This is a genomic window from Paenibacillus mesophilus, assembly GCF_005938385.1.
Classification (GTDB): Bacteria; Bacillota; Bacilli; order Paenibacillales; family NBRC-103111; genus Paenibacillus_AB; species Paenibacillus_AB mesophilus.
In genome coordinates, this window is sequence record NZ_VCRA01000003.1 from 403,135 (window position 1) to 460,805 (window position 57,671).

Sequence of the window (57,671 nt, forward strand, 5' to 3'; positions counted from 1 at the left end):
GTGTTCGGCCGGAACATTGCCGCCCCGTTGCTGAACGACGTGCGTAAGCTCATGGCCGAGCAGCTCTTGGCCTTGGCGGCTTCCCGGATTGTATTGGCCTTGGCGGAAAAAAATATCACTGCCGGTCGTAAAGGCCGATGCCCCGATCGATTGGGCCATTTGATCCGCCTTCGCATCGGTATGGACGTTTACGTCCGAGAATCCGGTGTCGAACGCCGACTCCATCTTCGCTTGCACGTGAGTATCCATAGGCGAGCCGTTCCCGCGGCTTTGTTCGATTTGCTGCTCTAGCGAGGCGTCCGCATCGAAGCCTTCCTCGGATCGTTTCATCTGCAGCTCCTCCGACTCATCCTCCATCTCGATCTCGTCGCGCTGGATTCCTTCCGGTGCACGCTTCATCTGCAGCTCCTCCGACTCATCCTCCATCTCGATCTCGTCGCGCTGGATTCCTTCCGGTGCCCGCTTCATCTGCAGCTCTTCCGATTCATCCTCCATCTCGATCTCATCGCGCTGGATTCCTTCCGGCGCACGCTTCATCTGCAGCTCTTCCGACTCATCCTCCATCTCGATCTCATCGCGCTGGATTCCTTCCGGTGCCCGCTTCATCTGCAGCTCTTCCGACTCATCCTCCATCTCGATCTCATCGCGCTGGACCGATTGTCCGCCATCCGGAGAGGAAGAGATTTTGTCCGCAACCATTTTGCCGACTTGATCGGCCTCCTGCTCATAGGCGTCGCCGGCCGGTCCGACCGTCAGCTTCGCTTGCACCCCTGCAGGCAGCATGGCGCCTTGGGCCGCCGACAGCATGCTTCCGATCGCCTTATTCCCGAGCGAACGCTGAAGCTGCATGACCGGATGGGCTTCCGCGGTATTAGACTGCTTCGAGTTTGTCTTCGCCTTGCTTGTCAATTCGCCGTCCGGACGTCTATGGATGCTTGTATGGCGGGTAGTCAATGGAAACGACCTCCTTTATGGATAAGGAACTTTAACGGAATAACGTTTCTGTTCTTTGCCTATTATCCTGAATATACCATATTTAGGTCCCTCGCCGAGGGAATATTTTGCGGATTTTTTATTTTTTTTCGACGGTCATGACCGCAATGTCGTCCGACTGCATCGCCCCCTGCGCGAACCGGTCCACATCCTCGACGATTTGACGGATCATATCCGGCCCCGATGCAGAGCGCGCGCTTTCCAGCACGTTTTGCAGCATCCCCGAGCCGTATTGGCGTTTGGCTCCGTCCTCCGCTTCGGTAATTCCGTCCGTGTATAGTACGATTCGGTCTCCCGACTTCAGCAATGTGCCGTGATTGGAATAAAACGTATCGTCCATAACGCCTAGCGGCAAGCTTTTTTTGCCGAGCAGCGGTTCGACACCGCCTTCGCGCCTCAACACATAGGGAGTACAGTGCCCTCCGTCGCTGAATTCGAGCTTCCCGGTAGCCGCATCGAGCACGCCGCAAAAAATGGTCGCGAACATCGTGGAATCGTCCTTGTACAGCTCGCGGTTTACTTCCGTCAGCAGCTCTCCGGGCGTCATGCCTCGGGACATGCGGCCTTTGATCAGCGTCATGATCATGGCCATATAGAGTGCTGCCGGAATGCCTTTGTCGGAAACGTCGCCAAGCGCGAAAAACAATTCGTTCTCTCCGACCAGGAAATAGTCGTAAAAATCTCCGCCCACTTCCCGGGCAGGCCGCAGCATAGCGTTCACCTCGGCCGGAAAACGAGCCGCAGTCTGCACCCCGTTCTCATTGTGTTCAACCACTCCGGCATCGGCCGAATCCGGATCATTCGGCTCATGCCACATCGCGGAAGCCGCCCTGCGCGGGGAAAGCTCCTTCGGCAAAAATCCCATCTGAATCCGCTGGGCGATTCTAAGCTCGCTCTCCATGCGTTCTTTGACCGCCACCGTATTTTTCAAAGCTTCGAACGATTTCTCAAGTGCATCGACAAGCATGGCGTTTTCCAAGGATACCGCGGTCGGCGCCGCGATCGACTCGAGCAATCGGACGTCGCGGTCCGTAAAAGGTTTGCCGTTCCGCTTATTCAGCACCTGAAGGACGCCGATGATCGATCCTTTGCTGAAGATCGGCACGCATAACAGGTTGCGCGTCGCATAATCGACCCGGTTGGCTACCTTGGACGACCATCTGGGATCTTGCGCCGCATCGTCGATTTTTAACGGCTGTCCGTTCTCGGCCACCCATCCGGCGATCCCTTCCCCCATCTTCAAGCGGATCTCGCGCACTTCCTCTCCTTTCACGCCGGTCGCCAACTCGAAATACAAGTCGCCCGTCTCCGGATCGACGAGAATGACCGAGGAAGCTTCCGCATTCATGACGCGGGCGCTCGTATCCATAATCCGCTGTAACAGATCCTGCTTCCGGATCGTCGAATTGATCTCGAGACTCACCTCGAACAACTGCATCGTGCGCCGAAGCTCCCTGTCGAGTGCCCGACGCCTCCATTCGCTCCAGCCCCACCCGGCTATCGCCAAGGCGGCCAGCAGCGCAAAAGGGAGTGCGATCATCGTGAACTCCCCCTCCCCGTCTCCGATCGATTCGGATCGATATCAGCGAGCGGCCTGAACCGCTTCAGACTCGGTGGCGCATATTGTAAATATGGTGCTGAATCCCGACATGTCGAACACTTCCTTAACATGCTCGTTCATATGAGCCAGAGCCAGCCTGCCTTGGACCGATTTCACTTTTTTGGCCGCGAGCAGCAGGCTGCGCAGCCCGGCGCTGCTTACATACTCGAGCGACGATAAATTGAATACGAACCGGGTCGACCCTTGTTCCAGCAGTCTCAGAAAATCCGACTCCAAATTTCCGGACGTGTTCCCGTCCAGCCTTCCGCCGATCGAAAGGACGGTGATGCCGTCCTGCACTTTATGTTCGATATTCATCCTGTTTGTTCCTCCTCCGGCTCCTGGTGCCGGTTAATCGTTAACCGCAGTATGTTCCTTTTTCCCTGCCGCTCGTAGACGGCTTTGTTCGTCAACGTTTTGACGAAATGGATGCCGAGCCCCCCGATTTTCCGTTCATCGATGCCGGCGTTCAAATCCGGCTCCTGCTTATTCAGCGGATTAAAGGCGGCTCCGTCGTCTGTAATGGAAATTTCCAAGCATTCGGGAGTATGGGATAAAATGATTTCGATGCGGGAGGCGACTTCCGCGTTCTCGTCATATCCGTATGAAATGATATTCGTTACAAGTTCATCGCAAATCAGATTCAGCCTGTATAGCAGGCGTTCGTCGAAGCAGAACGTTCTGGCCGATTCTTCCAAGAACAGCCGCATCGTCTCCAGCTCCCGAAGCTCGTTGCGCAGCTTCAAGCTTTTGATCGTCATCGTACTCCTCCTCCGCCGAAATAAGCTTCATAAGATTCAAGCCATTTTCAGCAGCATATTTTCCAACAGACGGACGCGGGCGCTCGTCGCATGGAGAAGCCCGATGCCGATTTCGGGATAGAGCCGGATCAGACGGGACAGCTGCTCACCATGCAGCGCAAGCACATGAGCTTCGTCGAATATGACTTCGGCGGAAACCGAAGAGGGAGCGCCGTCAAGAGCGGACGTTTCGCCGAACGACTGCTTCGGTCCGAGCACTCCGATCGTACCGCCTCCGCCGTCCGCCGTCTCGTTGCTCAGCTCGACATTGCCTTCGATCATAATGTACAAGCTCGGTGACGGTTCTCCGCGGCGCAGCAGCCATGTGCCCTCGGGATGCAGCTCCTCTTGGGAAATGCCGGCGAGATGCCCCAGCTCGTCGACGGACAAATTGGAGAACAGCGTTACTTGCTTTAAGAAAATGACTTTGTCGAGCATCGACAACATTTTCCGCTCTTCCTTCATGCTCGTTTCCTCCTGCAGCGCATATTGGGCAATGCGGCCCAGCCATTCGTCCGGCCATGTCCGCGCATCTTCGACGATCGCTTTCGGATGGCCGGAGCCTCCGGCCGATTCCGTCTGTTTATACAGCTCCAGCAGCGCGGCGGACAGCTTGCGGTCGCCGATCCCTTCCGCGAGCACCTCCATGCCGTTTTCCCGCACTTCTTCGCTGTCGTCCCGCACCGTTTCCTGGAGCGAGACGACTACCCGCTCGTCGGAAAGCTGAGCGAGAACCGACCATACTCCGTCGATGAGCGACTGATGGATCTCCACGTTGCGCTGCGCGGCCAATTCGGCCAAGTCGTGCTTGCCGAGCCGCTTCAGCGCTTCGGGCAGCGCACCTTCCCGGCTGGAAGCGGAGATGCGTTGAATGCACAAATCGACCAATTGCGTACGGATCGCCGTATCGTCCATAATCCGGGCCAATGCGGACACCGTCAAATTCCAGATGAACGGATTTCCGTTTGTCGCATTTTCCTTCAGGACCGGAACGCACTTCTCGCCGATATCGACGAGCGCGTCGAGAATCGCTTTGCGAAGCTCTTTATCGGCGGAAGGAACCATTGCCAGAAGAACCGGCGCCGCTTCGGCAAAGCCGATCTTGCCCAATCCGTGCGCGGCGGCGACCTTGACGGCCGGCTTCGGGTCTTCGAGCAATGTCATGAGCCACGGCGCATAGGACACTAATTTCAAATCCGCAACGGTGTGACAGCCGTATATCGCCCATTCTCCGCCTTTGTCGAGCATCGAAACCAACGCTTCCTCGCAAGCCGGGTAGCTTTCTTCGCTTTCGAGCGCGTAGAGCGCCTTAATCCCCTCGTACACGACTTGCGGCCGGGAATCGAGCAGCTTGACTCGAAGGAAGAAATGCACCTGGCTTTTCATATGCTTCGCCTTGGCCAGCAGCTTGACGCATTCCGCCCTCACCTCTTCATGCTCGTCCTCGAGGAACTTCGCTACTTGCACGAGCTCCTGCACGGTGGCGGCCTGCAAGTTCATCGCGCGCAATGACGCGACCCGGATGCGGGCGCTGCCGTCGCCGATCAAACCGACAAGATGCGGGAAGTACGAAGAGTCCTTTACTTTGCCGATCAGCTCGAGCGCAAGCTCCCGGACATAATCGTTCGGATGCTTCAAATAGACGAGGACGGCGGACAGCGCTTTGGAGCTGCGCATCGCTCCGAGAAACGATACGGCATTTTCCGACAAGTCCGAGAACAACGATTGTACGCTTCCCACCAGCTCTTTGATATACAGATGACGTCCGTACCAGGCGACCGCGATGAGCACGGCGCTTAAGGCGACACCGATCCAGGCGAGAGGCGAGAGTCCGAGCCATTTCATGGAATGGGTCAGCGACAAGAACGAACCGAGCAGTATCCCTCCTGAAGCGGCAAGACCTTGGGCGAAATAACGGAAGCCGTCCCGTTCCGATATCGGCATCATTTTGAAAAACAACTGATAGCACGGCTCCGCAATGTAATACAGCAAAATATAAAGTACGGCGTACGAGCCCGATATGACTCCCAATCCAAGCGGACCGTTCATGAACAGCGAAACGAAGCCGAAGCCGCTCAGAAACAGGAACGATATGGCAAGCAGCACGTTGCTCGCGCCGAGCTTGTTCATCAGCTTGCCCGATACGGTTTGCAATACGAGGCAGAACGTGAACTGAAGCGCCGTTATAAGGCCGTAATAGGCGGTCAATTCCCCTTCCGACGTAAACCGCGCTTCCGCCGCGTTAAAGTACTGGTATTCCATCATGAAATACAGCGTCGGCATCAGCGTCATTAACCCGATAGCGGTAAGCATGAACGGGCTGCGCAACGTTTTTTTCAAGTAGTAGCCGCCCGGCCGCTCTTGCTCTTTAGCCGACGGCATCTCCTGCCTGCGTGCCGCATCCTTGATCATAAGCGGCGTCAAATAACGGGACAGCGATTTGCGGAAAAACCGGTAGCCGATGAGCAAAATAACCGGCGCAAGCGCGTATACCGCTTCCGTACCGAACCATTTTCCTACGAAATAGGCGATGATGCCGGCCGTAATTCCCCCGGTCGTCGTCGATCCGATGAAAATCGGCATCAGCCGCTTCGCCTGCTGCGTCGGACACAAGTCGAACGCCGTGCTCCACAGCAGCAGCGTCAGCTGGCGTACGACGAAGTTGGATGAAATGAACAAGAGCGGGTAGTAATACCGGAATGAGACCCCGCCGATCAGAAAACCGAGCAGCACCACGGCGTTCAACAGTAAAATGGACAGCATGATCAAGTACAATATCCGCATGAAGCGGTCTTTTGCCGTCCGTCCCGCCAGCTTGGAAAGCAGCCATCCTTCCAGCGGGATGAAGGCCGCTTCGGCAATGTACACGTACGGCAAAAATTGGACGCCGAACCGTTGGTTGAAAAAGGTCATGAAAGCGGTGTAGTTAAGCGATTCCGCAATTCCTCCGCAGTAGAAGATCGGCAACATGGTCCACAGCTTGCGGGTGTCTTCACCGCGCAGTCCAAACCACCGAGATAACGCAGCCTGCATGCAATCAAGTCCTATCCGTTTGGTCTATGGCTGAACTCGCGTCCTGCACGAGTGCGAGCCCGGGCTTTGTTTCCTGCTCCAGCTTCTTGTAGAAAGCGAGCCGGTCTTCGCCGTCATAATAATAGTGCGGATAACGGCCGATCAATTCGAAGCCGCGGTCCCGGAACATTCGCTGAATCGGTATATACTCCGGTAAATCGCATGTATACGTCAATATGTACCTTCCGCCTATCGTGCGGATGTAATTTTCCAGCGCATCGTACAAATATTTTGCCAGCCCGAGCCTCCGGTATTGCCGGTGGACGACTAAATAATCCCACAAATAGCCTTCGGTCCGATGCTCGTTCTCCTTGCAGCTTGTCACCGCGATAATCTCTCCGTCTTCGTTCTCGACGTACCAGTACATGTGGTGCTTCTGCTCCAAGCTCTGGAACGGACCGTTCCGGAAATGCTCCAGCTCGCCCGGCGTATGCCGCTGATCGTCGAATGACCATTCGGATAAGAAGAACGCGCTGATCCTCCCGGCTTCTTCGACACTTTTCATTAGATGGACCCGGATTTCACTTCTTGACTCCGCTTGCAGCTCGGCACTCATCCGCTATCTCCTCCCCAATACTCCCCCAAAAGTGAAGTAAACCTCTGAAGCTTATTCCTATTACTTTTGGGGGAGCCCCCGGAACCGATCCCCCAATACTGAACCCCCGAAACCTCCGAAGCTTATTCCTATTACTTTCGGGGGAGCCCCCAGAACGGCCCCCCCAAAACCTAAAACAGTCAAGAAACCGACAGCGTGCCGTTCCAATCTTCGGTCGTCCCGTTCTGGAAATATTCGTCGCATAGATAGAAATACAGCTGTGCCGCCTTATCTTGACGGTTCTGCTTGATCACCATCAGGAACGCTTCGCGGGCGTCATAGAAACGGCCGACCTGATAATACGTAACGGCTTCCTCGAAGCGCGCTTTCGTCCTGTCCTTCAGAGCCCGGATTGTATCGGGATCGCCCTGGTACACATCATACAAGTGAAGCGGTTCTTTCATGCCGCCTACTTGAATCAAGCCCAGATTGCGGTATTGAAATCTAGAGGCGTCACCGAGCGATTTCACGACGCTGTTCGTAATGAGGATAGATGCGCCGAGCGGCTCCGTCAATCGTTCCAAAATGTTGGATATGTTCACATTGTCGGATATGACGTTGCTCTCGAGCCGCTGCTCCTCGCCGATAATGCCTAGTCTAAGCGGGCCTTTATGCAGCCCGATGCCGATATCGACGGGACGGTAGCCGGAATTGTCGCGGTGCGAATTGTACAGCTCCATCTCCTTTCTCATCTCAATGGATGCGGTCAATGCATCGTCCGCGGATCCGGGGAACAACGCCATGAATCCGGCCCCCGAATATTTGTTGATCATGCCGTTATGATTGCGAACGTAAGGGCCGAACCTTTTCAGGAAAGAGTTGACGAAATTGAAATTTTCCTCCGGAGTCAGCCGCTTCGACATCAAGTAAAAGCCTCGTATGTTGCATATCATCGTACTCATGTTCTGCTCGACCTGGTCGCCCAGCTCGACGTCCAGTATCGTGTCCTTGTTCAGAAACCGCAAAAATTGCTGCGGCACGAACCGGTAATACGCTTGGCTGAACGCTTCGACCTTCATGATATATTCCCGTATCCGCGAAGCCATCGTATTGACGCTTTCGCCAAGATCGGCGATCTCGTCGCGGGAACGGATTTTGACGACGGTCTCCCAATTTCCTTTTGCAATATCCCCGACGCTTTTGCGCAGCTTGCGGAGCGAGGACAGCTGGATAAACGTCATCAGCAGAAGCACGATAAGCAGGCCGCCGGATATGATCGTAATATTGTAAACGATCGACTGCATCACTCCGCGTCTATGCGCCAGCAGCGACTCCATATTTTTACTGGTCTCGAAAATGCCGACGATTTTGCCGGACGAGTTCATGATCGGCGCGATCGCGTAGTTCCAGCTCCCCGTATCGTCCGTCCACCCGCCGTTCACGACTTTCCCGTCCCGGATCACTTGCTTGTTCTCCTCCGTAAGCGGAAACGGATTGAACATATGCATTTCGTCATCGTCTTCCAATATGCGGTAAATCAGGCCGTTTTCCACCTTGTATACGGCTTTATAAAACCCGCGGTTCTCGGAGTTGGCGCTGTTGTCGAATACGGCGTTAATTTTTTTGCGGAACTCGTTGAACGTTTCCCCGCGGTATTCGGCCGGGGAGGCGATCGCCTCCAGCTTGTCGCCGTCAACCAAATTTTGGCCGTTCGCCGCCAGCAGCGACAGCTCGCGGAACGTCTCCTGCTCCATCTTGGCGACAAAATTGTTGTAAACGACCATCGACAACAAAATCATCGCCGTCGCAACGGCAGGAACAAACACGATAATTTGTTTGAACACGAGCGACGTTCGGCGGTTCAGCACATTGATATACAGCAGCCTGCAGGCCCATATCAGAAGCAGCACGCAGACGGCGGCCGCCACCCATACGATCCATCTGTAGGCAACATATCCATCGGAATACGTCGCATTCTCCAGGGTCGGGGCGAATTTGCCGTCACTCAGGCGCCGGTTCAGCTGCGTGTCGTCGACGATAATCACATCGCCGTCCGGACTTAGGCTTATATCGGTTTTCTCATACGGAATCGTGATGCCGTTCGCCTTGGCATTGGCGCCATTAACCAATTCTTCGACTATGTAAGGCTGTTTCGGATCGACCCGGCTGACGGCCTTCGAATTGTAATCGATAAACACAAGGCGGCTGGCGGAATCGAGTCTCAAGCTCTCCGGGAAATTGCGGCGTGTCCGGTCCAGTCCCGGCAAAGGATATGTCATGGCGGATTTGCCGTCTATTGCGACATTATAAATTTCGCCGCTGCGCGTGGAGTAATAGATGCTGCCGGGGGCGGTACCGTCGATCTCCGCGAGAAATTTGTTTACCGGAAGCTCGAAGCTGAATATGGGCTTCGGCTCCGCATCATTCGTCCCGAGCCGGTACTGGGTAACTTTAGTCATCTCGTCATTGAAGAAATAAAGCTCCCCAAGCTTCAGCTGCGGACTTTTCAAGCTTCCGATCCGGTACCATCTGTTCTTGGAGTCGTTGTAGTCCTGGTTGAAAATAATACGGTCGAACGTCCCGTCCGGACCGTAACGGACAATCTGTTCCGACTTGACCGTCAGCCCATAAGGATCAAGAAGCGTACGGACCGTATACAGCCGGTCCTGGTCATCGACAACCATGTCGTTGAACCGGAACTGCTCCCCGTTTTTTCCGGTCTCGCTGTGGATCGAGTACAGAAGCGTCCCTTTCCCGTTTAGCTTGAGAATCGTCTTCTTAGCATTGTCGATCAAGTACAGGTTGTCGTTTTTGTCGGCGATCGCTTTCGATAGACTGACAAACGGAAGTTCGCGATTCAGCGGATTTTGCGCAAGCAGGCGCCTTTCTTGGAACACATACGTTCCGGCTATGGCGGCGAGCAGCAGTACAATTAGCAGGGCCGCAACGGACTTCTTCATAGGATGGAATCCTCTCGTATGTATACTGGATCAACCGTACCCCCGAGACCGCCTTATGAGCCATTCCCGAGGGAGTTGATCTTAAGTCCAATCAATAAAGCTCGATCGTTTTCGTTTTCTCGTTCCAAACGACTTCCAGGCCGATCGATTCCGCCAAAAACCGGAGCGGGACGAAGGTTCGTTCCGCAATCAGCTCCGGCGTCTTCTCCAGCATGACCGGCTCGCCGTTCAAATACGCGACCGTATTGCCGATCGTGCATTCGATCGTCCCATATTCCGTGCTTACCGTCGCGGTCATCGTATCTTCATCCCAATCGACCGCGGCGCCAAACGACTCCGATACGGCACGAAGCGGAATGAACGCGTTGCCGTCGCGTATGATGGGCGGAACGTCCAGCTTGAGCGGAATCGTCGGTGAAATTAAATTTTCGGCCGGCAGCGTCTCGACTTGCTCACCCGTTTCGGCTTTGATTTGCTCGGCAAGCTGCTCCAGCGCCTTCAATTCCTCTTCCGAATACGTTTCCTTCTGCTTCTCCACGATTTGTTCCAGCAGCTTCGCCTCGCGGCTCTCCAGCTGCCCGACGATTTCCGCTTGCGCAGCAGCCGCTGTAGTTCCGGGAGCGGGAGCCGGTTCCGCCGTAATCGCATCGAGCAACGCCGTGATCGATTGCATTTCGGCGAAGAGCAGCTCCTTCTCCATCTGGAGCGCGGCTGCTTCTACGGCGGCAAGCGTGCGGGAGAGCGCTTCGGCTTTTTCTTTGTTACCGGCTTCCTCGGCCTTTTTCAGGTCGGCGCTCATGGTTGCTTCGGCCTGGGCTAGAACGGCCAGCCCTTCCGATATACCGTTCTCGACATCGGCAGCCTTCGCTTTTGTTTCCAGCAGCGCTTCCATCGATTTGAGCGCCGCTTGAGCGTCACCTGTGGCAACAGCAGTTTGAACGGCCTCCTGCTGCTTCTCCGCCAAAGCTTCAAGCTCGTCAACACTCAACGAGTTCAAATTGCCGCCCTCTGCCGTTCCTTCACCTGTACCGGTTCCGGTTCCGGTTCCGGTTCCAGTTCCAGTTCCTGTTCCAGTTCCTGTTCCAGTACCGGCTCCCGTTCCAGTTCCAGTTCCAGTTCCAGTTCCAGTTCCTGTTCCTGTCCCTGTCCCTGTTCCTGTCCCTGTCCCTGTTCCAGCCCCAGTTCCAGTTCCAGTTCCCGTTCCCGTTCCCGTTCCTGTCCCTGTTCCTTCTCCAGTTCCAGTTCCAGTTCCAGTTCCAGTTCCTGCTCCCGTTCCAGTTCCTGCCCCAATTCCGGTTCCTGTTCCCGTACCGCTGCCTTCCGTCTGCTCTTCCGCGAGTTCCGCCAAGATGGCTTCCGGATTATTGACCAACGCCATTTTTTGCAGCGCCGTCTTTACATCGCCCTTCTTCAACGCTTCCAGAACGGCCAGCTGCGCTTTCGCATCCTCGACCTGCGTCGTCAAATCCGCGATTTGATCCGTCTTCCCGCTGTCGAGCGCCTTCTGCTTGTCTTCCTCCAGCTGCTTCACATCCGCGGCGAGAACGGTAATTTCCTTGTCCAGATCCGCCGGCGAAAGCAGCGATTTCAGCTGTCCTTCCCCGGGAACCTCCATCGTCACCTTGAGGGACGCCACATCCGCCGGCGAGAGCGCCGTGCTTCCTTTCGGATCGTCCAGAGCCTCCGCATCGGTAATGCGATCCAAATCGAACCATGCCGCGCCGTCCGGGCTGAAAACCATTCCCTGCCCCGAAGCTTTCATCGTCGCCGAAGCCGCATTGAATAGTTCCGGTGTCAGCGCGTCCAGCGTCACTTTCATCGTTCCGATGATGATTGCCGCCGCAGGAACGTCTTCCGGGACCGAATCCAAAGCGGATGGGGCGGGCTGCGCCGAAGCGAATGCGAACGTACCCATAGTCGCGCTTCCTTCGAGAGGAGCTTCCCCGATCTTCTCTTTTCCCCGGAAAAGCACGACCTTCAACTGATCCGGCTTGGCGAAATAAAGGGTCAGTGCCCGGATCGGCTTGCCGATCTTCGTTTTCTTCCCTACCCGCTTGCCCTTGGAATCGAACAGTGCATATTCTGTCGCCTTCAGCTTTTTGTCCGGCGTTACGCTGAAATGGCTGAGCAATTCGCCGACAGCCGGCTTAAGCGCCCATTTGCCGGAAGCGGGCTTTTCTGGCGCGGGCTTAACCGGACCGAGACCGTCGTCGATCTCCTTGTACGGAAGCACTCCGCGCGTATACGTCCTCTCCAACGCTCCGCCGGTGTCTACGTTCAGCTTGCCGATCGCATTCATATACGCAATCTGCGAGGACAATACAAGCGCCCCCGTCTGCTCGTACGCTTCTTTGGCCGCGGCCAGCTCCTCGGGAGGCGACAGCCCAAGCTTCCGCTTGCTCTCGATTTTGCCGATCGCGTCGAATGCGGCATCGCGGGTGCGAAGCGCCTGGGCGTACCCTTCTTCCGCGCCTTTCGCATCCAGATACGACTGTCTGACGGCCGCCATGACCGCATTCCGGCTTTCCTTCTCCTTTAGCGCAGCCTTGGACTGCTCCATCGTGGCGATCGGCAGCCCGTTGCGCAAATCGTCCAAATAGCGGAGTCCGCCGAACTCCCCCTGGAACAGCTTCTTCGGAATCGGAAAAATAATCCAATAATAGCCTTCCCAGTCTTTGCGGACCTTCTCCAGCAGCGCCTCGTAGTTCGCCGTGAACAGATCCAGATCGATGGATCCGCTGTCGTACATACGGTCGAACACTTTCATCCGACCCGCCCCGAATTTGGAGCTGTACAGATTCCGGGTCACGTTCAGCCGCTCATCAGCCAGCCTGCGGGCCTGCATATCTTGGATTAAGGATATGTTTGTTTTCAATGCGCTTGCTATGTATCCCGGAAGTGCGCTTTGCGACAAATCCGCGTATACCGGTTCGAAGGACATGGCGAACGGCTTCTCCATGCCCGCCCCCAGCTTTTCCCCGAAGGCGACCCGCGTGCCCTTGGAAGTCAATTGCGCCTGCTTGTAAGCGGAGGCGGCTTGCTCCAACGCCTGCTCGGCGGCTTCCCTGTCCGGCTGCTTCGCGAGCCCGTATTTCAGCTTCTGCTTAACCGCATCAAGCTCCTTCTGGGCTTCGTCGCGCTTGGCCTTGGCCGCCTCCTCCGCTTGCATCGTTTGGTACACCTGCAAGTACGTTTTCTCCGCGTCGTATTTGACTTCCACCGATTTTTGGCGAAATTTCTCGAGAGCTACCGTCAGCTGCATTTGCGCTTCCGGAACTTTCATGCGGATTTGCAGCTGCTGGCTCAAATTTTTCGGCTTCGCAAACAATCCGGACGATTTTTCATCGTCGCTTTTTTTCGCATAATGGGCTTGCTCGAGCTCGACCTGCTTCTGTCTGATGTTCGTGCGGGCGTCCCGAAGATCCGGATTGCGGGCCAGCGACATGTCCACCGCTTCCCGCATCATCAATGACTTCAGATCGGCGCCCATCGCGGTCGAGAACGCGGCCATCGGCGACGCTACCGCCAACAGCACGGCAAGTCCAAGCTTCATTCGGCTTGCAGAAACATTCAAGAAAGGCTCCTCCTCTTGCGACCGCAACTCCAAAACCTAAATGATTCGTCACCTTGATCGTTTTTTGGCGCCGTCCTATTTGCTTCTTCTACCTTCAGACATATTGCTGGTTCCTATTTTTTCTAGTACTATGAAACTAATTATACCATTTCTTGAATTAAAAATGATAAAGAAGATTGGAAGAATGTCGAATGGGAAATGTCGTATGCGGCGGAGCGATGCTGCAGTGCAGCTTCGGCGCCGCCCCAAGCTCGCTTATGGTGCTGCCGGCCAATCGCGTCATGACCTCGATGCCGATAGCCAACATTATGGACAACAAGCCGATGGTCAACATACTGCCTTTCGGAATGTGCCAATCGATGGCCAATCCAACGGTTGCCTCCGCTACCGCCGCTGCTTTCGGAGTGTTAACCCCGATGCCCTGCGTACCCGTCACGGCTGCCCCTTGGGCCCCCGGTTCCCCCACGGTGCTGGTCGCCAACATGCCCGCTCTGAACAATACGTCGAAGTGTATGTGCAACTGGGGCGGCGTCATTCAAGTCGTGCAGCCCGGCCAAATGACAATCCAAGTACCGTAAAGCCCGACTCGGGGCAAGCATCAATAGTCGTAATTATACATACGTATGAACCGTTGGCCTCATTACGCCATACATTCGGTTTCCATTTTCAATATTTTTTGGCGAGGACGTGACAAGCGTGTCGTTCAACCCGGTTAAGACATTGGAGTCGGTATTCAAGCCGATCTTCAATCCGATGATTTTTAAAGTGCTGAAGCCTTTGCGGGAAGCAACGAAGCTGCCCGGCATATTGATCAAGAAATTCCAGGCGCTCGTGAACAGCTTCGTTAACACCAAAGAAACCTCGCTGAAAAATTACGTGTCGATCGGCGCCTACTACGTATCGAAGAGGCTCCTTCTCATCGTAACGCTTGTCATTATTCTCCTCGTCTACTTCGTGTTTATCAAGCCTCCCGCCTTCGTCAACAAATGGTTCAAGCGGGTGCCGGTCGTGGTGGAGAATACGACCAAGGCGGCCGCCTATACGGGCGATGCCAAAATCGTCAGCACCGACAAGAAGCAGTCTCGATATGTCGGAGGTCTGAAGGATGGCTTGTATATGGGTCAGGGCAAGCTGTACAGCGAAACCGGCACGCTCCTATATGAGGGCGAGTTCGATAAAGGCGTGAAGAACGGTGCCGGATCGTTGTACGACGACAGCGGCAAGCTCGTCTACAAAGGCCAATTTACGGCGGACCAATATAACGGCGAAGGCACATTGTTCCAGAAAGACCGGAAAATCCGCTACGCCGGTCAATTCCAGAACGGCAAGTTCGGCGGACCCGGCAAGCTGTATAACGACAACGGCGCGCTTCTTTACGAAGGAGCGTTTCTGGAAGGCATGTACCACGGGCAGGGCAAGCTGTTCAGCCAGAACGGTCAAATCGTATACGAAGGCGAATTCGCCGCCAACGAATATAACGGTGCCGGCAAAAAGTACGACGAGCAAGGTAAGCTGCTGTACGAAGGAGCGTTCAAGGCCGGCCGCTACGCGGGCGAAGGCACGGAGTATTACCCGAACGGCTTCGTGAAATACAAGGGCCCGTTCGTTGCCGGCAGCTACTCGGGAATCGGCGAGCTGAGCGACGACAAAGGCATACTGCGCTTCAAAGGCTCGTTTCAGAACGGCGTCATGGCCGGTCCCGGCGAAGCATACGACGAAGCGGGCAAGCTCGTTTACAAAGGCGACTTTGCAGCCGGTCTCTATGATGGCATTGGCTCTTTGTACGACAAGGACGGCGGCATCGTCCTGAAATCGTTTTTCGAGAAAGGCCGGATAAGCCTGCAAAAGTTTATCGGCCTCCCGAGCAAGAAGCTTGAAGACCTGCTCGGCAAGCCGGCCGAAGTCGCCCTGCTGGACCAACCCCAACCGCTCGCGGTGGAACAGTCGGATTCGGCCAGCACGTCGAATGCAGCCAATACCGGAGCTCCCGCGACAACGGCCGGAACGAACGGCGTGTCAGCCGATTCCGGAGCCGCAGTCGGCATGAAATTCCAGATGAACTACTCGGACCTCCAATATTCGTTCCTCGTGGAGCCGTCCAAGACGAATCCGAAAGAAGCGGTCGTTACCGAGCTGAATATATGGGGCAGCAAGCCGCTCTCCGTCCTTCAGCCGATGATCGAGACTTTCAAAGATTCAGAGAAGACGAATGCCGAAGGGTTTACCGTATTGGAGCTGCAGGCTCCTTTTCCCGGAGGACTGACTATCAACCGGTATTACCGGGACGACAACCTGTACTCGCTTACGTTCTTCGCCGGAGAGAAAGTCGCGCACGAGCTGGAAATTATTGCGATCGAGCGAATTAAGCCTTAAGCAACCCCATCTTACGAGCTTCCGTCAGCGGCGGAAGCTTTTTTGTATTTAACGGACGTGCGTAGGTGCAAACAACTTTTATTCCGTTGCAGGGGTCGAAAAGATCCCGAAACCGCCCGCCCCCCGTCCAACCGCAACCGTAACAAGCCGGTTCGCCCCCCCGCGGGTACAAAACCGGCTTCTCGTATGTGATGCGGATTAATCCGCTTTATTCTCCGTTCCTGCGGCGGCTTCCGAAATCGAGACGATCTCGGGGGACGTTTCGATGTCGCCCTCCTGCGCTTGACCGTTGCGGTAAGCCCACCAGCGAACTCTTACCGTTCGCGCCTCGGCTATTTGCCGCACTTTGATGCCGACGCGGAACGATCCCTTCTGCGGATACGAGACAACGCCCAGCTGATAGTCCGGAAGCGCCGACTCGAACTCGCTTCCCGTGAAGACGTCCGCCGCTCCGAAGTAGGAGCGCTGTCCGCTGCTCAGCATGTCGGAGAAAGCGTCGTGCGTCCGTTCCTCCACGCTCGTCACGATCAGGACACTTCCCGTTCCGAGCCCATGCTCGATCTCTTGCGAAACGAAGCTTTTCACGGCTTTGCCGAACGAAAGAGCCGATTTGGAGAACGGGGAAACCGGGATATCGACCCACCCGGTTTGGATGTCCGCCGCGCCGGCTATCGGAGTTCTCCGCTCAACCGGAATTTCGTAGGCAGCCTTCTCCGCTTCGGGAGCCGCTTTCGGCTCCGCGCTCGCGGACGCCTGATCGCCCGCTTCCGGAACGTCCCGGCGCCGTTTCGCCTCGGCCTTCGCAAGCCTGTACGAAGCGGAGGCATTGTATACATACTCTCCGAAAGGCACCTGCTCGACACGCTCGATCACGTACGTAGGCCCCATTTGCAGCAGCCCGATTTTCGCCAAATACAAGCAAGGATCGGATGGGGAGTCGAGCGATGTTTCAAGCGGCTGCTTCAAGAAGTCATCCATCAATTGCTCCTGCAAAGGTCCCGTAATGATTTGCACCGTCGCGGTATCTTTGGAAATGGAGTCGAGCTGTTTATCGCCTGCCTTCAGAACCGCCGACCCTGGCTTGACGCCGACAAGCGCTTTGCCCGAACCGACTCCGTCCGCGCGAAGCGCCACCTGAAACTCATATTCGGTTTCCTGCGCATCCTGCGGCTCGACAAACCGGACGGTACGACCTTCTAGTGCCTCCGCACGATTCGTTGCGAGCTCGTATTGCAGCTCGATTTTCCCGATTTGCAGCGATTTCTCGATACGGATCGTGGCGAGAAACGTTTGCCCCGGATTGACGTATTTCGGCGTTACCTGAAGCACGCGGACGTTGGCATCCTGGTACAAGACGATGGTTTGCTCCGTCAAATCGCCCATCGGAAACGAGGACGGATCCGGTGCTTCCTCGCGGATAAAGAGCCGGTAGCTTTCCAATACCCGGTTGTACTCGCTTACTTCGTCCGACCGGACGGAGGAATTGGCGATCGAATGAACCGGTTCTTTGCCTTTCTCATCATAGGCGATGCATAAATAGACGTTCTTGGCGTATTCGTTATTCGTAAACCCGTCCATCATCGACAGCTTCAGCGTAACCGGTGCGGGGACGACGATTTCGCGGCCGAGCGCATCGATCGCCGCGCCCATTTCGACCGAAACCGATTTGTCGTCGACCGCGATGACCTGAAGACCGGTAATGACGCCCGATCCGAACAGCAGCCGGTTCATCATGCGCCGCTTGTCGTTGAAATATTTTTGCTCCGATTCGAAGTCCCTTACCGTGAGCAGCTTGCCGTAGAAGTACCGGTTCCGTTCGAACGGGTAGTACCGCGATTTTTTCATGAGGGTTTCCTTCCCTTCGGTTTAGAAGCTTGTCTTGGGCGCGATCAAAAAAATGGATGATTATTCCAATTCCGAATCGAGCTCCAGGCGGGTATGAATGTCCATCCGTTTGTCGCGATCCGGATCGATCAGCACCGTATGGTGAGGCATCGATGACTGCTGGTCCAGCGTAAGCAAGGTCGGCTCCGAAAGCACCGTATTGATGCCGAGGTACGTATGCATATCCGTATGCATCCACGGCTGAAGCACGATCAGTCGGCCCTCCGTATAAGCCGGTTTCTGATCCGCGATAATCGCCTCGACCGTTAGGCGCTGCTTGTCGGTCCGCACGCACTCGGGAGGCATCATGACGCAGAAGCAATACGGGTTGTCGCCGTACAGCCGGTTGAACATTTGACGCAGCTCGGACGTTTCCTGCATATGCTTCAGCTGGTGGTGCTCGACGATGTACGGCTCCACGCCGGTATAAATTTGTAGCATGCGTGCCAATCCCAGCCTGGTCCCGCGCAGCTTATACAGCTCGGGAGCCTGCTTCATCAGCGTTCGCAGCTTCTCCTCATCCCAGCCGTCCGCGATGTCGAGGGCGAGCCAGCCGCTCAACCATTTCAAATACGGGCCGGACACCGCATCCGGATCGAAGTTCGCGCTGACTTTATCGATCTTCTCCTCCATCTCCTCGAAGAAGGAGCCGAAAATGGCGAGAAACCGCTCCAAAAATCCGCTTCCGTCCGGGTCTTCCTGATAGATCGGAGGCAGATGGAAGACCGGCGATTGCCTCGGAAAAACGACGCGCAGCCGATGAATGACCGGAGCGCTTCGGTCGCTGCCGGCCAGCTCGATGCGGAACCGCAAATAGCGGCCTTTGGCGTTCATGAGCAGCGCATCCCTCGGATTGACGATCGCCTCGGACCATAGATGACGGCTGGCCCTCCACTTACGCGTCATCGGAATGTCCGGATTCGCGAAATAGTCGGAGTAATCGACGATATTGCCCTCCAGCACTCCGAACTTCTCATCCGTGGCGAAGTAGGAAATGCGGATTTGCGTCTCCTCGGGAATATCCGCCAACAGCTCGACCTTGTGCCATTCCGTCTCATCCTCCACGCTATCCAGCTCGCCCGAAACGTACCAAGCTTCGGGCAGTCCGGTTTCCGGCATCGTCATCGTCCGCGACTGCAGCTCCAGCAGCGTAATCGTTCCTTTCTCCAAATCGAGAACATACATCCGGTCGCCTGCGCCATGAAGCAGCTTGTCGGCTCTCGAACGGTAGCCGGAAACAAGAGCAAGCAGCTCGCCCTGCCCGGAAAATTTCAATATGAATTTCTCAACCTCTACCGATTCACCATGACCGCTGTCGCCGATATACAAGTCTCGCCGGGAATCGATTGTCAGACCGGCAAATGTCCCCTCCCGGTCGATCTCGATTTCGCCCCCGACCGTACCGTCTATCCGGAACGCGACCGCCTTCTTGCGGACCGCATCCAGCAGCACGGGCTCTCCGTTGCCCGCAGTCGAGACATAAAACCGATTTGTCAATGCGTCAATTCCGGAAGCCTGTTCCAGCCTGAACGGCTCATGCTCGAATAGCTGTACGACTTCGCCGGAAAGATTCCATTGCAGGACGGCGATTCTCCCGCCTTCCGGAACTTCCGCGCCTCCGTCCGCCCCCGGCCGAACGTCCAACGGAACCGCCGTATACAGATGCCGATTGTCGTCCGCCGCGACGGCAAGCGGAAACAATTCCAGCCCTTTCCATTCCTGCGCCGCCCAGACGAGCTGTCCGTTCGATGGAGAAACGGAAACGATTCTGCGTTCTCCCGCCGTATCGGCGATGTAGAGCGAGTCGCCTTCGGCTGCAATCTTGGACCGGTGTGAAAACAACCGATGGCCGGGGGAGTATAGAGGCTCCGTATGCCGGTTCTCGTAGTCGTGCACCCAAAGGGAAGCTCTCGCATCCAATACGTACAGCTTGCTCCCGGGACCGACGGCGAAGTCGGTTACGGCATCCGCGCCGTCGATTTCGCCGGCTTGCACGGTCCGGTATATCGAATATTTCTCCGTCCGTTCGATCGAGACGCCTTCTTGGCGGATACTCATGTTAGCCGCCGTTCCGGCATTCCAGTCCGACGGCTTATTGAATGAGAAAAACCGTGCCGCTCGCCGCATGAAGTCCCTCCTGTCCGCAAGTAATGGTGCCCGCCGCTACAGATCGGTTACCCCGATCAGCTCGATCTCGTGCTCGCCGGAATAGACGAGCCCGTATGGCGGCAAATGAATATCCCCGCTTCCGTCTTTCCGAACCGAAGGCCCTTCCGCATCAATCCATAAATCCTGAACGTATACGACGCCCTTCAACCGGCTGATCGCCCCGTAAATATCGCCCTTATGCACCGATCTGCCGAACCGCCAGCCTTCGCCGTCTCCGTGCCCCATCGGGCGAAGTAGACGCTTCAGCACGTTGGCGATGACGGCGGAATCCTCTTTATGGGACGGCTCCACCACAACGACCGCATGGACGGTCACTTTAATATAGGCGGCGGAAATGACGTGAAGTTCGGTAGTCAGCAGCCGATACGGCTCCAGATGGCGGCGCACGTTTTCCAGAAAACCGGTTCCGGCTTTCGGCCGGTCGCTTTCGCTGTACGGCACCACGACGACGGTCATTTGCGCCTGCGCCTTCTCCCGCGGATAATCCCTCATTCCCGGCTTGTATAACGGGATCGCCTTTACTCTGGCGACGCGCAATCCCGGGGTATCGCCAGCGATAGCTTCGTAATCTTCGGCGGTTACCGCCCGGGTCGGAGCGCTCAGCTCCCGCTGTACGCGCAGCTTCGCTTCCTCCAGCGTCTCTGCCTCGGAGCCCCCGGACGCCGCCGCCGGATTCGTGACGATTATCCCATTCCATTCCGGAACGAAGTCGGCGAAAGCGTTGATCCTATCCTTCTTGACATTGCCCCGGGCACCGCCGCCGGTCGCATGCGCGATGAAACGGATATTGGGGACGTCCGACTTCGGAGGAATCGCGCCTTGCTCGTTATTGCCGAACCGGATTATTCCCTCGGACTGGTCGTAGACGTAGTGCCGGTCCGTCGATTTCGAGTTGTCGAAATCGTCCACTTGCTCCCAATCTTCCCAAACCCACATTCCGGAATCGTGGACGGCCGCCTGAAGCCTCATGCCGGTCCTGCGGAACGTTCCCGATCTGGAAATATCGAACTCCTGCTCCGGCAGTCCGTTGCTTGCCCCGATCCATAACCGGTCTTCCTTCACCGGATCGCCGGCGATGAGCCGGATCGTTTGTCCTTGTGCAGGAATGACCCCATGCTCCCCGTCTCCGAATCTCAGCCGTATCGATTTCGCGGACGGGTCCCGTTCCAGCTCGTAGCAAGCGTCGGCAGAGCCGCATTCCTTAAGACGGGCCGTCCTTTTCCAATCGCGCCATCTTCCTTTACCGTCTGCGACCTGAACGATAACATTTCCCGTATAGGCCAAATGCCCTGTCGTTTCGCATTCGAATGAAGCTTCGCCCGAAGGCTCGAAATGGACGATTTCGCTAATCGTTTGCCGCTGTTCCGCCTGAACCGCATTAATGCATAGGTTCTCCAGCTTCGGCGATAGCTCGTAGCCCTCCTGATCGAGCGTACAGCAAAGCCAGTACCGCTTCTTGTCGTCCGCGGGATACATGGAGAGGGGCTTCATCCGTTCGCTTAGTCGGAACGTAATCCTGCCGGTTTGCGATAAATGGGCGGTCGTGTCCATCAGAGTTTCAAGCGGCTTCCAGCCGTCTCCGTCGTCACCCGCCGCGTATTTCCACGATACGACGGACGAAGCGATCAGCTGCGGCCCTTCCTCCGCCCGGTTCCCTCCGCGCCCGATCGGTACGGGATAACGGTCCGACAAGCGGACGGACAAAACGATATCGCTATGCACGGGAAGCTCGCGATCGAACCCGACGAACAGACGGCTGCCGGTTCCCGCTTCCGGACCGAAAGCATAAAACGCGATGCCCGATTTCAAGTTCGAAGTGAAATCTCCGACCGCCGTCTCGGTACGGACGATCACTTTCTCCAGTACGGCCGGAACGAGCTGCAGCGTCTCCTCCGTCTCGAACGTCTGGTCATAGGCTTGAAGCGGGGTTCCCCGCGGAATCGTGATCGGACCCGATGCGCCCGCGAAGGCGACTTCGCAAACGGCGGAACTTTCGTCCCGGGGCTTCACGCCGAGCAGCTTCAGAAACTTGCGTTCATTCTTGGCCGTAATCCGGTTCAAATAATATTGCTGCATCTCCGTCATCCATGCCATCAGCTCCAGCATGGTCATTCCGGGATCGTGGGCGTTCTCGTCCGTCCACTGCGGAAACAGCTTCGGTATCGTCTTCCGGGCTTCCTGCAGCATTTGCTCGTATAACCGATCGTCCAAATTCGGCAGCGGCAGCACTTCAATTCACCTCTTTCCCGGCTACGTGGCGTGTACGGATACTTTATGCTTGCCGCTAACGATTACTCCGTGAGGAATGTTGAGCGGCCGGCTGCCGTCGATTTCGATGCGGCGGTCGTCTTCCATCAAGTATACGGACATGTACAGCTTCTCGACGAATGAAATCGCGCGTATCGTTTTCAACAGCGCGTAGAAGACGGACGGATGAATCGTCTGGCCGATCTCCCACCCTTTGCCGTCGAAATTGCCTGTCAATGGATCGAGGAAACGTTCCAGCTTCTGGATCGCCGCAAGCTCCGTCGGCAGCACGTCGTCGAAATGCTCCACCGCCACGATCGCCGCGATCGAGATTTCGAGAAACGCGGGCGGCACGACCCGAATCGTTTCCGGCCAGGCTACTTGACCAGGTGCGCGTTGAAGCAAATATGACTCCACTTTCTTCCTGATCTCGCCGAATGCGGGAAGTCCGGCCCGGCCTTCCTTCGGCAGAACGACGAGCGTCATCGACGCGGGGGCCGATTCCATCAACGCATTCCGATTCGCCATGCATTTCACTTTGGCTATGTTCGGGTAAGCTTCCCGGGCCAGCCATTCGAAGTCTTCCGAAGTGACGGCGCGTCCTCGATGCTTCAGCTGCTGCGGACCTCGGCGGATGGCCGATTCCATCGTTTCCGGGTCGCACCCGCCGGCGGCCGGTTCCACGTTCGTCACTCCGCCGACGAAGGCGATCGAATTTTGCAAACCCGTTATCGTTCCCGCATCCGTATTTCCTTGGTTTCCTAAAGTGACTTTGTAGGAAACCCTTATTTTTTCCAGGCCGTCCGTCGGCGGCTCCATCCCGTGTACGCCGTTGCCGAACAAGATTTTGCCTAGCGTCCGGTCGATCGTATAGTGGCGCGACTTCGCGGAAGAGTCGGCAAAATGCGGCGCCTCCGACCAGTTGACCCATACGCGCTGAAGCTGTCCGTCGCTATCCCGGACCGCTTCGAACAACGGGCCGCCCTGTTCCTCGAACGAAGCCAGATCCTCCTCCGAAACCCTTCCCGTTTCGTCTACCCACACTTCCTCCGATACGACGTTTCTTCTCGACAGCGTATAGACGCCTTCGTCCAGCTCCCGGCTCTCCGGATATTCCGTGGGCACCGATTCCTGCTGGATCGCCTGCACCGTATTGAGAAACAGTCCGTTCAGCTTCGGAAGCGCTTCGTGTCCGTCCAAATCGTCGTACCGGTCATCCCGGTTGACTGCACGAATCCAATATCCGTTCGAGCCGAATACCGTTCCGGCGGTAAAATCTCCGGGGCCGACGAATTGGATCGCGCCGCTCTCGGTCAAACCTTTCGTTCCGTCGATCACTTTAAGAGGAGCCCACTCCGACCGGCTGTCCGATAACGGCGAAACCCGCAAATATTGCCATTCGAGCCACGGGGATACTTCCCCTCTCGTCCGCTGCGGAACGATGGAGGCATAAATCGAGATCGGCCCCCGCACGGGGGGCGCATCGAACCCGATATGCAGCGTCGGATGATCCACATCGAGCGGAACGAACGGCTCGAAGCCGCCAAGACCCGAATAGCTGTGGCGCGTATAATCCTCGTAAACCGTATTGTTGAGCGTCAAGCAACGTTCCAGTCCGTACACCCGTTCGTCGAATCCGTACGTTACTTTCACCTGCTCCATCCATGGCGACAAATAGATCGGCAGCGGCGCGTATGCGTTCTCGATTTGCAGGATGCGTCCGCGAATCCAGAAATTGTCGTGCCCGTTCACGTAGACGGAGCACAGATCGTACGGACAACGGAATGCAATTTTTCTCCGCGCGCCTTCTTCCGACGGATGATAAAACAGCTTCTCCGCCTCTTTGCCCGCATTCAGTCGCACCCAGGCGTTGCCGTTCCAATACTCCCACGCAACATGGGTAATGGAAACGATCGGCACCTTCGATTTCTCGAATTGCGACTTCTTCATGATCATCTTCCAGTCGATCTGCTTCTCCGGCTCCGGGACGAACCGGTTCTCGATCGCTTTCAGCGTAAAGTCGACATGAATCCAGCCGTCCCTTTTGCTGAGCGCCTCGCGGCTCGCGATGTAGAATGTCCCGTACTGCACGAACTGATCGCCGAACGGATAAAATCCGGAAGGATCGGCCTGGATATCGTTATAAAACATCAAATCCGGTTCCAAGCCGCCGCGGTCCAGACAGTCGTCGTAATCGGTCTTGATCTCGATCCGGTCCAACGCGAGACCGCCGTCGGCAAGCGACTTCCGGCCGGCGTCATGGGGCTTCAGCCTGCACTGGATCCAACGGTTGGAAACCCCGTTAATCGTCCGTTCGGCAATTTCTCCCGGCTCCGACTTCGTAAGCACGATCCGGTTGTTGCGCGCTTCGACCCGGTCGAACGGGCGCCAATCGCCGTCAGGCGTCGAGTATGCCCACTCCGTCAAGGACGGATCGGTCAATTGGTTGCACATGCCGGTTTCGTCGAAACGCCGGGAGGAATTGCCGATCTCGACTTCGATCTTAGCCGTTTCGAATACGGTCAGCATAGATTCGTGAGCCAAATACAGCGCGTGCACCTGCAAATTAGGCTCGCCCTTCAGACGAAACAGCGGCGTCGGCTCGGACTTGCCGATCGTCGGATCGGTCATCAACTTCTGCGGAATTCGCACGATCGTATCGTGTTTACGGCTGGACAAATAGGCCGAATGCCATCGAGACGGAGTAAGCAGGACGGTCCGTACCGTCTCGTAAGGAATATCTCCGTCGGGCCCCGCGGCATGAATCCTCGTACCGGCCATAATGAGGACCGGCTCCCTCGTCCCCTCGTTCAACGAGAAGGTGACATAGCTGGCCGCCGGACGGGCAGGCAGCAGCGAAACGTCGAACATGTTCAAAAACGCGACGAGGTTTTTGGAAGGTACCCGGTTCAACCGTTTGACATTCTCGTGATACATGTCCGCGAACAGCAAAAACAACGCCGTGCCGGGATCGGGATCGTCCGGGGTAAATCTCCATTCCGGCGTATAGTAAGGCGCGAGCTCTTTCATTCGGGCGATCAGATCCGCCCTCGTACGGGCATCTAGCTGCGGAGGGTTCACCCTTCCACCCCCTCTCCGTCCTTATCGTTCGACATGGCGGCCGGCTCCTTCGATTCCATTAGTTCGTTCCTTCGTACAAGTAGAACGGATACACCTGGTTGAACAAGTTGTTCGTCGTTCGAACCAAATATTGAATCCGGATCTGCACTTTGCCCGGATCCGTCCGGTCGGGCGTCGCATTCACTTCCACTTCCTCCACCCGCGGCTCCCAAACGCGAATCGCTTCGACGATGCTGCCTTCCAGCATGCGCAGCGTCGTGTCGTCCGTCGTTCCGAACACGTAATCCCGCAATCCGCAGCCAAAGTCCGGCCGCATGACCCGCTCCCCAAGGGATGTGCCGAGTATGATCCGGATTGCCTCCGCAATATCTTCCTCGTACTCGGACAGGCGGATCCTGCCGGTAGCCGGGTCGACCTGAACCGGGAATTTCCAGCCCCGTCCCAAAAATTCGCTGGTCAACGCATTCTCCCCCGCTTTAGGAACTTTAACAGAATAACGTTTCTGCATTCCGTTAAAGTTCCTAATTGATTTTGACGATCGAGCCTTTAATATTGATCATGCCGTCCGACTTCAGGTCAAGAGAGGCGCCTGCCTTGATCGCCATCGTCGCGGACGCTTCGATGTTCACCTGCGTCGATTTGATTTTGATTTCTTTGGCGCTTTCGATCGCGACGCTTCCTTTCGCATCGAGCGTAATTTTGGTGGAGCTGCTCGTGATCGAAATCTCGTTGGCCGAGCCGCCTTTGATCAGAATCTTATTGTTGCCGCTCTGGTCGGCGATCGTAAGCGAGTCGTCTTTATCGCCCAATACGACGGTTTGCCCTTTCTTCGTCTTGACCGTTATCGTTTCTTCGCCCGACTTGTCGGTAAACATGATCTGATTGCCGGAGCGGGAAATGATTTTCCGCTCATCGTTTTTATCGGCCGGAGGCGGAGGCGTATTTTTTTTGTTCCACAGCATGCCGATTACGATCGGATAGCGGATTTGTCCCAAATGGAACGCGACCAGCACCTCGTCTCCGACTTCGGGGATGAACAAGCTGCCCATTTCCTTGCCCGCCATCATTGTGGCGATACGTACCCAATCGGTCTCCGCCTTCTCGTCGTGGAGCGGCAAATGCAGCTTGACCCGCCCCAGTTTGTCCGGATCGTTATTGTTCGTCACGACACCGATCATGACCCCGTCGATACGCGGATTGAGCGTGTTCGGCATAAAGTCTACGGGAAATTCCATCATATGGCGTTCCCCCCCAACACAAATTGCGTCACATAGCCGTCTCCGTCCAGGATGTGGCTCGCGGCCGTCACATAATACGGTTGATTGTACGCTTCGCCGGCACCCGCTATTTTCAAGTAGCGGCCCGCCCGTATTTCCGGAATGCCGTTGCACTCCCCCGTTCCCGATACGAGCTTCATGGACCGGTGATTGAGATATGCGTCCGCATAATTTTTGGCTTCGCTCGCGGAGCTCGCGTTCATGTACAGCGTTTCCGTATAATCGCCGATTTTGGCCAATACGTCCTTGCCCGTCTTGGAATTGCCGCCCAGCTTCGTGATCGCCCCCGCTTCATTCGTGACGACTTTCTGTTCCTTATCGTCCCAGAAGCGGATTTTGACCCCGGTCAGCTGCTCGGACAAATTATGCTCGATAGAGAGCGAGCGGATTTCTTTGCCCAAAGCGATCGTAACGACCGGCGTCGTCTGGGTGAGCGGCTTGCGGAAATACAAATGTTTGCCGACGACGAAAAAGTCGTAATTCAGCAGCCTGGCCAAATGCTGAATAAAATGAAAATCGTTCATCATGTTTTGCGAAATCGTCGGAAGCTTATCCGTCGTAGCGTCGATGTGCGGCGTCGCTTTGTGGCGGGAAGCGATCTCCTGCACGACTTCGCTGTATTTTTTCTCGTTCCACGTTTGCATCCGCGTACCCTTCATCATGAAGAAGCTTAAATCCATGCCACTTACGATAAGCGACGCTCCGTCGTCTCCCTGGAATTCGGCTGTTATCGCCGTGATGTATCCGCTGAACACCGGCGCGAATTTGTCGACATATCCGAGCTGAATATCGATCGGGCTGCCGATGACGAATACGTCCTGCCACAGCCATTTGCTCGATTCCCACTCGAATGCGTTCGTGACGCGGATCGTGAACGAATCCGCCGTTGAGTCGATCGTCGTATTCACGCGGACGGATGCAATGGCGATTTTGTCGGATATTTTATTGCCGTTTACGGATATTTCAACGGCAGGGACGAAGAAATTGCCGTATTTTTTCTCCAGATCGCCGTATGAGAAAGAATTGGTTTCCAGCTGCAATTGTGCCATGGCTTCAATCCAATCTCGGAACGGTTATTCGTTTCCCGGTTTGCAGCCTGGCCGGATTGTCGATCCGGTTCGCTCTCGCGATTTCCCTCCATAGGCCCGGGTCCTGATATTCCTCGGCGGCGATCATCCACAGCTCCTCGCCCTGCTTCAGCATCTTCTGCTTCGTACGGTCTGCGGAATGGCGCGGAATGTTCTGAAGCTGCTCTTCCTTCGTATACCACGAGCGCATCGTCACCTTCAGCTTCGCCCGGACCGGAATGCCGGTGTCGAGAAACATCGTGAACGTTTGCGTCACTTTCTCGACGATTCCTTTGAAATCGATAGAGCCCCATACGAACCGGCATACGGGCGGCGCATGAAGTTCCTTCTCCACGTCGAGCAGGCCCGATATTTTTTTTGTATATACCCGGACGTCCGTCTTTTTCTCATAGGTATCGAAAAACAAATCAAATGTGAGTGTCGTCGTGTTCCCGCTAACGAACTGTCCGACCGGCATCGACAGACCGGGAACCTTTTTCCAATTGTAGTGGTTGCTTGCATCCATGGCGTATTCGTTCGGGTTGAACAGCACTTCGATGTTCTCCTTCTTGTTCCCCCGGTCAACGATGATTTTGGCTTTCTTGAGCCCCATCGGTTTACCCCGCCTTTCCCTGTTGCGGAACGTTCCTACAATCCGCGCGTCTGTCGGTCGAAGCGGATTTTCCGTTCGATTTCACGATATACGCGGTCGGTTATGTTTTTGATGTCGAATTGGGGAAGCCCCATGACCATTTCCTGGAGCTCCGCCATATCGATCTGCGGCGGAGCAGGCTCTATGACGCTGACCGTCTCGGCCGGAGCGGCGGGTTTAGTCTGCCGCCTATAGTCGATGTCGGCCGGATCCGAGCCGAGAACGCCGGGAACCGCCGCCCTCTGCTTATGCTCCATCGGGAGCATGCCCGCATTCGATCGGGCTTCGTTCACCTTGAGCTGCAGCACTTGAGCCGGTGCAGCCGAGAGCGCCATCGCTGCTTGAGGCGCGATCACTCTTCGTTCCGGAACGGCCGGCCCCTGCCCCGCCATACCCGATCTGGTCGTCCCCAAGGCTTGCGTCCCTGAGGCCATAGACATCCGCAAGATACGAAGCTCTGTTGCAGCGGCGGTACGTGTCCGCTCAGGGCGGTATCCCGCAGTGCTTGCCTTGTCTCCTGCACGGGTCTTGTCGGTCGTAACGTATTGCATAGTTCCTATTCGGTCACGTATCGTATGTACAATCGTGTCGGCCGAGCCGCGCAGCGGACTCGCCGCCCTTTGCAGTACGGTGAAGCTTCCGCTTTCGCCGACAGCTCGATCCAACGTTTGAAGCGTAACAGGAGAAACGACGGTGCGCAGTGTATTCGTATGGAGCGTTGTCCGATTCCTGTAATGATGCGCCTCTAGACGGGATGAACTTGATCCGGTACCGGACAATCGTTGATTGTCCCGTTCTTTCCGGTCCGAACCGGACCATTTATATGGAAAAGCCGGTTTCTCGGGAGCCGCCGAGCCTGATAGTGCTTGTATGACTGATGCAGACCCTGGCGATTCTTTCCGACGAACCGTGTATATTCGTTCGCGTTCCGTGCCGTTCTTGTCTCCGACAGTCCGATCCCGGGTATATCCGGAATCGAATGGAACTCCGGCACCCATCTTATCCGTCATATAAGAAGTAGGGTTTATATTGCGATAAATCGTAAGGCTGGAGCTTGCGCCCGCCCATGCGATATTACCTATGCCGTACCGCTCCCGGCCGGGATAACGTCGCGTCAAAGCGGAAATGTCCGTATTTGCGCTATCGCCGCTTCTAGGCAAAATGGACGGATCGGCTCTCTGCCAAAAACTCCGCTGTAGCGGTTTCAGCCGATCGGAAGCCGTACTACTGTCTTTATCGCCGGCATTACGAGGCAGGCGATTCGACAGTATAACCGGCCTGAGTCGACTCAATGGCGTTTGATGCCGCCCGTCCTCTCTGTTTGTTCCGCTTTCATTAGTCGGGTACTCCCACCGCTCCGTATACGTCTGTAGCATAGGTTCCGGAACCGGCTTGCGGGTATGTCCTAAGACACTGTTTATGTCATTCGCTTTTCTGCGAATCACTCCGGTTGATAATCCGATCGAATCCGGAGCCGAATCATCCTGTTCAATCACCGGCGAGCTTCTTCGCAAATGAGACAGATTTGCCTGCCAAGGGCGGCCGCTTTCGTACGGAACGGCTGATCGAACTCCGATACGGCGCAAGAGGCCGGACTCCCGATCCAGGATCGGCAAACCGTTTCGAATCCTGGCATCGTTGACCCGCATATTGCCGGATTGATGCGGAGTATCTTCATTCCATCGGATGGGACCCGTACTTTCCGTTCGAACTTGGCGCTTACGGTTCCTGTCGTTACGTAGATCGTTCCGCAACGTTCCGGCTGCTTGGACCGTGTCCGGCTCAATCGTCCCGCTATGCGAAAGTCTCTTTGCCGACCCGCTTCTTACAATTTCATCACCGGTGCCGATGCCGCCTGCAGACCCTTCATTCAGCCTGCGGTGCACCCGGTTCTTGACCGGACCGAATATCGGATCGGTTGCACTGGCGATGCTGCGCCTAATCGCAATATCGTTTCGTGAACCCCTATACTCCGACACCTTGTCCAAGCCGATCCTAAATGGCGGATAACCGAATTGATTGCTCCGACTAAGCGGGGCATCCCCGGTCTGAGCTGTCGGACTTCCTATCCCGATCGTTGGGCGTAAAGACGCGATTGAAGGGGCGCTGTCCGCCATCGGCGTCATCCGTTCAGGGTCCGCGGCGGTCATCCGCATTGCCGCCGGCTTTACAGCTGCCCCGTCCGACTCGCCTCGAATAATTTCGCGTAATTTCCGGAAATCGTCCTGGAATCGTGTATTTTCTTCAACCCGCTGTTCAATCGGGAGCTTGCCGGACCGATTCTGCAATGGAATTGCCGTTATACCTTGCCTGTCATGATCGTCCCTGACAGAGGTGCGGCGGAAAATCTTTGCCGTATCGGATCGTGCAGACGTGTACCCGTATGTAAAGGGTTTAGCCTGGCTCCTGGCTGTTGGCGCCATGATGATGCCGCTGCCGGGAACTGCCGGCGAACGGCTGCGGGCATCCCTTCGGATCTCGCCCGGCTTATTCGCCTCCGGCTGCCTAACTGGCCGGATCGCAGAAGGAGCCGGTTCTGTTGAAGCCCTGTCGCCGGTCGGTCGCCGGTAAAGTCGGGCCGGTGCGGGAATCGGATTCATTCCCGGTATGTATACCGGATTGATTTGGCGCGACGCTTTAGACCGCTCAACGCCGTCATCCTGTCGTAAATGGCGGGAAGCACGCTTATGCAGCAAATCCGCCGTACTGAATTTGGACTTTATCCATCGGAATACGGAAGGAACATCCGCCGCTTCACCATTCTCCATTCGAACTCCGGTTGCGATGACCTTCTGAATGGAGTGAAGGGCCAGCGTCCGCCCTTTGCCCGCCTGACTTCCCAGTGGAACCGATACGGATAACGGCCGATTGTCCGCGTGACTGGTCAAATTTCGGGTGGCCAATTTGTCGGCCGCGTTTTCTCCCGGTTCAGGCAATGGTTCGTAGAGTCGGTCCGATCGCCTGCGATCGAATGGGAGCCATCGGACACGGGATTTGAACGAATCGCCGTTCTCCCTATCAGTTCCCCATTCGCCGATAAGCGGAAACATTCGCTTTGCGCCTCTATCCGCATTCACGGCCGGATCGAGCAGCAGCCTCTGAATGCCTGACTCATGCCGAGCCAATATTTCCTTCAGCAGCACCGGTGTCTCGTTTGCGAGAGCAAACGCGATCGGATCGGCCGCCTTCTTGATCGGCTCCGCAGCAATTGTCCGTTGAAGCGTAGCTATCGAACTGGACAACTGATCATCCTGTCGTACGGCCACCGGTCTTCCAGTTGAGGAAGGCGCTATATAAGGATCCGCGATGGGCTTTAAATTGCTGTATGAGGAGTCCCGGATAGAGATTGTCGGAACTCTTTGTTCTCCGGTGTAAAGGGACCGATGCACCGGTCTAAGAGGCTTGTTATATTCCTCCTTTACCGACTGTTGTTGGATTGGCGCTCCGATACCCGGTTCTAGGAGTCCGGATCTATTCGGAATCGTTCGATTGGCTCTCCGAATAACGGTACCGACACCGGGCTTCGTTGCCGCGTCCTCGATCCAACCGTCGACGGACGACGGATATATGGCCCGCTGCCCGGGCCGATCGGGGTACAAGGCGAAGAGCGGTGAACTTGACCGATACGCCGTATCGAATTGCTTACGCATGATGCGCAGTGCATCAGAAGCTCTTGCATTCATGATCGCGCTTTTCGAAAAAGGTGATTGAGTCGGTAGCTCTCCATCGCTTCCGCGATGAATTTGAACCTGTCGCCGCATTACTATCCGGCTGACCGGATGGCTCCGCTGCGGGAATTCGAATGATTCCGGACGAGCCTCGGCTCCTCGACTTGCTCTTGGGGTTGCTTGCTTGCTGTCCGATGTCGGGACATTGCCGGCGCCCTGTACCTTTAGACCGCTAAAGCCGAGCGGCTGCAGCCGCCCGGTCAACTCCTCTACCTCGGTCAACCGATCGTTCCGTTTGGAGTAGGCTGGTCGATTATCCGACGCACCCGCTCTGTTCAAGGAGAATTGGGGACGATGGATAGCGGATAATTGTGGCAGCGCAAACCGCATCGCGGTAGGCCGTTCGGCAAAATGGCCGGGTTGATCGGCTGCCCGTCTTCGTGGCACCATCGGCATCATCGCCGGCAATAGATTGCCGATGCTTGAATCGGACCCGAGCGGCGGCCATAAATATGCATCGGCGGATCGGCGGATCAAAGGGTCAAACGGGCTCGACAGGCGACGCCGCACAACCAGGCTCTGATTTGGCCGGGAACTGTTATCGGTTATGGGCGTAGGCATGCCCGGAGCCGTAAATATGCTTGCGTCATTACGTGCCGGTTCTCCCGCCAACGAATCGGAAGATGCGGGAACCGGGTGCTTATATGATAGTCGGATCGAATCCGCGGTCCGGCCGGTCGGAGCTTTGCTCTCCTTCGCCGGATTCCCGATGATGCGGCCGGATGGCCGTATGATCTCGGCGGAATATCCTTCGTTATGTTCGATATTTACTCGCGCGGGTTGTTCGGCATACCGTTCGTGATGATTTGTTCTGTGAAGTCCGGACGGTTCATTCCGTGCGGTCGGATTCCGTTTTATCGGATTGAACGTTCTGACCTGTTTGTCTAGGATCGAATCTATGTACGTACGTTTGCGTGTAGAACGCAATATCATTTCGAATGGCTGCAGGAATAAACTTCCGGGCAATCGATCGGCTTGGCGCCCGAATCGAGTCTGCTTCGGTTTAAATTCAATGCTTCCGTTAGCTGAGAAGCGGTCGGCAAGCGGCTTCATCGCCGGTTGCGTATGAAGCTCGGATAACAAATTACGGTTCCGTCGCGAACCGTCGCCTCCGTCTTTGAGCTGGACCCAATTGTTTGTGAACGGCTTCATCCGGAGGACGGCGACGGCTTTGCCCGCCGGTTTCACCTTGTCGGGAAGCGCCGTTTCTATCTCCGGTCGAGCTGCGGATGCATCGTTCGTTTTATGACGCTTCGAGCTGCGGCCGCGTTTGGGTTGATCCTGGACGTCCTCTTTATCCGTTTTCCCATCCTGCGCCGTATTGCGGGAATTCCGGTTCGATTCGTTTGACCCGGACGAGCTTTCCCCGCTTCGCGTGGTTTGCTCCGCTTTCTTTTTTCGCGATCTGCCGTTGCGTCCGGATTTGGATTCGTCGGGTCGCGCTTCGGAATTCCGATCGTCCGGCTTCCTATCAAGGGCGTGGTCCGACAGGTTAGGCAGTTGGTCTTTATTCGTCTGCGCAGCTTCCTGCACGACGGTAACCCGTTCCAACAACCGGGTCGTTTCCTGGATGACCTTCTGCACTTGCGGCGTCGCCGGCATAGCCTCCTGCAGCTGCTGCAGGCGGATGAACCATTGATTCGTCATCACGTCCGAGCTCTTTGCGCCACGCATGACTTGTTGGACTAATTCTCGCTGCAGCTTGAAGACCAGCGACAACCGTCCCAAATAATTGCCGCGCGTGAACCCGTATTTGCCCATGATTCCGGAAGCGAACCGGTTCGGGTCCATTGACCCCGAACGTGTCGACATCCCTCGAACACCTGCGGGAACATCGGCTGTCCTCGCCTTGCCTTGGAGGATTCGGGACTTATACGGTTGTAAAGGTGCCATATGAAATCCCTCCTGGATAGGCGATGTCGGGGATATCCCGCTTCCTTCGCACAAGCTGCCGCGAATACTATTTGCTGAAAATGGTCTTCAGTCCGTTATGGACAATTTCAATCGATTCAACGGCAACGTTGCCGCTTGTCGCATTCAGATCCGGACCGTGCCACTTCACCGGGTACGCTTCGAAGAAATTCCAACGGCATAATTCTTTCCCGCCATTGTTGTACAAAATAACAGACCCGTTTTTTCGTTTGACCGTACCGCCCGCCGCGCCGTCGTACCAATCCCACAGCTCGCTCGATTGGGTAATCCCTCTCTTCAGCACGATACGGGGGTATTTCGTCTGCTTCGGGAAATTGTGCACGTAAGTGTTCAGTCCGCCCTCCGGGTATGACATAACCTCGATCTCGGACTGAATGCCGGACACTTCGGAAAACCCGCCGACCAGAAGTCCGTCGAGCTCCACCTTGAAGCGGAAAGCTCCGATCGCGTCGTTCATTCGTTTGGCCACAGACTGTTCACCTCTTGTTAAACACGTCGAACGGATTGTTCGGCTTCTCCTGCCCGTCCTCGTTTAAATTGCGGTTGATCTTGGAAATCTCCTCGCACCAGCGTCGGCGTTCCCGGTGCTCCATCGACATGATCTGCTCGTGAGGCCAATGAAAATAGTAGGCGATGAAGCTGGCCTCTTCGTAAATCTTGTCAATGGGATACCCGGTTATGCCCCCGCCGTCTCGTCCAAAAAAGACACGTCCACATCGAATTCATGCTCACATTTCGGGCATATGCAATGTACTTTCGGCGCTTCAACCTCGTTGATCGTACGATACAGGTTTTGCAGGTAGGCGAGATCGGCCGTAAACAGACCCTCGATCGTACGTGTATCAATCGCTCGAAGATCGCCCAGCTTGATGACGACGCGGGCCAGCAGGATGATGCTCAAGTAACCCGGATTTGTCTGTACGCGCTGGTCGCGCATCGGCAATATTTCGTCAGCCGCCGTCGCAAGCCTCATGACGCCGCGCTTGTGCAGCGTTCCGCTGTCGTCGACATACCCTCTTGGAAGCTCGAATTCGTATTCGGTTTGGAAAGCCATGTTGTTGTCCTCCTAAAAGTTTTTGCGTATGCAAAAACTAGCATCGTAAGCATAAGCTATTAAGTTTTGCGTATGCAAAACTGGCATCGTAAGCATTAACTATTAAGTTTTTGCGTATGCAAAAACTAGCATCGTAAGCATTAGCTATTAAGTTTTGCGCGTATGAAAAACGGATGCGGGAAGAGCCGGGCGATGCCCGACACCTCTTCCCGCTAGTCCGCAGCCGTTACTTCGTGCGGGTCATTCCTTCATGAGCCAGCTCCAGGTTCTCGATCGCGACTTCGTTGCCCGATCCGTTGAAGCCTGGGGCCGAATATTTGGAAGGCCATGCTTCGATCACTTGCCAAGTCGCTACATCGGCGCCTTCTTCGTTGATGGCGATGATCGTAACCGTTTTGCGCGTAATTTTGCCTTGGATCGCTTCGGACATCCAGTTGTACATATCCATGGAGTCCGTAACGCCCCACTTGAGCGTGATGTTGCCGTATTTGGCCAGCCCGGGCAGCTTGCGAGGAGTAATGACCTGATTGCCCTCCCGGTATTCGATAACGGATAAGCTGGCGTCAAAACCGGATACTTCGCTGAAACCGGCTTGCTGAATGCCGGCCACTTCAACACGGAATCTAAAATTGCGGTATGGATCTTTACGTTCGCCTGCCATACTTTACCCCTTTCCTTTCCCTTATTCTTCTCTCGTTTTTTGCGTAATCCGGAAGATGACGAACTCCGCAGGCTTCACGGGAGCGACGCCGATCACGCAAATGAGGCGGCCGTTGTCGATATCGTCCTGCGTCATCGTGCTGCGTCCGATATTGATGTAGAACGCTTCGCCCGGGCTTGCACCCATGAGCGCTCCGTCTCTCCATACGCGTGTCAGGAAAGCATCGATCGTACGTTGTACGCGGGCCCACAGCTGCTCGTCGTTCGGCTCGAAGACGACCCAGTTCGTTCCGTTGCGGATCGATTCTTCAAGGAATATGAACAGTCTTCTTACGTTGATGTATTTCCACAATCCGTTGGAGGAGCAAGTGCGTGCGCCCCATACGCGGATTCCTTGGCCGGCGAATTGGCGGATCAGGTTGACCCCTTGCGGATTTAAAATGTCCTGCTCGCCTTTGTTGTATTGGCAATCGAGGCCGACGACGCCGCGCACGACTTCGTTGGCGGGAGCTTTATGTACGCCGCGCGTATTGTCGGAACGGGCATAGATGCCGATCATCGATCCCGATGGCGGAATGTAAATGTTGCGCTTGTCAAGCGGGTCGAACACTTGCAGCCACGGATTGTACATCGCTGCATATTGGCTGTCGAAAATGTTGCGGTGCGTCATCACGTCCGCCACTTTCGTCTTGTCGCGCGGAATGTCGAGCACGGCGAAACGGCTGCCCAGGTTTTCGCAATGGGCGACGAGAGCGAGCTGCACGTTCGGATCGGTTACGCCCGGAACGGCCATAATGCTGACGAAATCGTTGTCGATAAACGCCTGAATGCCCGTCCGTTTACCCGGTCCGCGGTCTTGCCCCATAAAGTCGGATGCCGACAAGTTGGCTACGGAGCCGTCGCTGCCGCCGGCAAGCGCGATCTGGAATTTGCCTGCCGCTTCGCTCTGTCCGGAAATGACTTCGAAAGGAGCTACAGCGCCGCCGCTGCCGCCGGAGATGTCCTGCACCTTGACGATATTGGAGCGTGCCATTACTTTCTCGATATGGTTCGCGGCAGATACGTTCAAGGACATTCTTTCGAACGTCTCCGCTTCGTCGCCGTAGAAGACGTGCATCGTAAACTCGCTGGTCGTCAGCACTTTGGCCGGCAGCAGGTTTTGATCGATAACGTCGGCTCCGCCTTCGAGCGCCGTCTCCAATTCGATAATGTTGTCCTGGGAAGATACGATTTTGTTGTATTGCTTCGCGCCGTTTGCTTCGAAAGCGACTACGTCGCCTACGTTGAAGCCGGCGTTGTTTTTGACGCGGTATTGCTTGGATTCGTCGGTATCGCCTAAAATTTCGTAGATTTGGGTTTTTGCTTTGCTGGAAGGAACGACTGCGATGCGAATCTGATTACCCCAAGCCCCCGGATTTTTCGACTGGATGTTCAGAACGGAGGATTCTTTGTTCGTAGAGGACTGGTTGTGGGCGAGCTTGGCGTCCGAAGGCGCTACGCGCATTACGAATGCCCGCGCTCCTCCGTTCAAGAAGAAGTGCTCGACTGCGTAAGACAGAAAACGGTAATCACCGAACGCGTTCTCCGACAAATAGCTGCCGAAGATGCGATGAAAATCCGCGACACTAGTGACTAACTGAGGAAGCCCTTCGATTTCCCCCCGTTGCGCAAGGCCGATGAATCCGGCTGTACTTGTGCTTGCACCTTCCAACGGCGCCGCGCCACTGTCAAACTCTTCCACATACACGCCTGGAGATAAATATTCTGCCATTGTTTCCCGGTCATGTTCGACGGTATGGAACAAAAATTGTCCGCTAATACCGTAAACTCGGACCAGTTCTCTCCTTTCAGCTTCGGTTTTTTAGTATTCAAAATGGAAATGAATCTGGACTGCTAGACGATCCATGTTCCAAGATTGACCGTGCCGCCTTCTTCCACGGATATTTCCATAACCGCGGATTTGTTGTCCGACTCGCGTTCGATGCGAAGCTCCGCTTTGAACGTTTTTGCCTTTCCGCCGGGAAAGGCAACGGCCAGCTCGCCCCGCTCCGTCGTCCTGGTGACAAGCAACGGAAACAACAGCGATCCCCGCGAATAAGAGGACTTAAGCCCGCTCTCCAGCCGAAACCGTCGCTGAAACTCGATCACATCGCGAATAAGGATCATTTCCTTGCCTTCCTTAGAGCCTCGCCCGACCAGCAGGAAGCGGTCGCCGATCTCGATTTTCCCGGTAAGCGAAGCGACCGAAATTTCATCGCTTCCTTTCCCGGCTTTGTCTTCCGAGATGCGCCCTTTGACGCAATCCTCGGACAACATCGTAGCCGTCACGACGGCGTTGCCGATCGGAAGCCCCGATGCGTCCGCCACCATCGCGCGAACAAGCGTGTCGTTCGGCCTGTACGGATAGGACGGAACCGGAATTAAAGGAATGTGAATGATTGCGCTCGAGGGACCGACCGAAATATCCCTCGTCTCGCGAAAGTAATAAGTAGAGCTGATTTCCAAACGATATGTACCCGGTTCCAAGTCAACGAATATGTAAGTGCCGTCCGGTTTGCCGATCGGCTTTCTCGGGTAATTGACCAGTCGAACCTCCAAATTGCGGTCGGAGGGCGGTCCGGACACGCAGCCGTCTCGCAAGGCCACCACGAAGGAGACCCGCGTTTTCATGCGGACGACACGCAGCTGTTCCATGATTGCTCCCCCCAGACTAGCCTTGAATCGAAACGTCGCGCTCCAGTACCCGCTTGGTCGATTTGATGCGGGTTGAATCGATCATGATCGGACCGACCATGTAGCTGACCGTAAGCCGATAGGGCGTGTCGGCGAAATTCCACATGTTCAGCATCCCTTCGCCGGATAAGCTGTCCATGACGACTCGCACCTCTTCCTCACGCTCGGCCAGCGTCCCGACTACCGACGAGCCCCGCAGGACGGAATTGTCGTAAAGCACCTGCATGGCGCGTCCCAAAATACGCTGCTCATCGAGCGCTCGGGACTGCAAATCTGCCGGAGACTGGACCGTCATCATGTAGTGCAGGTCGACCGCCATCGGCGGATACTGAATTTCGCCCGTTCCCCGCGAAATCATCTGGGTTTTGCGGTTGTCACCGCTTTCCTTTACGTTGTACAGAAACAACGACAAGTAAAAATCCCCTTTATCGACCGGCGAACCAAGGCCGATCAATTCAGGCTGCGGAATCGGATCGGGCGTCATCTGCTCCCTCAGCAGCTTGATCAGCGAAGCGCTGACATCCGCTATGACGGAATAGTCGCCAATAGGTAATCACTCCCAGAAAAGGTCTCGATTGTAGAAAAATTCCAACCTAACGAGCACGGATGACATTTTCCGACTCCTATATTATACTGGCAATCTCCCACACTGACTATAGGAAATATGGAATAGTTTTCAAACTGTCAATAGTCCTCAAGATCGTTGCGAGAAATAATTTTCCCCGATTTTTGCAGCTCATGACGCACCGCGCTTACGATATGCCGCATACATACCGCCTCTTCCTTTTCCGCCGCCAGAAACGCCGCCGAGAGCACGACATTTTTGATGTTACCGCCGGCGATCTCATATTTGTGGGCCAGCCATCTGAAGTCCAGATCATCCGATAAAGGCGTTTCCTTCGGGAAAGTAGCCCGCCATATTTTCTCCCGGTACTCCGCATCCGGGAACGGAAACTTGATCACATAATTGATCCGGCGCAAAAACGCCTCGTCGATATTGTTCAGCAAGTTCGTCGCCAGAACGGAAATCCCGTCGTATTCCTCCATTTTCTGAAGCAGATAAGCCGTCTCGATGTTGGCGTACTTGTCGTGGGCGTCCTTCACCTCCGACCGTTTCCCGAATAAGGCATCCGTCTCGTCAAAAAACAGGATGGCGCCGCTTTTTCGCGCCTCGCCGAAAATCTCGTGCAAGTTTTTTTCCGTTTCCCCGATATATTTGCTGACGACTTGCGACAAGTCGATTTTGTACAGCTCCATGCGCAGCTCTCGCGCCACGACTTGCGCGGACATCGTCTTCCCCGTACCTGGAGGCCCCGCGTACAGCATGGAGAGCCCTTTGCCGTACGCAAGCTTCCGTTCGAATCCCCATTCCCCGTACACGAGCGCCCGGTACTTCACCTGGTTGCAGGCATTGCGCAGCAGGTCCTTTTGCTCATCCGGCAAAATAATGTCGTCCCAAGTATACCGGGGTTCGATCCGGACGGCCTTTCGCTCAAGCCTATGCCTCATTTGCCGGTAACATGCCTGATCCAGCATGGCCGAGGGTTCCTTGTTTTCCCAAACCGACAAAATCGCCGCATCGTCCAGCGCGCTGCGTATTTGGCCTGGCGTGAAGCGGAATTTCGCGGCCAGCCCGGACCAATTATTATTCGAAGATAAGCCGGACGTCTCGCCGAACGTACGCCAAAGCGCGATCCGCTCCCGTTCGTCGGGTACGGGCAGCTCCTTCTCCAGCCATACTCTCGTGCGGGATTCCCATTCCAGCCTGATCTTCGTCTCCGACAACAAGAAAATCGGCAGCAGAAAATCGTCCAGCTCGTCCTGAAACGTACGGAGTCGATCCCTCGCCCCCGCGTCCGGTTCTTCCGGATACAGAATGTCCGTATGCGTAAAGGCGAGCGCCGTCTGGTGCAGTCTCGCTTCCCGAAGCACCCGGACAAGCCTCTGCCCGAAAAGGTCCGCCTCGGCGGCAACGAGCCGCAGATCGGCAATGAGCAGACTTTTGCCCCACTTCGCGCATGCATGGCGCAAATGCAGCTTTTTGCCGGAACCGGACAGGCCGTACAGATGAACTCCGACCGCCGCCTCGCTCTCCTGCCTTGGTTTCGCCATGAACGATACGAACGACGATAACTGCTCCTGCACCTCCCGGTGAACGAGGATTTTATCCAGAGGCTCGTCCGGATAATGAATCGCTGCCATGGACCGAAGCTCTTGATCGATCGCCCCCGTATCGAGCAGAAACGTAGCGATACGGCGCTCCAAGGAAAGCGGCTTGGACAGCAGCGAGCGCCCGAACGGCTCCGCGTCCTCTTTCGCCAGCATGTAACGGGCAAGCTTGCCATCGGGCGCGAAAGCAAGACGCGCCGCCCTCATCTCATCAGGCGATCGGCATACGAGTTGAATCGCCAACCCTATATTGGGCAGGCGCACAGTCAAATCGTCGGCCAAAAATCCGAATATCCGCTCGTATTTGCGGTCCAGCTCGACCGCCAAACAAAGCATAACGAGACTTTGCTCCACTTCATTGAGCGCAAAGACCGAGCTTATGTAAGCAATCGGAAGAAACACTTGCCGTTTGGCGCTGGCTGTTTTGCGAGCGGCTATTTCAGCCTGCAGCCGGCGTATTTCCGAAGTCGTAAAGCCAAGCTCCGGGTCTTCGTCCTCTTCCTCTTCTTCATCCCAATCGCCAACCATGCGCATGAACTCGTCTTCCGACACATACATGCCGCGGAAGGCGTCGGCCTGCGGGTCCGGCGCCAATGACCGCCGGCGTATAAACAGCAGCCTAAGCTTCAGGTCGAGCAGACGAAGCTCGTCGGCATAATGCTCCCATACGCGCGTATATCCTTCCTCGACGGGCGTGCCCGCCGGGACATCGTGAATTAAAGGATTGCGCAAACCTCCACATCCCCTCTCTCTTCTATCAGTTTAATCGAGAACCGGGGCGGTTGTGAAGCCGCATCCATTACAACATTTTATCAGGTGAAAACAACCTCTTATCGGGCAAACCTGCCTTTTAATGATATGATTTAAGTCAAAGCGCAGATTTAACATACAAGGAAGTGCCTTCGGCTGTGACCTACTCTTGGAAACGCAACTTGTTTATTCTTTGGCTCGGCTGTTTTCTGGTCAGCATGGCTTACTCGGTATCGATACCGTTCATGCCGATTTTTCTGAAAGATGAATTGGGCGTAGACTCTCATCTGGAAACTTGGACGGGAGGCGTATTCGCCATCACGTTTCTGGCAAGCTCCCTGATCGCTCCGTTCTGGGGCTCCATGTCCGACAAATACGGCAGGAAGCCGATGATGCTGCGCGCAGGAATCTGTTTGTCCGCCTCATACTTCATGTATTTTCTCGTCGATGATCCGTATATGCTCCTCGTGGTGAGAGTAATCGAGGGTCTGCTCGCCGGCTATATCCCTTCGGCGATCGCGATGGTCGCCACCAATACCCCGGAGAAGCAGGTCGGCTATGCGCTCGGCATCATTTCTACAGCTTCCGCGGCGGCGGCTATCATTGGACCGCTGGCGGGCGGCGTGATCAGCCACTTCATCGGCACCCGCGAATCATTCTTCGCGGCCGGTCTTATGGTGTTTGTCGCATTTCTGATCGCGCTGATCTGGGTGAGGGAGCCCTCCTTCGTGAAGCCGGAAGGCAAACGCTCCTCGGTATTCAGCGACCTGCGGGAAGCGTCGCGGAACCGTCCGCTCATGTTCGCCATCGCCATCGTGTTCGTCACGACCACCTCGATCATGATCGCGGAGCCGCTGCTGACGATCTACGTGCTGCAATTGGGCTCGAGCGCTTCTTCGGCCTCGCTGAATGCCGGCATCATTTTCTCGGCGGTCGGGATCGCGACGCTGATCGCCGCTCCCCGCTGGGGCAAGCTCGGCATGCGCATCGGCTACGAGAAGGTGCTCTTCATCGGCCTGCTGGGCGGCGCGATCGGCAATGTCCTGCAAGTCGTCTTCCACAATCTGCTCGGCTTCGGTACGCTTCGCTTCGGCTACGGCCTATTCTTCGCAGCGGTATTTCCGTCGCTCAACGCGATAATCGCCCAGAATACGGACCACGGCTTCCGCAGCAGAGCATTCAGCCTGAACCAATCGGCCAATGCGATGGGACTTATGGCGGGCCCCCTGCTCGGCGGCGTGCTCGGCAGCCAAATTCCGATCCCTGCCGTCTTCGTCTTGACCGGAATATTCTTGTTCGGCGTGGCCATGTTCGTCCGGCTGCCCGTATTCTCCGCCTCGGGCCGCTCGGCAGCTGCCGGGACCGCTGCATCGAAAGAGGTGCAGCAGTAAAACGTCTACTAATTGCGAAAAGGCTGCCGATCTTTGCAGGTCGGCGGCCTTTGCTCGTTGCTTGGGGAGTTACGTGTGACGAATGGTGAGTGGCGAAATAGTGGAAAAAATTGCGCTTATTGTGCGCCGGATGAGCCTCGCCGGAGTGATAACGGAAATTTTTGCATCTATTTGGCCAAAAAAACCTCGAAAACCCCATTTTTCGCCGAAATCGCGAACAATAGATGCAAATTTTTCCGTTATTTTCGTAACCATCATGAAAAACGCTCTAATAGCGTCATTTTTTTCCGCTATTCTATCCGATACGTCGGGACAGTCATCTGCTTGCAGCGTTCCCCGCCATCGGCGATAAAAGGTTAAAATACACTTCACCGTCGGCGATTATAGGCTTGAACGTCGCCAACCCCTGTAGGCCTTTACCGTTACCGGTCGCATTCCCGGCTGATCCGAATTCGGCGCCATGGCACGGGCAGCGGTATACGATATCTTGTGACGACGCACCATGATCCGGTTCCCCGACCGGCTCTACCGTACATCCGAGATGAGTGCATATTGGCGACAAAATGAGTAGATTTCCATCCGCATCATTGGATACGTACACGAAGCCTTTCATCTCTTTTGTGACCCAGGCGTCTTGTATCGTTGCCTCGTACTCTATCTTTTCGATGCCTTGCATGGCAGTTAGCCGGTCCAATGCGCCAAGCTTAATGAAATTTCCCGGCCGTTCCTTCGGACCCATCCGTTTTCTACGATTGGACTCTCCGTAGGCAAACAAACTTGTACTTACCGCCAAAATCCCCGTCACTCCCAACGTCAGTTTGCCGGATGTGCTCAAGAATTTTCTTCGGGTAATCTTTTTGGGGAAACGCCCGTTCATATCGCCAACCTCCCGTGAGTTTATGGATTATTCGCACAGAATCGGTGGAGTATATGCAGAAGGATCGCCCAATGAGCGATCCCGCTATCAAATATCGTATTTACTGATGTCCTACCAATTTCCGTACTTCCTCCAACGGAACCTCGATCGTTTCGGCGATGTACTCCGGCGAGTGACCTTTTCGTAGAAATTTGCAAATTATATTTTGCCGTTCGCCTGCCTAACTCCCGTCCTTTATCAAAGCCTATAGCGAAGCCTTCTTCATAACCTTTGGCGAATCCTAGTAGAAAACCAGCCTGATATCCGGAGCGAGTTCCCTCCTCCATGCCCCATCTTTTCCACGCCGGCATCAATTCCATACTTTTCCCTTTCCTCCTCATCCGAATCGAACCGTTTCAAGCCGTAACGCCCTCTTTTATCGGGAAGGAGATATTCATATGGACTCCTCTTCCTTTTTTCGCGTCAAGCTCCAAGCGGCCCTGCAAGTAAAGGATGCGGCTGCGAAGCTGCTCCATGCCGACCCCCGACGTGCGGATATCGGAAGACCGCATCCGGTCGGGCTCGAAGCCGACTCCATCATCGTCATAATGCAGATGGAACGATCCTCTCGCCATCGACAACCGCAGGCTGACAACCGACGCTTCCGAATGCTTCCTCGCGTTGTTGAGCAGTTCCTGCACAATCCGGAACAAATGGCGCTTGGTCTCCAGACCTCGTCGTTCAATCGCGTGAGCGCCGGTCGCATCGAAGCGGATTTCGAAGGGGGAGGCATACGATTCGCGCTCGATTATTTTCTCCACCGTCCGGATCAATCCGATCTCCTGCAGCAGATACGGGTGCAGGTCAAAGCAATTTTGCCGCAAGGTGACGTTAATGATTTCTACGTAATCGACAAGACTGCGAATTTGATCCTTCGCTTCCGGGGGCAGCCCGTATTTGCCGTCTAGTGCGGCTATTTTGCGCTTCAGATGGAACAAATCCTGCATCGTCGTATCGTGCATATCCCCGGCGATCCGCATCCGCTCCCGCTCCTGCAGCTCGAAGCTCAGCTTGCGGAACCAGTTCAAATCCTCGGTTTCCTGCCCGTCGGTCGTTTGCGAGGCCATCCGGTGCAACTTGTCCGTCAGCTTGCGGATCAAGTAAACGTTTTCCAGGTTGACCGCCAAATAAGAGACAATCAAATTCAGCCACTGTACCTCTTCCAGAACGAGCAGAGTGTTCGACCGTTTTTGCGTCATAACCAAGTAGCTGGTATGTTCTTCATGTTTATTGATTTCGATGCACAAGTAGTCGGGGTGATCACATGGCAGCTCGCGCTGCATCATGGCTTCCACTTCGGATTCGTCAATATCCCCCTCACTGATGATTTCCGTGCTATCCCGGTATTTGAAGACGATCGCGCCGCCGTAAACTTCAAGCGTACTTACAATATCTACAAGGATGAGATCCTTCAAATCACGAAAGCTGGAGGCGGAAGTCAAATCTTTGGCGATTTTCTTAAGAGCCGCTTGCAGAAAATATTTGCGCGGGAACATCAACCGTTCCATTCTTGTGTACATGTGCTCTGCGGAGTATAGGACAAAAGTGAGTATGACCAGACTGAAGAAAAAAAACAAAACGCTTTTGCGGACGGACAAATGGTCGTAAAACACCGCGATGTTTAAACCGGTAACAACCAAGCTCGGCACCAGTGCCATAATAACCGTAAACAAGACGCGCCTCAGCACCATGTGGATGTCGTAGATTTGCTTCGTGATGATCAGGTAGGCGAAGGCGAGCGGGAAGATTAGGACGAACCAGCTTGTGATGTAGGACGATACTAGTTCCTCATTATAAATAAGCTTCGGAATAAACGAAAGAAAGGTAACCGGGAGAAACGAAACGAACATCGATGTTATGACAAATCGGATGATGGATGCGATGTTAGAGGTTTCTTTACGATGCCGAAAAAAAAGATAAAATAGTGCACCAAAGCTCATTATGATGCCAACTAAAAATGTTACCAGAATACTTAGTACATTTATCCGATACGTCGTATAATCAACTGTATCTTTCCACAACCAGAAAAAACAAACGGATGCATGATATGTTACAAAAGCATATAGAATGAACACCATCCTAAGTTTTAAATTCAATCCGCATTTTTCCTTAAAAAAAGCCGTAAGGAAATGTAGAAAAGCAATCGTAACTGAAGGCAATGCAATCGCAAGCATAAGTTTGGCAATACCATCGCCCCTAGCAGATCCGGCCAAGCTCATAAATGTTACTCCAACATTGAAAAAAATTAAGGACAATAGAATAGCGGAATTTGAGTTTCTAACCTTTACATATAGTAAAGTCGCGACAGTAAAACATAGCAATTCGGCAACAATAGGTAGGACATCCCTTTTTAATGAATTTGTCACCCCTTTTAAATCAACGAAAATGTTCATGCCATCCCTGATAACTTCAACGTTATCTGCTTGCTCGATTGACCTCCACTTTTTTACAGTAATATGTTCGTTAGGATCTTTTCCATTCACTTTATAAATAATATCTCCGACTCTAATGTCCATTCCCGTAGTTTCGCGTGAAATTGTTTTAACAACCCAGTCGCTTTCCTTTGATAAAGCTAAGTCAACTCCTAGAAAAGGATACCTTAAATGCAAGTACCCGAACCATACTTGCAAAATAATCAAATAAGTGATCACGACAGTAAATAAAATCTTTCGCATCATTAAATTTTCACCTTCCATTTTCACCCTTAATAGCACTATAATAGTAGTGTAATATATTTCCACAAAAATGAGGAGGTCTAATATGCAAACAATTGCGTGGTCACTCGACTTACAAACAATTGCTCGAAATGCAAGAGGACAGAACGGATTTGAAAGCGCAAACAAGCATGTGACTTTGACTGCTCAGGAAAAAAAAGGTCTATACCAAGCGCTTCATAAGCATTCCTCCAAAGAAGATGAGAAAGATGCACTAGATCTTTGGATGTAGAAAACTTTGATGTAGAGCAATATCACTTTCTTTACCGGACGAGCAATTGCAGTACAATTAAATTTTGGAAGGGTGTCCCGAATCACTCTAACGCTTTAGTGATATGAATCTTTTTGCAACAGTCCAAAGCTGTCGAGAATCTATAGGAAGCCGCCTCCTGCAAGGATTTTTTCAAAACAATGCGCAATTCATTCTGCTCCATATTAACGTAAAAAAGAGAACCAATTGTCAAAATCGACAATCGGTTCTCTTTTTTCCATAAAGATTCACTTTTCCCCGCAAGCCCTCACAAAAGCCTCAAAAAGCTTCCGCGAAACATCATCGGTCCCGGCCGTATCCTCAGGGTGCCACTGTACGCCCAAGACGAAGCGGTGCGACTCGCTCTCGATCGCCTCGACTATGCCGTCCTCGGATTTGGCAGTCACGCGCATGCCCGGGGCCGGTTCCTTGACCGCCTGATGGTGAAAGCTGTTCACTTTGAACTCGGTCGTCCCGGCGATACGCCCGACCCTACTGTCTTCCTCGGCGCGCACCCGATGGGACAGATGGCTCCGCGGCGCCTTCTGGCTGTGCTGCAACGTGCTGCATTGCGAATAAATGTCCTGATACAAGCTTCCGCCCAAAGCGACGTTCAATACTTGCTCGCCCCGGCATACGGCGAATATCGGCTTGCCCCGGGCGGCATATTCCCGGATCAGCAGCACCTCCAGCCGGTCGCGCTCGGGCGTGATCCGGCCCAGCTCCGGCAGCGGCTCTTCCCCATAGTAGCCGGGATCGATATCCGGGCCTCCGGTCAGCAGCAGTCCGCTCGTCACCTCGCACAGCCTCCGTACCTCTTCCTCACCCAACCCGAAAGGCACGATGACTGGAATGCCTCCCGAGTTCGTGATCCAATCGCTGTAGGCATGCTTCAGATTGGCGTGTTCCTCCTCATAGTTGGCCGTAATCGCTATAATCGGTTTCATCCCGAGTCCCTCCGTCACACGTTCTCTTTTACAATTCCTGTTATACCTTATGCGCGGCGGTCTGTAAACTTCTCTCGGAGAAGAAATCCTCTCCATTCGGCAACAAAAAGAGACTGCCCGTACTCGGCGACAGTCTCGTTTCTCCAACAAGCGGGACTACTCCCCGCCCATCCGGTTCTATTGCTCCAACACTACCTCGAACCCGACCTCGAACATCCGGCTCCACGGCAGGTGGACATCCTCGATTCTAACGCGGCCGGGGCACCCTTCCTGCACGTACTGCTCGAAAAACTGCTCGAGCTTCGAACGAATGACGGCATTCACTTCCGCTTGTACATGGGTCAGCTCGTAGTAGCTCGCTCCCAGCTTCGGCAGCTCGTTGTGGATGACGTCCTTGCGCACGATCGCCTGATACCCCCAGTCCTCGATCAGACGGAAATAGTAGTACGCGCGGCTGCGGTTAAGCCGCTCCGCCGACTCGTCCCCGCGGCCGCGATAATACGATTCGATCACCGCGTGGGAAACGACGGTGCCCATCGTATTGCCCGACGTATTCCAAGCGGCATAGGCGGCGATGTCGTGAAGCAGACCGCTTGCACTGACCAGCTTCATGAACGGATGATCCGAGCCGTTGCTTACGGCGACGTCGGCCAAGGCGACCATGTGGCCTTCGCGGATATAATGGCGGATCGCCTGCACGAACTCCTTCGTATTGACTTCCGAGAAATACGACCGGTGACGCTGCCCGTAAGGAGTCGAGCATTCGGCCATCTCCTTCTGGCCGACCGGCGGCGAATTCGTCATCAGGATGAAGTCGGTACCGGCGGAATGATCATGTGCGACCGCCCCAGCGGCCGTCAGATGGTATTTGATGCTTTCCCCGAGCGAGCGGTCCTCGTATTTCGGCACGACAAACGGCCCATGCACCGAGGAATACCGGACGAACGCTTTCGGCGTATACTGCTTCGCTTCGCAGAACGCCCGGGCGAACAGCGTGCAGCCGATCTCATCGGCGCCCGGATAGATCATGATCTTGTCGCCAAGATCAAGCTCTTCGGCCAGCAGCGACAGCTTTCGTTGCTCCAGCGGACTGAAGCCGTATTTCGAGTTGTCGTCGAGCGGGATGATCAGAAAATCGATTACGCCGTCGCGGACGAGCTTCATCGTCTCCGCATTGACGAAGGAGTTCGTTTGGCGCCGGGTCAGGAAATCGTCCAGTACGTCCGGAGGGATTTTCGCCTTGACTGCCTCCATACGTGCTGTCTCCTCCGCATCCAGCGTTTCCTGCTCGGCCTTGTCCGTCAACCAGCCGTACGTATAAATCTCGTTGCCGTAATCCGCATAGTAGTCCGGCTCTTCCTCCGAGCTGGAATAGGCGGGAACGCGGGTAATGAGGTTAAAAGCGTATATGCGCAGCTGCGGGTTCGTTCGCTTCAGCTCGGCAAGAACTTCCAGACGTCCCTTGCACTCCGCTTCGCTGGAATGATGGAGACGGGAAGGCACGATTCCTCCGTGGACGAGCATATCAATCGAGACGATAAGCGAGTCCGCGCTGGATGCGGCACCTACCAACCAATCGCGGACGGAGTCCGAATCGGCGGGCGTCTTCTTGCGGCCGAGCAGTCCGATCTCCGGCACTTCCAGCTGCAAATCCGTCATCGAAGCCAAATACAGCGGATAACGGTAATTGCAAGGTCTTTCGTCTAGCGGGATGTATACAATTTTGTGCATGGTTTCTCTCCCTGTGAACATGAAGTTGGTATTAGAGCTAATTTCCATTTTACTATATTTAGTTTGGAGAATAACTCCATTCTACCACGAACCGGGCAGCCAGGGAAAGCGGAATTCGTATTCAAACTGCGGTTGTATCGAGAGACATACTTCCGGTACGCAGAATGCTGCCTCCAAAACAAATTACGGTCATTTGCGACTCTTAAATGCTGCGAGAAAAGACGGATCATGGTAGTAGAAGCTGCAGCTCTTATTTCCGATCCCCCCCAATATCCGCCTATTTGGTTCAAATAAGAGCCCCTAACATGCTCTATTATTCCAAAATCGCTGTTTCCCGCTAAAATAAAAGGTACGTATCACATGGTCTGATTTCACATCCGCAAACCGAAATACTTTAGGAGGCAACCTCTAGACATGCGTATTCCCCCGTGCCGTCTGGGGCATGCTGGATAGAACCGAAAAGGAGTGATTGCTCTTGCGGCTTGTACGCCCTATTTCCATTCTTCTTCTATCAGCAGCGATCGCAACCGGGTGTGCCGGCCGCAGCCCGGAGCAACCGCAGCAGCCAGGGCGGGAACCGGCGCCCGCTCCGCCTCCGCAGGTCCAGTCGGACCCGATCAAGGATAAAGTGAAGGCGATGCCGCTTGCGCACAAGCTGGGCCAAATGATCATTGCAGGAATCGACGGCACGAGCGTAGACGAGCACGCGCGAAGCTTGATCGCCGACGGCCGGATCGGGGGCTTTATCTTGTACAAAGCGAATATAGAATCGGTGGAGCAGACGACAAGCCTGCTGAACGGGTTAAAGGAAGCGAACCGCGCCAATCCGGTACCGCTCCTGCTCAGCGTCGATCAAGAGGGAGGCCGGGTGAACCGGCTCCCGTCGTCGTTCGCTGCCGTGCCATCTAACCGGGACATCGCCAAATCCGGGGACAGCAAGAAAGCGCGCGCCGTCGGGGAAGCGATCGGGGAACAGCTGCACGCCCTGGGCTTCAACGTCAATTTCGCGCCGGTGCTTGATGTGGACAGCAATCCGAAAAACCCGGTGATCGGCAGCCGTTCGTTCGGCTCGAGCGCATCGGTCGTAAGCAAATTCGGGGTGGAGGAAATGCTCGGCCTCCGGTCGAAGCGGATCATCCCGGTCGTCAAACATTTTCCCGGTCACGGCGATACGTCGGTCGATTCGCATCTCGACCTGCCGGTCGTGAACAAGACGCCCGATCAACTCCGGGAGCTTGAGCTCATTCCGTTTGCGGAAGCGATTCGTTCGAACGCGGAAGCGATCATGATCGCGCATATTTTACTGCCGCAGATCGACCCGGAGCACCCCGCCTCGATGTCCGCCAAGACGATAACGGAGCTTCTGCGGGGCGAGATGGGCTATGACGGGATTGTCATCACCGACGATATGACGATGGGAGCGATCGTGAAGCATTACGACATCGGCGCTGCCGTGGTTCAATCGGTCAAGTCCGGCAGCGACATCGTATTGGTAGCGCACGACTACGAACTAGCGAGGAAAGCGCTTGAAGCGCTCGAACAAGCGGCAAAATCCGGCGTTATACCGGAAGATCAAATCGACCGGAGCGTCTATCGGATTCTTTCGCTAAAGGAGCGGTATGGCTTGACTGACAACCCTTCCGGTCCGGCGGATGTCAATGCGATTAACGCCGCATTGGATAAGGCCACCGGCAAGAAATAGCGCAAGTAGAGTAGTAAATCTTCGAAGCTGCTTATATACTTTTCGGACCCCGGATGCCGGATGTTTTCCATCGTTCGGGGACTCGTACTTCGACGTAAAACTCTTTACGAAAGGCATGCCAGGTGCACAATGAACCGAAGTTGCTTATTAGCAAACCTCATTGCGCTATTTGGCTCCATTTCTCGGCAATTGAAGGAACAGCGAACCTGGAGTCACTATTACTGAACTTAAATTCAGTATTAGTGAAATTGGGATCGCTACTTGAAGAATTCGACCATTCGGCATTCAATTAGCGCAACAGAGTTCAGTAATAGTAAAGTTGGGTTCGTTAAGGCCAGTATTCTAATTGCCATAATTCCAGCAGAGAGGGTTTACTTGCGCTTAAGTTCTGTAAAGGCCGCGGAACGGCGTGGAAGTCGATAAAATTAAAAAACGGCGAGCCTAAGGCCCGCCGTTCCTGCATCAGACTATATCCCTCAACAACGCTTATTCACAGTCATCATGTACTCCCGGACCGTGCCCAGCGCTTCCGTAAATTCGATCAATTGTTCCTTCGTCATATTGTCGAAGCTTTGCAGCAATCCGTTCACGCCGTCTTCGCTAATCCATTGCTCCAGCTCCAAGGTCAGTTCGCGCATTCCCGGTTCGTTCATAGCAACATTCCTCCGTTGTCGATGGATGGTTCAATAAGCAAGGCGCAGCAGTTCGTCACTTGCCTCCTTTCGGTCTCATAAGCTCGTTTTACGCGATCGGCGAACCGAAAAAAGAAAAACTGCCCGAAACAGGGCAGTGATCGCCAATAAATCTGGAAACCACTTCAATTTCGGCAACCCAGCAGCCATGGGAAATCCTTTAGGCCTGTAGCTTTGCGTCCCTACCTTTCGATAGGTTTGCCATTTGTCGATCCAAGTGATCTATTGTCGGTAAAGTCGGTTTCATTATACCACGTATAACGATAAAAAAGAACTACTTTATCGTATAATCATAGGATAAAAGACCTATATACGATTAGATTTTGAAAAAAGCGTCGCGCCCGTCGACGATCGATCTGGAGGACACGAAGAGGAACGTTTGCTTAATGCCGGCAAACTCCCGAACGTATTCCGCAAGCGCCTCATACGCCTGATAATACGGAAACAGCGTATAAGCCGGAACCGCTCCCTCCGGCTTCAGCAGTTCCGGCCGCAGCGCCTTCAGCATAAGCTCCGAATGGATTTTCCCTCCCTGCATGACGCGCTCCTGCAGTCTGACAGTCAAGTCGATGGCTCGGATGAGACGCGAGCGTTCCGGGCAGGACAGATCCGCCTTCTGCAAAGCTTTCACCAAATCGCGAATGCGCTCGAGCATCGTCTCGTAGGTGCGGAACAAATCTCCCGGCTCGACCGGTTCGTTCCGGTTCAGCCAGCGGTCTTCCCGGATCAGGCCGGATATTTCTTTTCCCGTCTCGATATAGCTGCGCACCTCCTCGATCTGTTTGCGCATTTGCGGCTTGTAAGGAGTCATCCGGCTGCACATCAGGTCGTACTGGATATAGTAGAGCATCGTCCGGAGCATGCTTTCCGATTTCATCAGAAGCACTTCCTCCCGTTCCCGGTGTACCGGCTTGCGGATTAGGTTGACGGCCGTTCCGACGAGCATGCCGATAATGACGAGCATGAGCTGATGGTAAGCGGCGTTGCCGTGCAGTTCGTCCGACGTTCCGATCGTGTTGACGGCGACGATGACGGCAAGCGTCAAGGAAGCGGTTTTACGCAGGCGGACGTGGATCGCCATGACAAGCAGCGCGACACCCGCGATGACGATGGAGTAGTTTCCGATTACGAGCGCCGCTCCTATTCCGAGCAACGCGGCGAACAGCGCGCTGGCCAGATGCGAGAGCGTATGTTTAAGCGAACGGTACACGGAAGGCTGGACGGCGAGCATCGAGATGATGCCCGCGAAATGATCCGGCTCCAGATTCAACAGCCGGGCGACCGAGATGCTGATCGCGATGGCAATGACGGTTTTGATAACACGAAGTCCGACCAACATAAACAATCTCCACCCTTCCGATTCATGTTATATATAATAACACAGAGAAGGTGGAGATGCGGATTTTTTTATTTAATTGTAATGTTAATTCACACAAATATTACATAAGTTCGTCTTAGGCACTTTCCATCCCTCGCCCAAGCCGCCGTACCGCAAGAAACCCGATTCCTCCGATACAACACAGCACAGCCGCCGAACGGAACAGCGCATCGAAGCCGGAATGGTCGATCAGCCAGCCGCCGAAGTTGCTTGCGATCAAGATCGCCAAATTCATATAGACCATGCTGAACAAAGTTTGGGCGGTCGTTTTCCACCCCTCCGGGCACAAGTCGTTGGCGCACTGGACACCCGCGGCGTAAAACAAGGCGAACGTAATCCCCTGCAGCGGCTGGGTAAGCAGCAGCACCGCCATCGGAGGATCGAACGAAACGATGAACAGCCGAAGCGCCGCGGTAAAAGCCGCCAAGGCGAGCATCGTCCGGTAACCGAACCGTCCGGTGAAACGGGCGGCAAAAAAGAAAAACGGCAGCTCGGAGAGCGCCGAGACGGCGGTCAGCCAGCCGATTTTCTCCGAGACGTTCCCCCCGGTCGTTCCGAGATAAACGGAGAAAAACACGCTGAAGCTTTGCGTTCCGCATGCGACGAGCAGCACGAGCAGCAAAAATAAGGCGAACTCCTTTCTCGCCAGAAGCTTGCCCACATCGCGCCAAGAAGCGTTTCTTCGTACCCCGCCTTTTTTCAGAAGCAAAGAGATTACAAATACGACAACCATCAAAGACATATAGACGACAAACATATGCTGAATGCCGATATGCGAATACACGATTCCGATCGGAGATACCATCAAAGCGAAGCCGATCGAGCCCCATACGCGGGAAGCCCCGTACGTTTGCCGGTGTTTCTGGGCGTGAGCGACCGCAATGGCATCCGACAGCGGAATCATCGGCGAGTTAAATACGGCCAGAACGACCGCCGTTGCGGCGTAAACGGCGAAGCCTCCACCGGTCGAATAACCGAAGGCGATCGCCGGAGTCATCAGGCTGCACAGCATCAGCACCGCTTTTTCGATTCCGTGTCTGTCGCACAGCAGACCCCACACCGGCTGCACGAACAAGGCGACCAGCGGTCCGATCGCATACAACGCTCCGATCTGTTGGTTGGTCAAACCCGATTCCCTCAGCCAAAATCCGAGAAACGGCGAATAGGAGGCGGCGGCGGCGAAGAAGAAAAAATAGTAAACATGCGGCGCGTAAGGCTGCAAACGATTCATGCTGTTCAGCTCCAATTCGGTGATCCATGCCCTTTAAACGTGTCCTTGCTTCCGATGTTTACGATAACACGGCTGTCCGAGACCGTCAAACACCCTCACATGCCGGGCAAAAGAAGCGCCAAACGTTCTGTTCCGCGGCGAAATATGCTATGCTTACATGTACAATACCGAATATAAAGGAAACTGGAATATAATGAATCTACTAACCGCGGAACGACTCAGCAAAAGCTTCGGTATGAAGCAGCTGTTCGAGCAAGTATCTTTCAGCATCAACGAAGGGGACAAAATCGGGTTGATCGGCATCAACGGCACCGGCAAATCGACGCTTCTGAAAGTGCTCGCCGGCGCAGAGCAGCCCGACGAAGGGACAATCTCGATCCGGAACGGCATCTCCATCGAATATTTGCCGCAAAATCCGCCAATCGATGACGACGCTACCGTATTGGGCCATATTTTCAGCGGACGCTCTCCGCTGATGCAGCTGCTGCGCGAGTATGAGAGCGCGATCGCACAGCTCGAACGGGGAGAAGACAGTCCTTCCCTGCAGAAACGGCTGCTCGAGCTGAACGGACGTATGGATGCAGCCGATGCCTGGCAGGTCGAGAACGAGGCCAAGCGCATATTGGCGAAGCTCGGCATCAGCGACTTCGAAGCCCGCATGGGAACGTTGTCCGGAGGCAGGAGGAAACGGGTCGCACTGGCCGGGGCGCTCATTCGTCCTGCGGATATCCTCATTCTGGACGAGCCGACGAACCATATCGATACCGGCACCGTTGATTGGCTCGAACAGCATTTATCCAAATCGAAATCGTCGCTGCTCATGATCACGCACGACCGGTACTTTCTCGATCGCGTGGCGGGTCGCATTATCGAGCTGGATCACGGCAAGCTGTACGGCTATACCGGAAGCTACAGCGTCTTCCTCGAGCAGAAAGCCGATAGAATGGCGCAGCAGCAAGCATCGGAGGATAAGCGGCAAAACCTGCTCCGCCGCGAGCTCGCCTGGATTCGCAGAGGCGCGAAAGCGCGCTCGACGAAGCAGAAGGCGCGGATCGAACGGTTCGAGAAGCTGCAGGACGCCGCCCCGGAAGCCGCCCCCCAGGATATGGACATCGCGCTGTCGGGAGCAAGGCTCGGCAAGAAGGTGATCGAGCTGCACAACGTTTCGAAGCGTTACGGCGACCGCGACATTATCCGCTCGTTCAGCTACATCGTGCAGCGCGACGACCGGATCGGCATCGTCGGCCCGAACGGGGCGGGAAAGTCGACGCTGCTCAAGCTGATTGCAGGTAAGCTGACGCCGGACTCCGGAGAGCTCGATATCGGACCAACCGTCAAGATCGGCATGTTCTCGCAGGAAAACGAAGAGCTGAACGAATCGATGAGAGTGATCGAATATATCCGCGAAGCGTCGGAGCAAGTCCGCACTTCGGACGGCGAGCTGATCAGCGCCTCGCAAATGCTGGAACGGTTCCTGTTCCCTCCGTCCGCGCAATGGACTCCTATCGCCAATTTGTCCGGCGGCGAGAAGCGGCGGCTGTTTTTGCTGCGCATCTTGATGGAAGGCCCGAACGTGCTGCTTCTGGACGAACCGACGAACGATCTTGATATTCAGACGTTAACCGTTCTCGAAGATTATTTGGAACGTTTCCAAGGCGCCGTGCTCGTCGTATCCCACGACCGTTATTTTCTGGACCGTACGGTCGACGCTCTGCTCGTGGCCGAAGGAAACGGCGAAATCTCCCATCATGCCGGCAATTTCTCGGACTACAGGGAACGGCTGAAAGAAACGGAAGCTGCCGCGGCAGCAGGCAAAGAAAAAAAACATGCCGTTTCCTCCGAATCGGCAGCCGACAGCCGACCGAAGGACAAAGCGCTGAAATTCTCGTTCAAGGAACAAAAGGAATACGAGGAAATCGACGAACGGATCGCACATGCGGAGCGCGATGTAAAACAAATCGAGGAAGAAATCTCGAACGCCGGCGGCGACTACGAGGCTCTCGGGAAGCTGACAGCGAGGCATCAGGAGCTGGTTGCGGCGCTGGACGGCCTGTTGGAGCGATGGACATACTTGACCGACTTGGCCGAGCGCATCGAGCTGCAGAAGAACGGATAATTCCACCGTATCGCTGGAGGAACAAGCATGGAGCAACGGGCGCTGTTTATACGCAGCTCTATCGGCACCTATAGTGAAGACTGGTTCGACGTCGGCTTCCATCAGAATACGACTCTGGAAATCGAGATCATTCTGGAAGGCCGCGGCTTGTTCGAATGGCCGGAGCGGAAAGTGTTCGTCGAGACCGGTCATGTTGTCATCATTCCGCCGGGCATTCCGCACCGTTTCGCCGCCGTAACGAAAGTCCGCTTCGGCGTCATTCATCTGCAAGGGATGCCGGCCTCGCTGCGTGAAGTTGCGGACAAGCTTGCCCACGACTATGCGCAGCCGCGGATGTATGCCTTGTCCCGGATCGACCGGGACCGCTTCGAGAAGCTGTTCCGGGAATGGCTGCGCGTGCTGGCTTCGCCGCTGAAGGAGCCGCAGCGGACTCACGCCGTCTGGGCGGAGCTGCTGCTGCTTTATTTGCACGAGCACTCGCAGACCGATCTGCAGGCGATGACGATTACGAAGGCGGCCGATTTCTTGCGGGAAAATTTACGCCAGAACGTTCAAGTGGCCGATCTCGCCGAGCTGACCGGACTTACAGTAGCCGGCTTCAGACGCACGTTCGAGAAAATATACCGGCTAAGTCCGAAGCAGTACCAGCAGCAATGCCGGATGCAGGAGGCCAAATGGCTGCTCAGCGCAACCGACAAAGATTTGAACGAAATCGCCGAGCAGGTCGGCTTTCACCGGCTTCATTCTTTTTCCCAATGGTTCAAAGCCGTGGAAGGAACTTCGCCCTCGCTTTGGCGCAAAAGCCAGAAGGCGATGCACGGGATTGATATTCCAACGCAAGCAAATTAAGGCACCCCCGGCGGGTGTCTTTTTGCGTAAATTCCGTTTCCATTTCGATAAATACTTTTCCGGGAATATCCACTATTCTTGTTCGTGTAGAACAACGATTTGCGAAAGTCCGGAGAGACGAGCTCCGCTACGCAAACTTCCAAGGAGGAATCCGCGATGAGTAAAGTGAGAATCGGATTTATCGGCGTCGGCGGCATGGCCGAGCACCACATCAAGACACTGCAGAAGATCGAACAGGCGGAGTTCGCCGCCGTATATGACATCAACGGGGAACGCGCCAAGCAAATCAGCGATACATACGGCGCGGAAGTGTTCGCTAGCGCCCAACAGTTGATGGACTCTGGCAAGGTTGATGCCCTGTACGTATGTACGCCCCCCTTCGCAAGAGGAACGATCGAGGAAGAGGCTGCCGCGAAGGGGATCCATCTTCTGTCGGAAAAACCG

Annotated in this window: 41 protein-coding genes and 1 riboswitch (2 of these 42 only partly in view); of the genes, 8 read left to right on the top strand and 33 right to left on the bottom strand. The window is 55.0% G+C overall.

The window, feature by feature from the left end:
* From FE783_RS38180 to FE783_RS07175, 8 genes are all read right to left on the bottom strand, one after another.
* Window positions 1-954, bottom strand: partial view of an eCIS core domain-containing protein gene (locus FE783_RS38180; protein WP_138878647.1) — the 5' portion only. 3 nt of this gene lie to the left of the window's left edge; the window shows 954 of its 957 coding nt (coding positions 1-954); the start codon lies at window positions 952-954; the stop codon falls past the left edge of the window.
* A 118-nt stretch (window positions 955-1,072) separates the two neighbouring features.
* Entirely contained in the window at window positions 1,073-2,533 is a 1,461-nt protein-coding gene (locus FE783_RS07145; protein ID WP_138878648.1) for a PP2C family protein-serine/threonine phosphatase, read from the bottom strand.
* Window positions 2,534-2,575: 42 nt separating this feature from the next.
* A complete protein-coding gene (locus FE783_RS07150) occupies window positions 2,576-2,911 on the bottom strand; it encodes an STAS domain-containing protein (protein WP_138878649.1) in 336 nt (111 codons plus the stop codon).
* Window positions 2,908-3,354, bottom strand: coding sequence for an ATP-binding protein (locus FE783_RS07155; RefSeq protein WP_138878650.1), 447 nt, complete (start codon window positions 3,352-3,354; stop codon window positions 2,908-2,910). The genes FE783_RS07150 and FE783_RS07155 overlap by 4 nt, the downstream gene beginning before the upstream one ends.
* Before the next feature lie 36 nt (window positions 3,355-3,390).
* Window positions 3,391-6,426, bottom strand: coding sequence for a HEAT repeat domain-containing protein (locus FE783_RS07160; protein WP_138878651.1), 3,036 nt, complete (start codon window positions 6,424-6,426; stop codon window positions 3,391-3,393).
* Between the two features lie 4 nt (window positions 6,427-6,430).
* The gene (locus FE783_RS07165; RefSeq protein ID WP_138878652.1) at window positions 6,431-7,021 is read right to left on the bottom strand and encodes a GNAT family N-acetyltransferase; all 591 of its coding nucleotides are present in this window, start codon (window positions 7,019-7,021) and stop codon (window positions 6,431-6,433) included.
* A gap of 179 nt (window positions 7,022-7,200) precedes the next feature.
* Window positions 7,201-9,960: an adenylate/guanylate cyclase domain-containing protein gene (locus FE783_RS07170; RefSeq protein WP_138878653.1), complete on the bottom strand. Its 2,760-nt coding sequence runs from the start codon at window positions 9,958-9,960 to the stop codon at window positions 7,201-7,203.
* A 91-nt stretch (window positions 9,961-10,051) separates the two neighbouring features.
* The gene (locus FE783_RS07175; protein ID WP_138878654.1) at window positions 10,052-13,534 is read right to left on the bottom strand and encodes a stalk domain-containing protein; all 3,483 of its coding nucleotides are present in this window, start codon (window positions 13,532-13,534) and stop codon (window positions 10,052-10,054) included.
* A gap of 191 nt (window positions 13,535-13,725) precedes the next feature.
* On the opposite strand from FE783_RS07175, the gene FE783_RS07180 reads away from it, so the two are divergent.
* Together FE783_RS07180 and FE783_RS07185 are read left to right on the top strand one after the other, a co-directional pair.
* The gene (locus FE783_RS07180) at window positions 13,726-14,112 is read left to right on the top strand and encodes a DUF4280 domain-containing protein (protein ID WP_138878655.1); all 387 of its coding nucleotides are present in this window, start codon (window positions 13,726-13,728) and stop codon (window positions 14,110-14,112) included.
* Between the two features lie 118 nt (window positions 14,113-14,230).
* Complete coding sequence (locus tag FE783_RS07185; RefSeq protein WP_138878656.1) at window positions 14,231-15,907, top strand: MORN repeat-containing protein; 1,677 nt, start codon at window positions 14,231-14,233, stop codon at window positions 15,905-15,907.
* Between the two features lie 198 nt (window positions 15,908-16,105).
* On the opposite strand, the gene FE783_RS07190 is transcribed toward FE783_RS07185, so the two are convergent.
* The 17 genes from FE783_RS07190 to FE783_RS07270 all read right to left on the bottom strand — a co-directional run bounded on the left by FE783_RS07190 (window position 16,106) and on the right by FE783_RS07270 (window position 41,292).
* Window positions 16,106-17,752: a hypothetical protein gene (locus tag FE783_RS07190; protein WP_138878657.1), complete on the bottom strand. Its 1,647-nt coding sequence runs from the start codon at window positions 17,750-17,752 to the stop codon at window positions 16,106-16,108.
* 60 nt (window positions 17,753-17,812) lie between these two features.
* Window positions 17,813-19,918, bottom strand: coding sequence for a phage tail protein (locus FE783_RS07195; RefSeq protein WP_138878658.1), 2,106 nt, complete (start codon window positions 19,916-19,918; stop codon window positions 17,813-17,815).
* A 36-nt stretch (window positions 19,919-19,954) separates the two neighbouring features.
* The gene (locus FE783_RS07200) at window positions 19,955-22,189 is read right to left on the bottom strand and encodes a putative baseplate assembly protein (RefSeq protein ID WP_138878659.1); all 2,235 of its coding nucleotides are present in this window, start codon (window positions 22,187-22,189) and stop codon (window positions 19,955-19,957) included.
* Between the two features lie 21 nt (window positions 22,190-22,210).
* Window positions 22,211-25,288, bottom strand: coding sequence for a baseplate J/gp47 family protein (locus FE783_RS07205; protein WP_138878660.1), 3,078 nt, complete (start codon window positions 25,286-25,288; stop codon window positions 22,211-22,213).
* A gap of 58 nt (window positions 25,289-25,346) precedes the next feature.
* Window positions 25,347-25,796, bottom strand: a complete 450-nt coding sequence (locus tag FE783_RS07210; protein ID WP_138878661.1) for a GPW/gp25 family protein — start codon at window positions 25,794-25,796, stop codon at window positions 25,347-25,349.
* A 13-nt stretch (window positions 25,797-25,809) separates the two neighbouring features.
* Complete coding sequence (locus FE783_RS07215; RefSeq protein WP_138878662.1) at window positions 25,810-26,526, bottom strand: phage baseplate assembly protein V; 717 nt, start codon at window positions 26,524-26,526, stop codon at window positions 25,810-25,812.
* On the bottom strand, window positions 26,523-27,614 hold the full coding sequence (locus FE783_RS07220) for a phage late control D family protein (protein WP_138878663.1): 1,092 nt from the start codon (window positions 27,612-27,614) through the stop codon (window positions 26,523-26,525). Before FE783_RS07220 ends, FE783_RS07215 begins: the two co-directional genes overlap by 4 nt.
* Window positions 27,615-27,618: 4 nt before the next feature.
* Window positions 27,619-28,245, bottom strand: coding sequence for a CIS tube protein (locus FE783_RS07225; RefSeq protein ID WP_138878664.1), 627 nt, complete (start codon window positions 28,243-28,245; stop codon window positions 27,619-27,621).
* Between the two features lie 35 nt (window positions 28,246-28,280).
* The gene (locus tag FE783_RS07230; RefSeq protein WP_138878665.1) at window positions 28,281-33,824 is read right to left on the bottom strand and encodes a hypothetical protein; all 5,544 of its coding nucleotides are present in this window, start codon (window positions 33,822-33,824) and stop codon (window positions 28,281-28,283) included.
* A 148-nt stretch (window positions 33,825-33,972) separates the two neighbouring features.
* Complete coding sequence (locus FE783_RS07235) at window positions 33,973-34,413, bottom strand: phage tail protein (RefSeq protein ID WP_238402899.1); 441 nt, start codon at window positions 34,411-34,413, stop codon at window positions 33,973-33,975.
* A gap of 7 nt (window positions 34,414-34,420) precedes the next feature.
* Window positions 34,421-34,666 (bottom strand): DUF6760 family protein, encoded by a 246-nt coding sequence (locus tag FE783_RS38805; protein WP_338015830.1) that lies wholly within the window; start codon window positions 34,664-34,666, stop codon window positions 34,421-34,423.
* Complete coding sequence (locus FE783_RS07245) at window positions 34,621-34,998, bottom strand: phage tail assembly protein (protein WP_138878667.1); 378 nt, start codon at window positions 34,996-34,998, stop codon at window positions 34,621-34,623. Before FE783_RS07245 ends, FE783_RS38805 begins: the two co-directional genes overlap by 46 nt.
* Before the next feature lie 226 nt (window positions 34,999-35,224).
* Window positions 35,225-35,659, bottom strand: a complete 435-nt coding sequence (locus FE783_RS07250) for a phage tail protein (protein ID WP_138878668.1) — start codon at window positions 35,657-35,659, stop codon at window positions 35,225-35,227.
* Between the two features lie 21 nt (window positions 35,660-35,680).
* Entirely contained in the window at window positions 35,681-37,429 is a 1,749-nt protein-coding gene (locus FE783_RS07255; RefSeq protein ID WP_138878669.1) for a phage tail sheath family protein, read from the bottom strand.
* Between the two features lie 122 nt (window positions 37,430-37,551).
* Complete coding sequence (locus tag FE783_RS07260) at window positions 37,552-38,352, bottom strand: hypothetical protein (RefSeq protein WP_138878670.1); 801 nt, start codon at window positions 38,350-38,352, stop codon at window positions 37,552-37,554.
* Between the two features lie 16 nt (window positions 38,353-38,368).
* A complete protein-coding gene (locus tag FE783_RS07265; protein ID WP_138878671.1) occupies window positions 38,369-38,938 on the bottom strand; it encodes a Pvc16 family protein in 570 nt (189 codons plus the stop codon).
* 137 nt (window positions 38,939-39,075) lie between these two features.
* Window positions 39,076-41,292, bottom strand: a complete 2,217-nt coding sequence (locus FE783_RS07270; protein WP_138878672.1) for an ATP-binding protein — start codon at window positions 41,290-41,292, stop codon at window positions 39,076-39,078.
* A gap of 176 nt (window positions 41,293-41,468) precedes the next feature.
* Between FE783_RS07270 and FE783_RS07275 the strand changes: the two genes are divergently transcribed.
* On the top strand, window positions 41,469-42,701 hold the full coding sequence (locus tag FE783_RS07275; protein ID WP_138878673.1) for an MFS transporter: 1,233 nt from the start codon (window positions 41,469-41,471) through the stop codon (window positions 42,699-42,701).
* 316 nt (window positions 42,702-43,017) lie between these two features.
* Here FE783_RS07275 and FE783_RS07280 read toward each other — a convergent pair whose 3' ends face one another.
* From FE783_RS07280 to FE783_RS37400, 3 genes are read right to left on the bottom strand one after another with little or no spacing between them, the layout of a single operon-like run.
* Window positions 43,018-43,578 (bottom strand): QcrA and Rieske domain-containing protein, encoded by a 561-nt coding sequence (locus FE783_RS07280; protein WP_138878674.1) that lies wholly within the window; start codon window positions 43,576-43,578, stop codon window positions 43,018-43,020.
* Between the two features lie 20 nt (window positions 43,579-43,598).
* The gene (locus tag FE783_RS07285; RefSeq protein WP_158301654.1) at window positions 43,599-43,937 is read right to left on the bottom strand and encodes a Yae1 family protein; all 339 of its coding nucleotides are present in this window, start codon (window positions 43,935-43,937) and stop codon (window positions 43,599-43,601) included.
* 36 nt (window positions 43,938-43,973) lie between these two features.
* The gene (locus FE783_RS37400; RefSeq protein WP_158301655.1) at window positions 43,974-45,467 is read right to left on the bottom strand and encodes a sensor histidine kinase; all 1,494 of its coding nucleotides are present in this window, start codon (window positions 45,465-45,467) and stop codon (window positions 43,974-43,976) included.
* Between the two features lie 910 nt (window positions 45,468-46,377).
* Here FE783_RS37400 and FE783_RS37405 point away from each other — a divergent pair.
* Window positions 46,378-46,563, top strand: a complete 186-nt coding sequence (locus FE783_RS37405) for a hypothetical protein (protein WP_158301656.1) — start codon at window positions 46,378-46,380, stop codon at window positions 46,561-46,563.
* Between the two features lie 266 nt (window positions 46,564-46,829).
* Here FE783_RS37405 and FE783_RS07295 read toward each other — a convergent pair whose 3' ends face one another.
* Window positions 46,830-47,528 carry a gamma-glutamyl-gamma-aminobutyrate hydrolase family protein gene (locus FE783_RS07295; protein WP_138878677.1) on the bottom strand — a complete coding sequence of 233 codons (699 nt, stop codon included), beginning with the start codon at window positions 47,526-47,528 and terminating at the stop codon, window positions 46,830-46,832.
* Window positions 47,529-47,705: 177 nt separating this feature from the next.
* Window positions 47,706-49,259, bottom strand: a complete 1,554-nt coding sequence (locus tag FE783_RS07300) for a DUF4127 family protein (RefSeq protein WP_138878678.1) — start codon at window positions 49,257-49,259, stop codon at window positions 47,706-47,708.
* A gap of 475 nt (window positions 49,260-49,734) precedes the next feature.
* On the opposite strand from FE783_RS07300, the gene nagZ reads away from it, so the two are divergent.
* Complete coding sequence (gene nagZ / locus FE783_RS07305; RefSeq protein ID WP_138878679.1) at window positions 49,735-50,961, top strand: beta-N-acetylhexosaminidase; 1,227 nt, start codon at window positions 49,735-49,737, stop codon at window positions 50,959-50,961.
* A 476-nt stretch (window positions 50,962-51,437) separates the two neighbouring features.
* Here the strand turns inward: nagZ and FE783_RS37410 are convergent, their stop codons facing one another.
* From FE783_RS37410 to FE783_RS07315, 3 genes are all read right to left on the bottom strand, one after another.
* The gene (locus FE783_RS37410) at window positions 51,438-51,614 is read right to left on the bottom strand and encodes a hypothetical protein (RefSeq protein WP_158301657.1); all 177 of its coding nucleotides are present in this window, start codon (window positions 51,612-51,614) and stop codon (window positions 51,438-51,440) included.
* A 169-nt stretch (window positions 51,615-51,783) separates the two neighbouring features.
* Window positions 51,784-51,866: riboswitch (cyclic di-GMP riboswitch) on the bottom strand.
* 103 nt (window positions 51,867-51,969) lie between these two features.
* Window positions 51,970-52,992, bottom strand: a complete 1,023-nt coding sequence (locus FE783_RS07310) for an FUSC family protein (RefSeq protein ID WP_138878680.1) — start codon at window positions 52,990-52,992, stop codon at window positions 51,970-51,972.
* A gap of 115 nt (window positions 52,993-53,107) precedes the next feature.
* Entirely contained in the window at window positions 53,108-54,262 is a 1,155-nt protein-coding gene (locus FE783_RS07315) for an MFS transporter (RefSeq protein ID WP_138878681.1), read from the bottom strand.
* A gap of 193 nt (window positions 54,263-54,455) precedes the next feature.
* Here FE783_RS07315 and FE783_RS07320 point away from each other — a divergent pair, with 193 nt between their 5' ends.
* The 3 genes from FE783_RS07320 to FE783_RS07330 all read left to right on the top strand — a co-directional run.
* A complete protein-coding gene (locus FE783_RS07320; protein ID WP_138878682.1) occupies window positions 54,456-56,378 on the top strand; it encodes an ABC-F family ATP-binding cassette domain-containing protein in 1,923 nt (640 codons plus the stop codon).
* Between the two features lie 27 nt (window positions 56,379-56,405).
* Window positions 56,406-57,227: a helix-turn-helix domain-containing protein gene (locus FE783_RS07325; RefSeq protein WP_138878683.1), complete on the top strand. Its 822-nt coding sequence runs from the start codon at window positions 56,406-56,408 to the stop codon at window positions 57,225-57,227.
* Between the two features lie 156 nt (window positions 57,228-57,383).
* A protein-coding gene (locus FE783_RS07330; RefSeq protein ID WP_138878684.1) for a Gfo/Idh/MocA family protein crosses the window boundary here: on the top strand, window positions 57,384-57,671 show its beginning. 684 nt of this gene lie beyond the right edge of the window; 288 of the gene's 972 nt are visible here — the first part of the coding sequence; the start codon lies at window positions 57,384-57,386; its stop codon lies beyond the right edge, outside the window.

Coding starts and splice junctions, on each gene's coding strand:
- FE783_RS07280 (WP_138878674.1), bottom strand. CDS start 43,578: ATGAACGGGCGTTTCCCCAAAAAGATTACCCGAAGAAAATTCTTGAGC.
- FE783_RS07210 (WP_138878661.1), bottom strand. CDS start 25,796: ATGCAGAAACGTTATTCTGTTAAAGTTCCTAAAGCGGGGGAGAATGCG.
- FE783_RS07165 (WP_138878652.1), bottom strand. CDS start 7,021: ATGAGTGCCGAGCTGCAAGCGGAGTCAAGAAGTGAAATCCGGGTCCAT.
- FE783_RS07170 (WP_138878653.1), bottom strand. CDS start 9,960: ATGAAGAAGTCCGTTGCGGCCCTGCTAATTGTACTGCTGCTCGCCGCC.
- FE783_RS07295 (WP_138878677.1), bottom strand. CDS start 47,528: ATGAAACCGATTATAGCGATTACGGCCAACTATGAGGAGGAACACGCC.
- FE783_RS07225 (WP_138878664.1), bottom strand. CDS start 28,245: ATGGGGCTCAAGAAAGCCAAAATCATCGTTGACCGGGGGAACAAGAAG.
- FE783_RS07245 (WP_138878667.1), bottom strand. CDS start 34,998: ATGGCTTTCCAAACCGAATACGAATTCGAGCTTCCAAGAGGGTATGTC.
- FE783_RS37400 (WP_158301655.1), bottom strand. CDS start 45,467: ATGTTCGTTTCGTTTCTCCCGGTTACCTTTCTTTCGTTTATTCCGAAG.
- FE783_RS07285 (WP_158301654.1), bottom strand. CDS start 43,937: ATGGAATTGATGCCGGCGTGGAAAAGATGGGGCATGGAGGAGGGAACT.
- FE783_RS07310 (WP_138878680.1), bottom strand. CDS start 52,992: ATGTTGGTCGGACTTCGTGTTATCAAAACCGTCATTGCCATCGCGATC.
- FE783_RS07260 (WP_138878670.1), bottom strand. CDS start 38,352: ATGGAACAGCTGCGTGTCGTCCGCATGAAAACGCGGGTCTCCTTCGTG.
- FE783_RS07220 (WP_138878663.1), bottom strand. CDS start 27,614: ATGGCACAATTGCAGCTGGAAACCAATTCTTTCTCATACGGCGATCTG.
- FE783_RS07190 (WP_138878657.1), bottom strand. CDS start 17,752: ATGAAAAAATCGCGGTACTACCCGTTCGAACGGAACCGGTACTTCTAC.
- FE783_RS07250 (WP_138878668.1), bottom strand. CDS start 35,659: ATGGCAGGCGAACGTAAAGATCCATACCGCAATTTTAGATTCCGTGTT.
- FE783_RS07255 (WP_138878669.1), bottom strand. CDS start 37,429: ATGGCAGAATATTTATCTCCAGGCGTGTATGTGGAAGAGTTTGACAGT.
- FE783_RS07145 (WP_138878648.1), bottom strand. CDS start 2,533: ATGATCGCACTCCCTTTTGCGCTGCTGGCCGCCTTGGCGATAGCCGGG.
- FE783_RS07155 (WP_138878650.1), bottom strand. CDS start 3,354: ATGACGATCAAAAGCTTGAAGCTGCGCAACGAGCTTCGGGAGCTGGAG.
- FE783_RS37410 (WP_158301657.1), bottom strand. CDS start 51,614: ATGAACGAACCGGGAATGCGCGAACTGACCTTGGAGCTGGAGCAATGG.
- FE783_RS07230 (WP_138878665.1), bottom strand. CDS start 33,824: ATGTCGACACGTTCGGGGTCAATGGACCCGAACCGGTTCGCTTCCGGA.
- FE783_RS07320 (WP_138878682.1), top strand. CDS start 54,456: ATGAATCTACTAACCGCGGAACGACTCAGCAAAAGCTTCGGTATGAAG.
- FE783_RS07160 (WP_138878651.1), bottom strand. CDS start 6,426: ATGCAGGCTGCGTTATCTCGGTGGTTTGGACTGCGCGGTGAAGACACC.
- FE783_RS07180 (WP_138878655.1), top strand. CDS start 13,726: ATGGGAAATGTCGTATGCGGCGGAGCGATGCTGCAGTGCAGCTTCGGC.
- FE783_RS37405 (WP_158301656.1), top strand. CDS start 46,378: ATGCAAACAATTGCGTGGTCACTCGACTTACAAACAATTGCTCGAAAT.
- FE783_RS07150 (WP_138878649.1), bottom strand. CDS start 2,911: ATGAATATCGAACATAAAGTGCAGGACGGCATCACCGTCCTTTCGATC.
- FE783_RS07325 (WP_138878683.1), top strand. CDS start 56,406: ATGGAGCAACGGGCGCTGTTTATACGCAGCTCTATCGGCACCTATAGT.
- FE783_RS07215 (WP_138878662.1), bottom strand. CDS start 26,526: ATGATGGAATTTCCCGTAGACTTTATGCCGAACACGCTCAATCCGCGT.
- FE783_RS07315 (WP_138878681.1), bottom strand. CDS start 54,262: ATGAATCGTTTGCAGCCTTACGCGCCGCATGTTTACTATTTTTTCTTC.
- FE783_RS07300 (WP_138878678.1), bottom strand. CDS start 49,259: ATGCACAAAATTGTATACATCCCGCTAGACGAAAGACCTTGCAATTAC.
- FE783_RS07195 (WP_138878658.1), bottom strand. CDS start 19,918: ATGCGGCGAGCGGCACGGTTTTTCTCATTCAATAAGCCGTCGGACTGG.